The sequence below is a fragment of the Burkholderia cepacia genome (genome assembly GCF_001039005.1).
In the GTDB taxonomy this organism is placed as follows: domain Bacteria; phylum Pseudomonadota; class Gammaproteobacteria; order Burkholderiales; family Burkholderiaceae; genus Burkholderia; species Burkholderia theae.
This window is the reverse complement of sequence record NZ_LDWR01000006.1, coordinates 1-57671: the sequence shown is the minus strand read 5'-3', so window position 1 is coordinate 57671 and position 57671 is coordinate 1. Positions and strand designations below refer to the sequence as shown.

49 protein-coding genes (1 of these 49 running past the window's edge) are annotated in these 57671 nt (G+C 68.2%); 32 read left to right on the top strand and 17 right to left on the bottom strand.

Annotation, left to right across the window (positions count from 1 at the left end; translation table 11 throughout):
• Positions 1–770 carry the 3' portion of an AraC family transcriptional regulator gene (locus tag VL15_RS02785; protein ID WP_048243001.1) on the top strand. It extends 253 nt beyond the left edge of the window, so 770 of the gene's 1023 nt are visible here — the last part of the coding sequence; its start codon lies off the left edge, out of view; its stop codon occupies positions 768–770.
• 21 nt (positions 771–791) lie between these two features.
• Here VL15_RS02785 and VL15_RS02780 read toward each other — a convergent pair whose 3' ends face one another.
• Together VL15_RS02780 and VL15_RS02775 are read right to left on the bottom strand one after the other, a co-directional pair.
• Positions 792–2063, bottom strand: coding sequence for a Zn-dependent hydrolase (locus VL15_RS02780; protein WP_048243000.1), 1272 nt, complete (start codon positions 2061–2063; stop codon positions 792–794).
• On the bottom strand, positions 2060–3445 hold the full coding sequence (locus VL15_RS02775) for a dihydroorotase (RefSeq protein ID WP_048242999.1): 1386 nt from the start codon (positions 3443–3445) through the stop codon (positions 2060–2062). Before VL15_RS02775 ends, VL15_RS02780 begins: the two co-directional genes overlap by 4 nt.
• 99 nt (positions 3446–3544) lie before the next feature.
• On the opposite strand from VL15_RS02775, the gene VL15_RS02770 reads away from it, so the two are divergent.
• The 7 genes from VL15_RS02770 (at position 3545) to VL15_RS02740 (ending at position 12777) form a co-directional block, all read left to right on the top strand.
• Positions 3545–4435 carry a LysR family transcriptional regulator gene (locus VL15_RS02770; RefSeq protein WP_048242998.1) on the top strand — a complete coding sequence of 297 codons (891 nt, stop codon included), beginning with the start codon at positions 3545–3547 and terminating at the stop codon, positions 4433–4435.
• 180 nt (positions 4436–4615) lie between these two features.
• Positions 4616–5707: a DUF917 domain-containing protein gene (locus VL15_RS02765; protein ID WP_048242997.1), complete on the top strand. Its 1092-nt coding sequence runs from the start codon at positions 4616–4618 to the stop codon at positions 5705–5707.
• Between the two features lie 15 nt (positions 5708–5722).
• Complete coding sequence (locus tag VL15_RS02760) at positions 5723–7363, top strand: urocanate hydratase (RefSeq protein ID WP_048242996.1); 1641 nt, start codon at positions 5723–5725, stop codon at positions 7361–7363.
• Positions 7364–7393: 30 nt separating this feature from the next.
• Positions 7394–8716 carry an MFS transporter gene (locus VL15_RS02755; RefSeq protein ID WP_048242995.1) on the top strand — a complete coding sequence of 441 codons (1323 nt, stop codon included), beginning with the start codon at positions 7394–7396 and terminating at the stop codon, positions 8714–8716.
• Between the two features lie 17 nt (positions 8717–8733).
• Positions 8734–10368, top strand: a complete 1635-nt coding sequence (locus VL15_RS02750; RefSeq protein WP_048242994.1) for an HAL/PAL/TAL family ammonia-lyase — start codon at positions 8734–8736, stop codon at positions 10366–10368.
• 150 nt (positions 10369–10518) lie between these two features.
• Positions 10519–11619 carry a porin gene (locus VL15_RS02745; protein WP_048242993.1) on the top strand — a complete coding sequence of 367 codons (1101 nt, stop codon included), beginning with the start codon at positions 10519–10521 and terminating at the stop codon, positions 11617–11619.
• 90 nt (positions 11620–11709) lie between these two features.
• A complete protein-coding gene (locus VL15_RS02740; RefSeq protein WP_419188653.1) occupies positions 11710–12777 on the top strand; it encodes a porin in 1068 nt (355 codons plus the stop codon).
• A 19-nt stretch (positions 12778–12796) separates the two neighbouring features.
• Here the strand turns inward: VL15_RS02740 and VL15_RS02735 are convergent, their stop codons facing one another.
• A complete protein-coding gene (locus VL15_RS02735; RefSeq protein ID WP_048242991.1) occupies positions 12797–13501 on the bottom strand; it encodes a GntR family transcriptional regulator in 705 nt (234 codons plus the stop codon).
• A 183-nt stretch (positions 13502–13684) separates the two neighbouring features.
• Here VL15_RS02735 and VL15_RS02730 point away from each other — a divergent pair, with 183 nt between their 5' ends.
• The 4 genes from VL15_RS02730 to VL15_RS02715 all read left to right on the top strand — a co-directional run bounded on the left by VL15_RS02730 (position 13685) and on the right by VL15_RS02715 (position 20183).
• Positions 13685–14905: a pyridoxal-phosphate-dependent aminotransferase family protein gene (locus VL15_RS02730; RefSeq protein WP_048242990.1), complete on the top strand. Its 1221-nt coding sequence runs from the start codon at positions 13685–13687 to the stop codon at positions 14903–14905.
• A gap of 142 nt (positions 14906–15047) precedes the next feature.
• Complete coding sequence (locus tag VL15_RS02725; protein WP_048242989.1) at positions 15048–16322, top strand: MFS transporter; 1275 nt, start codon at positions 15048–15050, stop codon at positions 16320–16322.
• A 48-nt stretch (positions 16323–16370) separates the two neighbouring features.
• A complete protein-coding gene (locus VL15_RS02720) occupies positions 16371–17132 on the top strand; it encodes a 2-keto-4-pentenoate hydratase (RefSeq protein ID WP_048242988.1) in 762 nt (253 codons plus the stop codon).
• 33 nt (positions 17133–17165) lie between these two features.
• Entirely contained in the window at positions 17166–20183 is a 3018-nt protein-coding gene (locus tag VL15_RS02715) for an FAD-binding and (Fe-S)-binding domain-containing protein (protein WP_048242987.1), read from the top strand.
• A 48-nt stretch (positions 20184–20231) separates the two neighbouring features.
• Here the strand turns inward: VL15_RS02715 and VL15_RS02710 are convergent, their stop codons facing one another.
• The 7 genes from VL15_RS02710 to VL15_RS02680 all read right to left on the bottom strand — a co-directional run bounded on the left by VL15_RS02710 (position 20232) and on the right by VL15_RS02680 (position 27128).
• Entirely contained in the window at positions 20232–21137 is a 906-nt protein-coding gene (locus VL15_RS02710) for a LysR family transcriptional regulator (RefSeq protein ID WP_048242986.1), read from the bottom strand.
• A 69-nt stretch (positions 21138–21206) separates the two neighbouring features.
• The gene (locus VL15_RS02705) at positions 21207–22451 is read right to left on the bottom strand and encodes an acyl-CoA dehydrogenase family protein (RefSeq protein WP_048242985.1); all 1245 of its coding nucleotides are present in this window, start codon (positions 22449–22451) and stop codon (positions 21207–21209) included.
• Positions 22452–22484: 33 nt separating this feature from the next.
• Entirely contained in the window at positions 22485–23243 is a 759-nt protein-coding gene (locus VL15_RS02700; RefSeq protein WP_048242984.1) for an SDR family NAD(P)-dependent oxidoreductase, read from the bottom strand.
• 7 nt (positions 23244–23250) lie between these two features.
• Positions 23251–24015: an SDR family oxidoreductase gene (locus VL15_RS02695; protein WP_048242983.1), complete on the bottom strand. Its 765-nt coding sequence runs from the start codon at positions 24013–24015 to the stop codon at positions 23251–23253.
• 60 nt (positions 24016–24075) lie between these two features.
• Positions 24076–25107 carry a phosphotransferase gene (locus VL15_RS02690; RefSeq protein ID WP_048242982.1) on the bottom strand — a complete coding sequence of 344 codons (1032 nt, stop codon included), beginning with the start codon at positions 25105–25107 and terminating at the stop codon, positions 24076–24078.
• A 19-nt stretch (positions 25108–25126) separates the two neighbouring features.
• Positions 25127–25801 carry a histidine phosphatase family protein gene (locus tag VL15_RS02685; RefSeq protein WP_048242981.1) on the bottom strand — a complete coding sequence of 225 codons (675 nt, stop codon included), beginning with the start codon at positions 25799–25801 and terminating at the stop codon, positions 25127–25129.
• A 289-nt stretch (positions 25802–26090) separates the two neighbouring features.
• Complete coding sequence (locus VL15_RS02680) at positions 26091–27128, bottom strand: NAD(P)H-quinone oxidoreductase (protein ID WP_048242980.1); 1038 nt, start codon at positions 27126–27128, stop codon at positions 26091–26093.
• Between the two features lie 194 nt (positions 27129–27322).
• Here VL15_RS02680 and VL15_RS02675 point away from each other — a divergent pair, with 194 nt between their 5' ends.
• From VL15_RS02675 to VL15_RS02665, 3 genes are all read left to right on the top strand, one after another.
• Complete coding sequence (locus tag VL15_RS02675; RefSeq protein ID WP_048243100.1) at positions 27323–28183, top strand: LysR family transcriptional regulator; 861 nt, start codon at positions 27323–27325, stop codon at positions 28181–28183.
• Positions 28184–28387: 204 nt separating this feature from the next.
• Positions 28388–29125 carry a response regulator gene (locus VL15_RS02670; RefSeq protein WP_048242979.1) on the top strand — a complete coding sequence of 246 codons (738 nt, stop codon included), beginning with the start codon at positions 28388–28390 and terminating at the stop codon, positions 29123–29125.
• Complete coding sequence (locus tag VL15_RS02665) at positions 29122–30207, top strand: ATP-binding protein (RefSeq protein ID WP_048242978.1); 1086 nt, start codon at positions 29122–29124, stop codon at positions 30205–30207. The genes VL15_RS02670 and VL15_RS02665 overlap by 4 nt, the downstream gene beginning before the upstream one ends.
• A gap of 10 nt (positions 30208–30217) precedes the next feature.
• Here the strand turns inward: VL15_RS02665 and VL15_RS02660 are convergent, their stop codons facing one another.
• Complete coding sequence (locus VL15_RS02660) at positions 30218–30904, bottom strand: hypothetical protein (RefSeq protein ID WP_048242977.1); 687 nt, start codon at positions 30902–30904, stop codon at positions 30218–30220.
• A 193-nt stretch (positions 30905–31097) separates the two neighbouring features.
• Between VL15_RS02660 and VL15_RS02655 the strand changes: the two genes are divergently transcribed.
• A complete protein-coding gene (locus tag VL15_RS02655) occupies positions 31098–32372 on the top strand; it encodes an MFS transporter (protein WP_048242976.1) in 1275 nt (424 codons plus the stop codon).
• Positions 32373–32452: 80 nt separating this feature from the next.
• On the opposite strand, the gene VL15_RS02650 is transcribed toward VL15_RS02655, so the two are convergent.
• Positions 32453–33400 (bottom strand): LysR family transcriptional regulator, encoded by a 948-nt coding sequence (locus VL15_RS02650; RefSeq protein ID WP_048242975.1) that lies wholly within the window; start codon positions 33398–33400, stop codon positions 32453–32455.
• Between the two features lie 115 nt (positions 33401–33515).
• Between VL15_RS02650 and VL15_RS02645 the strand changes: the two genes are divergently transcribed.
• From VL15_RS02645 to VL15_RS02580, 14 genes are all read left to right on the top strand, one after another.
• Positions 33516–34577, top strand: a complete 1062-nt coding sequence (locus VL15_RS02645; protein WP_048242974.1) for a 4-hydroxythreonine-4-phosphate dehydrogenase PdxA — start codon at positions 33516–33518, stop codon at positions 34575–34577.
• 50 nt (positions 34578–34627) lie between these two features.
• The gene (locus VL15_RS02640) at positions 34628–35800 is read left to right on the top strand and encodes an L-rhamnonate dehydratase (protein WP_048242973.1); all 1173 of its coding nucleotides are present in this window, start codon (positions 34628–34630) and stop codon (positions 35798–35800) included.
• A gap of 8 nt (positions 35801–35808) precedes the next feature.
• Entirely contained in the window at positions 35809–36726 is a 918-nt protein-coding gene (locus VL15_RS02635) for a dihydrodipicolinate synthase family protein (protein ID WP_048242972.1), read from the top strand.
• A gap of 127 nt (positions 36727–36853) precedes the next feature.
• Positions 36854–38146, top strand: coding sequence for an MFS transporter (locus VL15_RS02630; protein ID WP_048242971.1), 1293 nt, complete (start codon positions 36854–36856; stop codon positions 38144–38146).
• Positions 38147–38171: 25 nt separating this feature from the next.
• Entirely contained in the window at positions 38172–39119 is a 948-nt protein-coding gene (locus VL15_RS02625; protein ID WP_048242970.1) for a YncE family protein, read from the top strand.
• A 1-nt stretch (position 39120) separates the two neighbouring features.
• Positions 39121–40110, top strand: a complete 990-nt coding sequence (locus tag VL15_RS02620) for an amidohydrolase family protein (RefSeq protein WP_048242969.1) — start codon at positions 39121–39123, stop codon at positions 40108–40110.
• A gap of 211 nt (positions 40111–40321) precedes the next feature.
• On the top strand, positions 40322–41587 hold the full coding sequence (locus VL15_RS02615; RefSeq protein ID WP_419188652.1) for an ABC transporter substrate-binding protein: 1266 nt from the start codon (positions 40322–40324) through the stop codon (positions 41585–41587).
• A complete protein-coding gene (locus tag VL15_RS02610) occupies positions 41571–42521 on the top strand; it encodes a carbohydrate ABC transporter permease (protein WP_230684312.1) in 951 nt (316 codons plus the stop codon). The genes VL15_RS02615 and VL15_RS02610 overlap by 17 nt, the downstream gene beginning before the upstream one ends.
• Positions 42509–43339 (top strand): carbohydrate ABC transporter permease, encoded by an 831-nt coding sequence (locus VL15_RS02605; protein ID WP_048242967.1) that lies wholly within the window; start codon positions 42509–42511, stop codon positions 43337–43339. Before VL15_RS02610 ends, VL15_RS02605 begins: the two co-directional genes overlap by 13 nt.
• 10 nt (positions 43340–43349) lie before the next feature.
• Entirely contained in the window at positions 43350–44384 is a 1035-nt protein-coding gene (locus VL15_RS02600; RefSeq protein ID WP_048242966.1) for an NAD(P)-dependent alcohol dehydrogenase, read from the top strand.
• Positions 44385–44676: 292 nt separating this feature from the next.
• A complete protein-coding gene (locus VL15_RS02595; protein WP_048242965.1) occupies positions 44677–45870 on the top strand; it encodes an ABC transporter ATP-binding protein in 1194 nt (397 codons plus the stop codon).
• 29 nt (positions 45871–45899) lie between these two features.
• Entirely contained in the window at positions 45900–46835 is a 936-nt protein-coding gene (locus VL15_RS02590) for an AraC family transcriptional regulator (RefSeq protein ID WP_048242964.1), read from the top strand.
• Entirely contained in the window at positions 46832–48298 is a 1467-nt protein-coding gene (gene xylB / locus VL15_RS02585) for a xylulokinase (protein WP_048242963.1), read from the top strand. The genes VL15_RS02590 and xylB overlap by 4 nt, the downstream gene beginning before the upstream one ends.
• 94 nt (positions 48299–48392) lie before the next feature.
• Positions 48393–49415 (top strand): MerR family transcriptional regulator, encoded by a 1023-nt coding sequence (locus tag VL15_RS02580; RefSeq protein ID WP_048242962.1) that lies wholly within the window; start codon positions 48393–48395, stop codon positions 49413–49415.
• 7 nt (positions 49416–49422) lie between these two features.
• Here the strand turns inward: VL15_RS02580 and VL15_RS02575 are convergent, their stop codons facing one another.
• Together VL15_RS02575 and VL15_RS02570 are read right to left on the bottom strand one after the other, a co-directional pair.
• Positions 49423–50238 (bottom strand): alpha/beta hydrolase, encoded by an 816-nt coding sequence (locus tag VL15_RS02575; protein WP_048242961.1) that lies wholly within the window; start codon positions 50236–50238, stop codon positions 49423–49425.
• A gap of 13 nt (positions 50239–50251) precedes the next feature.
• Entirely contained in the window at positions 50252–51544 is a 1293-nt protein-coding gene (locus VL15_RS02570; protein WP_048242960.1) for an MASE1 domain-containing protein, read from the bottom strand.
• 248 nt (positions 51545–51792) lie between these two features.
• Here VL15_RS02570 and VL15_RS02565 point away from each other — a divergent pair, with 248 nt between their 5' ends.
• Complete coding sequence (locus tag VL15_RS02565) at positions 51793–52749, top strand: hypothetical protein (RefSeq protein ID WP_053077562.1); 957 nt, start codon at positions 51793–51795, stop codon at positions 52747–52749.
• A 43-nt stretch (positions 52750–52792) separates the two neighbouring features.
• Positions 52793–53230: a GNAT family N-acetyltransferase gene (locus VL15_RS02560; protein ID WP_048242958.1), complete on the top strand. Its 438-nt coding sequence runs from the start codon at positions 52793–52795 to the stop codon at positions 53228–53230.
• A gap of 31 nt (positions 53231–53261) precedes the next feature.
• Here the strand turns inward: VL15_RS02560 and VL15_RS02555 are convergent, their stop codons facing one another.
• The 3 genes from VL15_RS02555 to VL15_RS02545 form a co-directional block, all read right to left on the bottom strand.
• Positions 53262–54092, bottom strand: coding sequence for a peptidylprolyl isomerase (locus VL15_RS02555; RefSeq protein WP_048243098.1), 831 nt, complete (start codon positions 54090–54092; stop codon positions 53262–53264).
• A 323-nt stretch (positions 54093–54415) separates the two neighbouring features.
• Complete coding sequence (locus tag VL15_RS02550; RefSeq protein ID WP_048242957.1) at positions 54416–56350, bottom strand: SMP-30/gluconolactonase/LRE family protein; 1935 nt, start codon at positions 56348–56350, stop codon at positions 54416–54418.
• 478 nt (positions 56351–56828) lie between these two features.
• On the bottom strand, positions 56829–57671 hold an 843-nt coding region (locus tag VL15_RS02545), incomplete at its 5' end, for a dicarboxylate/amino acid:cation symporter (RefSeq protein WP_048242956.1).

Below are 57671 nucleotides of genomic sequence, written 5' to 3'. Positions count from 1 at the left end.
CGATCGGGCTGGTCGGTTACGCGATGCTGACGAGTCCCACGCTGAAGGACGCGATCACGGTCGGCCTCGAACTGCAGCGCCACACGGGGCCACTGATGCGCTTCGACCTGGTGTCGGACGCGCGCTCGCTGTCGATCCGCGCGACCAACGTCTTCCTCGAACCGGACATCGAGGCGTTCCTCGTCGAGGAAGCGTTCGGCAGCTTCATGAAGATCGGGCGCTCGCTCGCCGGGCCCGCGTTCCAGCCGAAAGTCATCGATCTCAGCTACCCGCCGCCGGCTTACGCGGACCAGTACGCGCGCGTTTTCCCGTGCCCGGTGCGCTTCGAACAGGAGCAGAACCTGCTGACGTGCGACGCGTCGCTCGGCCATCGCGCGATCGCGACGCACGATCCGCTCGCGCATCGCCAGGTGCTCGAATTCCTGCAGGACGCGCTGCCGCCCGAACCCGAGGGCACCGAGTTTCTCGAATCGATCGAACGGATCATGCGGCGCGACCTGCGCCATACGCCGTCGCTCGCCGCGATCGCCGCGCAGCTGTGCATGAGCGAGCGCACGCTGCGGCGGCGGCTGGCCGACCAGGGCGTGTCGTACCAGACGGTGATCGACACGATCCGCCGCAAGCGCGCGTTCACGCTGCTGAGCAACCCGCGACTGTCAATCGAGGACGTCGCGCACGAGGTCGGGTTCAGCGACGCGCACAACTTCCGGCGCGCGTTCAAGCGCTGGACCGGACACGGGCCGCGCGAAGGGCAGCGCCCGCCGTTGTAACGGCGCCGCGCGCGGCGGCCGTTACGCCGCGCCCGCCAGCGAACGGTCGAGCGCGACGAGCGTCTGGTACAGCACGCGCGTGCCGTCGAGCAGCTGCTGCGGCTCGATCCACTCCTCCGGGCAATGGCTGCGGCCGCCCAGGCACGGAATGAAGATCATCCCGATCGGCCCCGTCGGCGCGACGTACACGGCATCGTGCCCCGCGCCGCTCGGCAGACGCATGCTCGGATAACCGAGCTGCGTGGCCGCCTGCTCGACCGCATCCATCACGAGCGGCTGGCAGTCGGTCGGCCGCGCGCGGCTCACGTGTTCCGCGTGCGCGCTCAACCGCAGCACGTCGAGCCGTGCGGCCGCACCGGCCAGCAGCGCCTCGGGGAACGCGTCGAGCACCGCATCGCTGTCGCTGCGCACTTCCAGCATCAGCTCGACCTGCCCCGGTACCGCGTTCGGCACGTTCGGCGTCATCGCGATCCGCCCGATCGTCGCCACGACGTAGTGCGGATTGCCCGACAGCGCCGATGCGCGCGCATGCGCGGCCTCGATCAGGTGCGCGGCGCCGACGAGCGCGTCGCGGCGGATATCCATCGGCGTGGTGCCCGCATGGTCGGGCTGCCCGGTCACCGTGATCAGCACGCGCCGGATGCCGACGATGTTGGTCACGACGCCGATCGGCAAGCCGCGCGTTTCCAGCACGGGCCCCTGCTCGATATGCAGCTCGACGAACGCGGCTGTGCTGCCCGGCGCGCGCAGCGGTTCGCGCAGCGCGTCCGGGTTGCCGCCGATGCGCCGCAACGCTTCGGCGAGCGTTTCGCCTTCGGCGTTGGTCGCGCGCAGCATGCCGGCATCGAGCACGCCCGACAGGGCGCGGCTGCCGACGCACGAGATGCCGTAGTCGCTCGGTTCCTCGGACAGGAAGTCGATCACCTCGAACGGGTGGTCGAGCACGATCCCCTGCTCGTTCAGCGTATGCGCGACCTCGATGCCGGCCAGCACGCCGATGATGCCGTCGAAGCGGCCGCCGCCGACGACCGTGTCGCAATGCGACCCCGTGACGAGCGGCTTCGTGCGGCGGCCGCTGCCTTCGCGACGACCGATCAGGTTGCCGCCCGCGTCCATCGATACCGCGAGTCCGGCTGCGGCGAATTGCGCGGCGAGCCAGGCGCGCGCTTCCGTAAACAGCGGCGAGAACGCGCGACGCGTCCAAGGGACGTCGGGCCGCGTGAAGCGCGCGAGTTGCTCGACGCGCGCGTTCAGGCGCTCGGCGTTCAGGGGCGGAAAGACCGTCGGATTCATGCGTGCTCCAATTGCGTGGCGATCGACCGGCTGCCGTGCGGCTTCAGGAAGCGGCCCGAGCCTGCCGGATTGACGATGCGTGCGCCGTCGTACACGAGCGCGCCGCGACAGTAGGTGGCGGCGATGCGCACCGAGAATTCCATGCCCTCGAACGCGCTCCACTGCACGGCCGACAGGCTGTGCGACGGATCGAACGCATAACGCTCGGGCGTGAGGATCACGAAATCCGCATCGGCGCCGACGTCGAGCGACCCCTTGCGATCGTCGAGCAGGAAGTGCCGCGCGGGGTTCGTCGCCAGCAACTCGGCGACCCGCGTCGGCGCGATGCCGTGCTGCTCGCAGCCAGTCCAGAATGCCGGCAGCAGCGTTTCGAGGCCCGGGCCGCCCGACGCGTTACGGAACACGTTGGCGTTGCCCTTGCGTTCGAGCCCCCAGCTCACGTGATCCGACGACACGAACGTGCACTCGCCGCGCGAGATATGCGTCCACAGCAGTTCCTGCTCGGCGCGCGGGCGAATCGGCGGGTAGTGCTTCGTCTTCGCGCCAAAGCGTTTCGTATGCGTTTCGTGATCGAGCATCAGGTACTGCACGCAGGTCTCGATGCTCGCGCGATGGCCGGCGCGCCGGAACATGTTGCACAGCTCGAAGCCGCGCGACGTCGACACGTGCACCGCGTGCGCACGGGCGCCCGTCTCCGCGCCGATCTCGTAGATCAGCGCGGTCGCCAGGTTCTCGATCAGCGGCGGATGCGCGCGCAGGAACGCGTCCCAGCCCGTGTCGCCGGCCTCGATCATCCGCGAGATGTTCTTGCGCGTCAGGTCCTGCATCTGGTTGTGCACGCCGCACGCGAGGCCCGACGGCGCGATCAGCCGGAACGCGTCGTACAGCACGTCCTCCTCGACCCGAGGGAACCGGCCGGGCGTCGCCTCGAACGTCGAAAACTTGAACGCACAGACGCCGCCGTCGATCAGCCCGGCCGCCGCTTCGAGGCCGTGCTTCGCGTTGAGCGTGCCGTACAGCGCGACGTCGACGTGGCAATCGCGCTCGGCCTCCGCGATCTTGCGGTCGAGCTGCGCGCGCGACGCGACCGGTTCCGGATCGTCGTACGGCATGTCGACCATCACCGTCACGCCGCCCGCGGCCGCCGCGCGCGACGCATGGCCCAGCCCTTCCTGGTTCGCCTGGCTGGCCGCATGCACCTGCCCGTCGACGACGCCCGGCAGCACCCACTGCCCGCGCGCATCGATCGTGTCGCGCGCCGCCGGCGGCACGCCCGCGCCGCGCGCGGCGATTTGCCCGCCCCGGATCGCGAGCCAGCCGTCGTCGACCACCTCGCGTGCGTCGACCAACCGGCCACGCACCACCTGCTCGAATTCGCTCATCTCTGCCTCCTGCTTTTTTGATCACGAGCAGTTTAGGCAGCGCTCTGCCAGAATGTCTCATGCCGATTTATCGCCCCCACATAACATGGAGTTAAGGCTGTGCGTCTGAACCTGCGCCAGATCGAAGTGTTTCGCGCCATCATGCTGACCGGCTCGATCAGCGGCGCCGCGAAGCTGCTGCACGTGTCGCAGCCGGCGGTGTCCCGGCTCATTTCGTATGCGGAGCAGCGGCTCGGTCTCGCGCTGTTCGAGCGCATCAAGGGGCGGCTCTATCCGACGCCGGAAGCGCAGCGGCTATTCGTCGAAGTCAACGCGGTGTACCAGGGCGTGCAGCGCGTCAACGAAATCGCGGAAGACCTGATCGAGAACCGGATGGGCCACCTGCGCATCGCATGCAGCCCCAATCTCGGGCAATCGCTGCTGCCGCGCGCGATCGCGGCGTTCTACCAGCGCTTTCCCGACGTGCGCATCATCCTGCACACGATGATCCCGAGCGTGTTGCTGCAGGCCGTACTCACGCAGCAGGTCGAGCTCGGCATCGCGTTCCTGGAGGACACCCACCCGAACGTCGAGAGCCAGCTCCTGTATGAAAACCGGATGGTCGCGGCCGTGCCCGCGTCGCACCCGTTCGCGCGGCGCAAGACGCTGGCCGTGCGCGATCTCGCGAACCAGCCGCTGATCGGCTATGGCAGCGACATTCCGCTCGGGCAACTGGTGCGGCGGCTGTTCAGCGACGAGGGACTGATACCGCAGGTCAAGATCGAAGTGCAGCAGGCGCACGTCGCGTGCGCGCTCGCGCAGGCCGGCACCGGCATCGCGCTGATCGACGAACTGACGGTCGCGGGGCCGGTGTGGCCGCAGATCGTCGTGAAGCCGATCGTGCCGACCATCGCCGCGCCGGTCAGCGTGCTGCACCCCGTGCTCGCACCGCTGTCGCGCCTCGCGCACGAGTTCATCGACACGCTGCACGCGCTTTCCGCGGACGCATGAATTACGGCGTCAACACGCCATCACGGGATTACCCTAGCCTTAACATCGCGTTATGAAGTCTCCATAAAATAGCAATAACGCTCAATATTCGGCGTCCCTAGAATCGTTTGGACAGTACCGCCACACAAGGCTTTCCGCCTGGCGCGTACGGTCTTTTTCCCCTCTCAGGACAAACGACACATGGGACGCATTCTGTCTTCGAAGGACGTCGAAGCCGCCGTCAAGGGCGGCTCGGTTTTCGCATGCGGCGGCGGCGGCTGGGCCGACCACGGCCGTGAACTCGGCACGCTCGCGGTCACGATCGGCCGCCCCGAACTGGTGGCCATCGACGAATTGCCGGACGACGCGTGGATCGCCACGGCCGCCGCGATCGGCGCGCCGGGCGGCCTCACCGACTGGCAAATGCTCGGCGCCGACTACGTGAAGGCCGCGCAGCTCGTGCAGGACGCGCTCGGCGCGCCGCTCGCGGGGCTCATCATCGGGCAGAACGGGATGTCGAGCACGCTGAACGCGTGGCTGCCGTCCGCACTGCTCGGCACCAAGGTGGTCGACGCGGTGGGCGACATCCGCGCGCATCCGACCGGCGACATGGGCTCGCTCGGCCTCGCGTCGAGCACGGCGCCGATGATCCAGGCGGCAGCCGGCGGCAACCGCGCACAGCATGCATACATGGAAGTAGTCGTGCGCGGCGCGACCGCGAGAGTATCGCCGGTGCTGCGCAAGGCGGCCGACATGGCCGGCGGCTTCATCGCGAGCTGCCGCAACCCGATCCGCGCATCGTACGTGCGCCAGCATGCGGCGCTCGGCGGCATCAGCCGCGCGCTCGCGCTCGGCGAGGCGATCATCGACGCCGAGCGGCGCGGCGGCAGCGCGGTGATCGATGCGATCTGCGCGGCCACGCACGGCGAGATCATCGCGAGCGGCAAGGTCGAGCGCAACACGCTCGAATACACGCGCGAGGCGTTCGACGTCGGCCTCGTCTATCTCGGCAGCGGCGCGCAGCGCGCGGTCATTCATGTGATGAACGAACACATGGCGGTGGACGACGCGCACGGCGAACGGATCGCGACCTACCCCGACGTGATCACGACGCTCGACAGCGAAGGCCGCCCCGTCAGCGCCGGGCAGCTGAAGGAAGGGATGGAGATCCACGTGCTGCGGGTGGCGAAAGCGCATATTCCGCTGTCGTCGTCGGTGTTCGATCCGGCGGTCTACCCGCCGGTCGAAGCGGCGCTCGGCATCTCGATCGCCAACTACGCGCTCGCGCGCTGACCGGAGGGCGACACCATGACCCGCACCTTCGAAGTCACGTCCGGCAACACGCTGCGCTGCAAGGGCTGGCGCCAGGAAGCGCTGCTGCGCCTGCTCGAGAACGTGCTCGCCGTCGGCGAGGACCCCGAACAATTGATCGTCTACGCGGCGCTCGGCCGCGCGGCGCGCGACTGGCCGTCGCACGACGCGATCGTACACACGCTGAAGACGATGGACGAGGACCACACGCTCGTCGTCCAGTCCGGCAAGCCCGTCGCGCTGCTGCGCACGCATGCGAGCGCGCCGCTCGTCGTGATGGCGAACTGCAACCTGATCGGCCAGTGGGCGAAAGCCGAGCACTTCTATGAACTGGAACGGCGCAACCTGATCTGCTGGGGCGGGCTGACGGCCGGCGACTGGCAGTACATCGGCTCGCAGGGCGTGATCCAGGGCACCTACGAGATCTTCTCGCGGATCGCCGAGCGCCATTTCGACAACGACCTGCGCGGGCGCTTCATCCTGACCGCCGGCCTCGGCGGGATGGGCGGCGCGCAACCGCTCGCGGGCCGCATGGCCAACGCGGCAACGCTCGTCGTCGAGATCGACCAGACGCGCATCGACAAGCGGCTGCAGATCGGCTTTCTCGAACGGCAGGCGCGCGATCTCGACGAGGCGCTCGCGCTGATCCGCGACGCGCAGGCGCGGCGCGAGCCGATCTCGGTCGGCCTGCTCGGCAACGCGGCCGACGTGTTCCCGGCGATCCTCGCGCGCGGCGTCGTGCCCGACATCGTCACCGACCAGACGGCCGCGCACGATCTCGTGTACGGCTACGTGCCGTCCGGCTACACACTCGACGAAGTGCGCGCGCTGCGCGACAGCGACCGCACGCGGCTGATGGACGCGAGCCGCGCGTCGATCGTGCGTCATGTCGAGGCGATGCTCGGCTTCAAGGATCGCGGCGCGATCGTGTTCGACAACGGCAACCTGATCCGCACGCATGCGAAGGACGGCGGCGTGGCGCGCGCGTTCGAGATCCCGGTGTTCACCGAGGCGTTCCTGCGCCCGCTGTTCTGCCGCGCGATCGGCCCGTTCCGCTGGATCGCGCTGTCGAACGACCCGAACGACATCCGCGTCATCGACGACTACCTGCTCGCGCACTTCCCGGACAACCGGATCGTCACGAACTGGATCCAGCGCGCGCGCGAATGCGTGCCGTTCGAAGGCTTGCCGGCGCGGATCGCGTGGCTCGGCCACGGCGAGCGCACGCGGCTCGCGCTCGCGGTCAACGCGATGGTGCGCGACGGCGTGCTGGCCGGGCCGGTCGCGTTCACGCGCGACCACCTCGACGCCGGTGCGATGGCGCACCCGAACATCATGACCGAGAACCTGCGCGACGGCTCCGACGCGGTGGCCGACTGGCCGCTGCTGAACGCGATGATGAGCTGTTCGTCGATGGCCGATCTCGTCGCGATCCATTCGGGCGGCGGCGGTTACAGCGGCTACATGACGAGCGCGGGCATCACCGTGGTCGCCGACGGCAGCGCGGCGGCGAACGAGCGGCTGACGCTGTCGATGACCAACGACACCGCGCTCGGGGTGATCCGCTATGCGGACGCCGGCTACGAAGAAGCGCTCGATGAAGCGGAACGCAAGCAGATTCCTCATATCCGGCTGTAAGGCCGCCCCGCACGACGACAGGAGATCGAAGTGAAGCAAACCGCGGTTCCCCTCGACACGGCCACGGCCGTGTCGCCCCCTGCCACACGTGCCGGGCGCGCCATCGCCGCGGCCTCGATCGGCAACGCGCTGGAGTGGTACGACTTTTCCGTCTACGCGTTCTTTGCCGTGTACATCGCGCAGAACTTCTTCCATCGCGGCGACACGGGCACCGAGCTGGTCGAGGCGTTCATGGCGTTCGGGATCGGCTTCATCGCGCGGCCGCTCGGTGCGCTCGCGATCGGCGTGTACGGCGATCGTGCGGGCCGCAAGGCCGCGCTCACGCTGACCATCCTCGTGATGGCGGCCGGCACCGCCATCATCGCGTTCGCGCCGCCGTTCACCGCGATCGGCGTCGGCGCGCCGCTGCTGATCCTGTGCGGCCGCCTGCTGCAGGGCTTTTCGGCCGGCGGCGAAGTGGGCGGCGCGGCGGCGTTCCTGATCGAGCACGCGCCGGCGGACCGCAAGGGTCGCTACGCGTCGTGGCTGCAGGCCAGCATGGCCGCGTCGAACATCCTCGGCGCGCTGGTCGCCACCGGCGTGACGCTCACGCTGTCGCGCGAACAGATCGGCGACTGGGGCTGGCGGATTCCGTTCATCCTCGGTCTCGCGATCGCGCCGGTCGGCCTGTGGCTGCGCAAGACGCTCGACGAAACGCCGCATTTCCGCGCGGAAATGGCACGCGCCGCGCGCGCCCCGGCCGAACGCAAGACGCCGCTGCTGCAGGTCGTGCGCGACTATCCGCGCGCGCTCGTGGTCGGCACCGGGTTCTCGGTACTGTGGGCCGTCTGCGTGTATGCGCTGGTGATCTACATGCCGACACACGTGCAGCGCGCGCTGCACTTCGACGGACGCGACGCGTTCATCGCGTCGCTGGTCGGCAACTGCCTGATGGCCGTCACCTGCGTGTGCGCGGGCAGCTGGTCGGATCGCTTCGGCCGGCGCAAGGTGCTCACGGCCGGCGCGCTGCTGATGCTCGTGTCGGTGTACCCGCTGCTGCGCTGGCTCGCCGACGTGCATACGCTTGCCGCGCTGATCGCGGTGCAGAGCGCGTTCTGCGTGATGGTCGCGATCTTCACGGGCGTCGCGCCGGCCGCGTTGTCGGAGCTGTTCCCGACCCGCGTGCGCGCGACCGGCATGTCCCTGTCCTACAACATCGCCACGACGATCTTCGGCGGCTTCGCGCCCGCGATCCTCGCGTGGCTCACGCAACGGTCCGGCAACCCGTTCGCGCCTGCCTGGTATGTGATGGTCGCGAGCGTCATCGCGCTCGCGTCGATCGCCGCGCTGTCTTCCACGTCACGTCACGCCTGAAATCGGAGAACTGCTTCATGCAACGCTTCCTCATGCGGAGCGCGATCGCGCTCGCGCTTTTCGCCGCCGTCCCGGCCTTCGCGGACGTCACGCTCGACGGCCGGTCCGTCACGCCCGAATCGATCGCGCGCATCGCCGACGGCGAAGCCGTGTCGATCGCGCCCGCCGCCCGCCAGCGGGTCGTCGCCGCGCACGACGTGCTGCTGAAGGCCGCCGCGGCCGGCCAGCAGATCTACGGGCTGACGGTCGGCGTCGGCCTCAACAAGGACCGCGAGATGGTCGACGCGCACGGCAAGTTGTCGCAGGAGGTCATCGAAGCGTCGACGCGCTTCAACATCGGGCTGATCCATGCGCATTCGGGCAGCGTCGGGCCCGACATGAGCATGCGCGTGGCCCGCGCCGCGATGGCCGCGCGCCTGAACGCGATGCTCGACGGCGGCGCCGGCGTGCAGCCGGCGATCGTCGACGCGTACGCGCAGTTCCTCAATCGCGGCGTCACGCCGGCGATGCCGGCAGACGGCTCGATCGGCGAAGCCGACATCACGATCCTGAGTCACGTCGGGCTCGCGATGCTCGGCGAAGGCGATGTGTACTACCAGGGCCGCAAGCTCGCGGCCGCCGACGCGCTGAAGTCGGCCGGCATCGCGACGATCCATCCGTACGGCAAGGACGCGCTCGCGATCCTCAGTTCCAACGCGTATTCGGCCGGCATGGCGGCGCTGGCGCTCACCGACATGGCGCGCCTCGCGCAGGTGTCGAAGCTCGTGTTCGCACTGAGCCTGCAGGGGCTGAACGGCAACGTGTCGCCGTTCCGCGAGGACACGCTGGCGTTGCGGCCGTTCCCGGCCACGCTGCGCGCCGGCGCAGCGCTGCGTACGCTGCTCGCGGGCAGCAGCCTGTGGAACAAGGACGCGGACCGGCCGCTGCAGGATCCGCTCAGCTTCCGTTCTGGCGTCTACCTGCTCGGCGAAGAGGATCGCACCTACGACGAAGCACGCGCGTTGCTGCAGGTCCAGCTCAATTCGAGCGACGACAATCCGGGCGTCGCGGTCGGGGTCACGCCGAAGTCGACCCGCGCGCAGGATGCGGCCGGTTACGTCGACGGCGGCGGCGCGGTGCTGCCGAGCGCGAACTTCGAGCCGCTGCCGTGGGTGCTCGCGTTCGAACAGCTCGGGCTCGCGCTCGGCCACAACGCGCTCGCGTCCGCGCAACGCATCGTCAAGCTGAACGACCCGCACCTCACCGGCCTCTCGCGCTTCCTCGGCACCGAGGAAACCGTGCATGCGTTCGGTGCGATGGAGAAGCCGCCGACCGCGCTCGCGATGACGGTGAAGTCGCTCGCGATGCCCGTGTCGCTCGACTACCTGCCGGTGGCCGGCGGCATCGAGGACGTCGCGACGAACGCGCCCGACGTCGTGCAGCGCGTGCAGAAGCAGATCGACGCGAGCTACACGCTGCTCGGCCTCGAACTCATCGAAGCCGCACAGGCGATCGACCTGCGCCAGCGCAAGCAGCCGTCGTTCACGCTCGCGCCGGCCACGCAGCCGCTCTACCGCGCGCTTCGCACCAAGGTCGCGTTCCTCGAGCGCGACCGCCCGCTCACGCCCGACTTCCGGGCCGCCGATACGCTGCTGCGCGCGTATCGCGACTGAGCGACAGCGGCACAACACACTCCCTTCGTTTCACCGTTTTCCCGCCGCCGCGATCGTCGTCCGATCGCGGTGCGGGGGACGCACGTCCGCATGCAACCGGATCGACCTACCGTTCGCCGTCTTTCACCCACACCGCACCGGAACACCACCATGAAAAAACTCCTGTTCGCGCTGCCGCTCGCCGCGGCCGCTACTGCCCACGCGCAAAGCAGCGTCACGCTGTACGGCATCGTCGAGGATGGCGTCGACTACGTGTCGAACGTGCAAGGCAAGCATCTCGTGCAGCTCGCATCGGGCGTGACCGCCGGCAGCCGCTGGGGCGTGCGCGGCACCGAGGATCTCGGCGGGGGCCTGAGCGCGATCTTCCGGCTCGAAAGCGGCTTCGACATCAACTCCGGCCGCCTCGGCAGCGGGCTCGCGTTCTCGCGCAATGCCTACGTCGGCCTGAACGACGCGAAGCTCGGCACGCTCACGCTCGGCCGTCAGTGGGATTCGATCGTCGACTACGTCGAGCCGTTCACGCTGAACGGCAACATCGGCGGCTACTACTTCGCGCACCCGAACGACATGGACAACACCGACAACGGCTTCCCGATCTCGAACGCGGTCAAGTACCGCAGCCCGACGATCGCGGGCTTCACGTTCGGCGGCCTCTATGCGTTCGGCGGGCAGCCGGGCCGGTTCTCCGACAACGCGACGTTCAGCGTCGGTGCGAACTACGCGGCGGGGCCGATCGGCGTCGGCATCGGCTACCTGCGGATCAACAACCCGGGCGTGTCGACGCAGGGTTATCAGAACTATCCGGGCTTCACGAACGCGATCTATGGCAACTACCTCGATGCGGCGCGCGCGCAGAAGGTGTTCGGCGTCGGCGCGTCGTACCAGGTCGTGCAGTGGCTCAAGCTGCTGGCCGATTTCACGAACACGAACTTCCAGCAGGGCAGCGCGGGGCACGACGCGACGTTCCAGAACTACGAGCTGTCGACGCTCGTCACGCCGACGCCTGCCGTGACGATCGGCGCGGGCTACACGTACACGACGGGCCGCGACCACGCGACGAACGCGGAGCCGAAGTACCACCAGTTCAACCTGAGCGTCGAATATGCGCTGTCCAAGCGCACCAGCGTGTATGTGATGGGTGCGTTCCAGAAGGCGGCGGGCGACGCGCCGGTGGCGCAGATCGCGGGTTTCAATCCGTCGAGCAACCAGAAGCAGGCGGTCGGGCGCGCGGGTATCCGGCACGTGTTCTGACGTTCCTGGCGGCTGACGGTCGGGCGTGGCGCCCGCCGTCAGCCGTTCCGTTCGTCTTCGCTTCCTTTATTCGATTCGATCAGTATGCCTATTCATTCAACCCGGAATACCGGCCGGCGGCAACGCCGCCTTCTGTCGACCCTCGGCGCATCGCTGATCGCCTGCATGATCGCCGCTGATGCATCGGCCCAGTCGTCCGTATCGCTGTACGGGCTGACCGACGTTTATGTCGGCACGCAAAGGAGTCTCGGCAAGCCGCGCGCGGTTGCGATGAATTCGGGCGGCTTCACGACGAGCTTCTGGGGGATCGGCGGCCGCGAGGATCTCGGCGGCGGTTATGCGCTGCAATTCGCGCTCGAAGCGTTCATGCGCCCGTCGAACGGCGGCGCCGGCCGCTTCAGCGGCGATACGTTCTTCGGCCGCAACGCGTATGTCGGCGTTTCCACACCGTACGGTGTGCTGCGCGCGGGACGCAACACGACGCCGTATTACATCTCCGTCGTGCGCTTCAACCCGTTCTCGACATCGTTCGGTTTTTCGCCGGCGCTGAACCAGATGTACAAGGGCGTCGCGGGGCAAGGCCTCGTCGGCGACAACGGCTGGAGCAATTCGGTGCTGGTTACGACGCCCGGCGAGCATGCGCTGCAGGCAAGCCTGATCTATGCGACGGGCAACGAGCCCGGCCACACCGGCGCGAACCAGTGGGGCGGCAGCGTCACCTACGACCGGCAACGCGCATTCAGCGCGACGCTCGCGTTCCAGCAGGCGCGCTACGACCGCGCGCCGGGCGACCTCATCGCATCGATCGCCGGCTTCACGCAGCAGGACGCCGTGCTGGCCGGCGTCGGCTACGACCTGAAGTTCGTGAAGCTCACCGCGTTCTACCAGTACGTGCACGACGCGATCGACGGCGGCGGGCTCGGCACGCATAGCGGCCAGGTAGGTGCGGCCGTGCCGCTCGGCTTCGGTACGCTGCTCGCGTCGGTCATGGCCGCGAAAAGCCACGGGCGCGACCGCCCGTCGAGAACGACCTGGGCGCTCGGCTACGACTACCGGCTGTCGAAACGAACCGACGTCTACGTCGCGTTCATGCGCGATCGCGCGAGCGGTGTCGGGAATGGCGATTCGGCGGGGCTCGGCCTGCGCACCGCATTCTGAGTTCGCGCGCGGTGCGCGCTCAAGCGTCGACTTCCGCGTGCAACAGCAACACCGCGTCGCGCTTCTCCAGCAGATGGCGCCGCAGGATCGCCGCGAGCGCCTTGCCGTCGCGCGCCTCCAGCGCCTTGATCATCTCTTCGTGATCGTGCACCGCGCGATCCCACTTCTCGACGTGCTGGTTCGAGCGGAACCGCATCGACATGATCCGGCGGTTGATCGACTGGTACGTGGCGCGCAGCGCCGAGTTGCGCGCGGCCTCGTTGATGCGGTCGTGGATTTCCTGGTTGCGGCTGTAGTAGCCGGGCAGGTCGTTCTGCATCCGGCACGCGAGCATCGAGTAGTGCAGCGCCTTGATCTCCGCGAGCTCGGCCGGCGTGATGCGCTCGCAGGCCAGCTCGCCTGAGAACGCCTCCAGCCCCGACATCAGCTCGAACGTCTCGCGGATCTCCGATTCGCTCATCCGGTACACGCTCGCGCCGCGGTTCGGCGACAGCACCAGCAGCCCCTCGGCCGCCAGCACCTTGAACGCCTCGCGCAGCGGCGTGCGCGAGATGCCGAGCGTCTCGCACAGCTCGCGCTCGTTCAGCCGCATGCCCGGCGTGAGCACACCTTCCACGATGAATTTGCGCAGGTGCTCGACCACCGTGTCGTGCAGCCGCTGCCGCTCCAGTTTCGGCAATGCCGGCGCGCCGCCGACATGCTCCAGATCATTCAAATCTTGCATGCAAAGTCCTTCCCTCTTGCTTCACGCGATTCTACTGCAACTCGCCCGACCCGAATATCACCCCGCCAATGTCGGGTAAACACCGGCATTTTCGGCGAAATCAGCACTTGGTTTCTCGGCGATCGCTCTGCTAAAGTATTTTGCATGCAAAATTCAAAATGCAACCAAGGAGACAGAACGACCATGCTGCACCTCGACTTTCATCCGTCCGGCCGCCACTTCCTGCAGATTCCGGGGCCGAGCCCGGTGCCCGACCGCATCCTGCGGGCGATGAGCTATCCGACCATCGACCACCGTGGCCCCGAATTCGGCGCGCTCGGCCTCAAGGTGCTCGCCGGCATCAAGAAGATCTTCAAGACCACGCAGCCGGTGATCATCTATCCGGCGTCGGGCACCGGCGCGTGGGAAGCCGCGCTGACCAACACGCTGAGCGCCGGCGACACCGTGCTGATGTTCGAGACGGGCCACTTCGCGACGCTGTGGAAGAAGATGGCCGAGGCGCTCGGCCTGAAGCCCGAATTCCTCGGCCTGCCCGGCATCGAGGGCTGGCGCCGTGGCGTGCAGCCCGACATGATCGAAGCGCGCCTGCGCGCCGACACCGCGCACGACATCAAGGCCGTGTGCGTGGTGCACAACGAGACATCGACCGGCGTCACGTCCGATATCGCCGCGGTGCGCCGCGCGATCGACGCGGCCGGGCACCCGGCGCTGCTGATGGTCGACACGATCTCGGGGCTCGCGTCCGCCGACTACCGCCATGACGAATGGGGCGTCGACGTGACGGTATCGGGCTCGCAGAAGGGGTTGATGCTGCCGCCGGGCATCAGCTTCAACGCGGTGTCGCCGAAGGCGCTCGCGGCGAGCGAGCACGCGAAGCTGCCGCGCGCGTTCTGGGGCTGGCACGAGATCATCGAGGCAAACAAGACCGGCTACTGGCCGTACACGCCGAACACCAACCTGCTGTACGGGCTGGCCGAAGCGCTCGACATGATCCTCGGCGAAGGGCTCGACGCCGTGTTCGCGCGCCACCAGCGGCTCGCGGAAGCGACGCGCCGCGCGGTGCGCGCATGGGGTCTCGAACTCCAGTGCGCGGACCCGGCCGTCTACAGCCCCGTGCTGACCGGCGTGATGATGCCCGACGGCGTCGACGCGGACGCCGTGCGCAAGCTCATCTACGAACGCTTCGACATGTCGCTCGGGCAGGCGCTCGGCAAGCTGCGCGGCAAGATGTTCCGGATCGGCCATCTCGGCGACTGCAACGACCTCACGCTGATGGCCACGCTCGCCGGCTGCGAGATGGGGCTGAAGCTCGCCGGCGTGCCGGTCGCCGCGAGCGGGGTCGTCGCGGCGATGGACACCCTCGCGTCGAACACGCACACGCCCGCGCTGCGCGCGGCGGCCTGATCGCATGGCCCGGCGGCACGCCGCCGGCCTCTCGCCCGTACCCCCTGCGGCCTGCGCACGACGCGCGGCCGCGCTGCATCGGCACGAAGCCGGACCCAGAACCGGCGCGGCTGCAAGCCAGACAACATCCAGGAGACACAACATGAAGCTGTTCCGAGCGACCGGCATCGTGCTGGTGATGCTGTGCGTGATGTACTTCATCACGTACCTCGATCGTGTGAACGTGAGCACGGCCGCCGCCGGGTTCGGTAAGGAATTCGGGCTGAACAAGACGGAGATCGGTCTCGTGTTCTCCGCGTTCGCGTATCCGTACCTCGTATTCCAGATCATCGGCGGCTGGGTCAGCGACCGCTTCGGCGCGCGCCGCACGCTGCTCGCGTGCGGGCTGCTGTGGGCCATCGCGACGCTGCTCACCGGGATGGCCGGCGGCCTCGCGTCGCTGCTCGCCGCGCGCCTGCTGCTCGGGCTCGGCGAAGGCGCGACGTTCCCGGCGGCCACGTCGGCGATGTCGCGCTGGGTGCCGCGCGAGAAACGCGGCTTCGCGCAGGGCATCACGCACGCGTTCTCGCGCGTCGGCAACGCGGTCGCGCCGGCCGCCGTCGTCGCGGTGATGGCCGTGTACGGCTGGCGCGAATCGTTCTACATCTGCGGCGTGATCAGCATCGTGTGGGTCGTGGTGTGGGCGCTCGTCTATACCGAACACCCGAAGGACCACCCGCGCATCACGCAGGCCGAACTCGACGCGCTGCCGCCTCCGAAGCAGAAACCCGCGACCGTACCGTGGGGCCCGCTGTTCCGCCGGATGATGCCCGTCACGATCGTGTACTTCTGCTACGGCTGGACGCTGTGGCTGTTCCTGAGCTGGATTCCGCAGTACTTCCTGCACAGCTACGACCTCGACCTGAAGAAGTCCGCCGTGTTCGCGTCCGCGGTGTTCTTCGCGGGCGTGATCGGCGACACGCTCGGCGGCCTCGTCACCGACCGCATCTACGCGCGCACCGGCAGCCTCAAGCGTGCGCGCAGCTGGATGGTGTCGATCTGCATGCTGTTCACGCTGCTGTCGCTGTTGCCGCTGCTGTTCACGCACCACCTGTACGTGTCGATGGCGTGCCTCGCGGCCGGCTTCTTCTTCGCCGAGATGACAATCGGCCCGATGTGGGCCGTGCCGATGGACATCGCGCCGGAATACTCGGGCACCGCGAGCGGGATGATGAATTCCGGCTCCGCGCTCGCGGCGATCCTGTCGCCCGTGATCTCCGGCTACGTGATCGACCGCTTCGGCAGCTGGGAGCTGCCGTTCATCGGCAGCATGGTGCTGATGGGCGTGGGCGTGCTGCTCGCGTTCCGCATGCAGCCGGACAGCCGCTTCGCCGACACGCCCGCCGAACAGCGCGCCGCCAATCGCTCACCGGCCTGATGCCCACGGGGCGCTGTCGCCGCCCCGCTTTTTTCTCGACTCGTCACCATGACCCAAGCTACCCATGACCTCGCCGCCCGGCTCGCCGCCGGCTGGCAACACGGCATCGCGTTCGCCGCGCTGCCGCCCGAACTCGTTCCCGCCAGCACCGACGCCGCGTATGCAGTGCAGGCGCAGGTGCTCGCCGAACGCAGCGCCGCGATCGGCGCGTGGAAGGTCGGCGCGAAGCAGCCCGACGGGCCGATCCAGGGCGCGCCGCTGCCCTACGACTGCCGGCACGCGAGCGGCGTCACGCTGCCGCGCGGCGCGTTCCGGCCGCTCGGTCTCGAACTGGAGATCGCGTTCCGCTTCGGCCGCGATTTCGCGCCGCGTGCCGACGTGTATGCGGACGATGAAGTGTTCGACGGTATCGCGCAGATGGGCGCCGCGATCGAGATCGTCGCGAGCCGCTTCCGCGAATGGCCGGACGTCGCGCCCGCCGCACAGCTCGCTGACCTGCAGAACCACGGCGCGCTCGTGCTCGGCGAGATGACCGGCTATCGCGCCGATTTCCCGTTCGTCGCGCCCGCCCCCGCGTTCGCGTTCGACGGGCAGGACATCGCAAGCGCCACGCCCGGTACCAACCCCGCCGGCGATCCGCGCCGCCTGCTGCCGTGGCTCGTCAATCACGCATCGCGGCGCGGCATCGCGCTGCCGGCCGGCACCGTCGTCACGACCGGCTCGTACACGGGCATGTATTTCCCGCAGGCCGCGGGCACGGCCGTCGGCCGCATTCCGGGGCTGCCGCCCGTCAGCGTCACGCTCGCCTGATCCGTTCGTCTTCTCTCGATACCGATTGCCGCCATGAAATCCGCCGTCTCGCCTTCGCTGGTTCGCCCCGTCCATCTCGTGCCGTCGCAAGGCGCCGCGCTGTCGCCGCTGTTCGAGCGGCTGCGCACGGAAATGCGCGGCGACGTCCATGCCGACCGCGCAAGCCGCGGCCGCTACGCGACCGACGCGTCGATCTACCAGATCATGCCGCTCGGCGTGGTCGTGCCGCGCGACCAGGACGACCTGCGAATCGCGCTCGACATCGCGCGCAACCGCAAGATTCCCGTGCTCGCTCGCGGCGCCGGTACGAGCCAGTGCGGGCAGACGGTCGGCGAAGCGCTCGTCGTCGACAACAGCAAATGGCTGAACCGGATCGTCGAATTCGATGCGCAGGCGCGCACCGTCACCGTCGAGCCCGGCATCGTGCTCGATCACCTGAATGCGTGGCTGAAGCCGCACGGGCTGTGGTTCCCGGTCGACGTGTCGACCGGCGCGCAATGCACGATCGGCGGGATGGCCGGCAACAACTCGTGCGGGTCGCGCTCGATCGAGTACGGCAACATGGTGCACAACGTGCTCGCGATCGACGCGATCCTCGCCGACGGCAGCGAATGCCGGTTCGGCTCGCTCGCGCAGCCGGTCACCGACCGCCGCACGCTCGACCTGCTGCACGGGGTCGAACGGATCGCGCAGCGCGAGCGCGACGAGATCGTCGAACGCGTGCCGAAGGTGCTGCGCCGCGTGGCCGGCTACAACCTCGACCTGTTCGACTGCCAGAACCCGCGCGCATACACCGACGACGGCCACGCGAATCTCGCGCACCTGCTCGTCGGTTCGGAAGGCACGCTTGCCTACAGCCGGCAGGTCACGCTGAAGCTCGCGCCGCTGCCCGCGCACAAGGCGCTCGGCGTCGTGAACTTCCCGACCTTCTATCAGGCGATGGATACCGCGCAGCACATCGTGAAGCTGAAGCCGGTGGCCGTCGAGCTCGTCGATCGCACGATGATCGACCTGTCGAGGGAGAACCCGGCGTTCCGGCCCGTGATCGAACAGGCGCTGGTCGGACAGCCGCAGGCGATCCTGCTCGTCGAGTTCGCGGGCGAATCGCGCGATGCGCAGCTGACGCAGCTCGACCGGCTCGCCGAACTGATGGCCGATCTCTGCCTGCCCGACAGCGTCGTGAAGATGACTGATGCCAGCGCGCAGAAGGCGCTGTGGGACGTGCGCAAGGCCGGGTTGAACATCATGATGAGCATGAAGGGCGACGGCAAGCCGGTGTCGTTCATCGAGGATTGCGCGGTGCCGCTCGAACATCTGGCCGAATACACGCGCCGCCTGACCGACGTGTTCCACAAGCACGAAACCGAAGGCACCTGGTACGCGCATGCAAGCGTCGGCACGCTGCACGTGCGGCCGATCCTCGACATGCGGCGCGACGGCGCGGCGCGCATGCGCGAGATCGCCGACGAAGCCGCGGCGCTCGTGCGCGAATACAAGGGTGCGTATTCGGGCGAACACGGCGACGGCCTGTGCCGCGGCGAATGGGTTGCGTGGCAGTACGGCCCGCGCCTCAATGCGGCGTTCGCGGAGATCAAGACGCTGTTCGATCCCGACAACCGCTTCAACCCCGACAAGATCGTCAATCCGCCGCGCATGGATGCGCGCGAAAATTTCCGTTTCGCGCCCGGTTATGCGGCACTGCCGCTGCGGCCCGCGCTCGACTGGTCGGCCTGGAACGTCACGCGCAACCCGCTGACCGGCGAAGAAACCGAACCCGGCACGGGCACCGACATCACGCACGGCCTCGCATCGGCCGTCGAGATGTGCAACAACAACGGCCACTGCCGCAAGTTCGACGCGGGCACGATGTGCCCGAGCTACCGCGTGACGCGCGACGAGCAGCATGTGACGCGCGGCCGCGCGAACACGCTGCGGCTCGCGGTGACCGGCCAGCTCGGCGCGGACGGCCTCGCCGGCGACGACGTGAAGGCCGCGCTCGACCTGTGCGTGTCGTGCAAGGGCTGCAAGCGCGATTGCCCCACGGGGGTCGACATGGCGCGCTTCAAGATCGAGGCGCGGCACGCGTGGAATCGCAAGCACGGCACGACGCTGCGCGAACGGCTTGTCGCGTATCTGCCGCGTTATGCGCCGTGGGCGGCACGGATGCGCGGCGCGATCGCGTTCGCGAACGGCGTGCCAGTCGTCGCGTCGTTGGTGAAGCGCTGGGTCGGCCTTGCGCCGCAGCGTGCGCTGCCTGCGTTTGCGCGGCCGTTCCTGGCGGATGCGGGTGCAACGTCGGCCGGATCGGCAACCCGCGACGTGCTGCTCTTCGTCGATACGTTCAGCAACTACCAGGAGCCGGACAACGCACGCGCCGCGCAAGCCGTGCTCGAAGCGGCCGGTTATACCGTGCACTTCAACGTGCGCGCCGGCGAGCGGCCGCTGTGCTGCGGCCGCACGTTCCTCGCGGCCGGCCTCGTCGACGACGCGAAGGCCGAGGCGAAGCGCACGCTCGACACGCTGCGGCCCTACCTCGAACGCGGCGTCGCGATCGTCGGGCTGGAGCCGTCCTGCCTGCTGTCGATGCGCGACGAGTTTCTTGCGTATGGCTATGGCGAAGAAGCGGCACGGCTCGCCCGCCACGCGTTCCTGTTCGAGGAATTCCTGGTACGCGAACAGGCGGCCGGCCGGTTGTCGCTGCCGCTCGATGCGATCGACGCGGCCGAGGCGCTGGTGCACGGCCACTGCCATCAGAAGGCGTTTGGCGCGTTCACGCCGGTGCAGACCGTGCTGCGCTGGATTCCGGGGTTGAAGGTGTCGCCGGTCGAATCGTCGTGCTGCGGAATGGCCGGCAGCTTCGGCTATGAAGCCGAACACTACGATGCGTCGCAGGCAATGGCCGAGCTGTCGCTGCTGCCGGCCGTGCGTGCGCGAGCCGAAGGCACGATCGTCGTCGCGGACGGCACGAGCTGCCGGCATCAGATTCACGACGGCGCGCAGACGCAGGCCGTGCACGTGGCGCGCGTGCTGGCGCAGGCATTGCGCGGTTGATCCGCGATATCGGAACAACACGTGACGCAGGGGCGCAGCTCGCCTGCGTCACTGCGGCTCGCCCATTCCACCCATCAGCGTCATCAGCTGTTCGCGCAACCATTGGCTGCCCTGGTCCTGATCGGCGCTGCGATGCCAGTAGCAGAAGTAGTCGAGGCCCGGCATCTCGAACGGCAGTTCGAGGATGCGCGCCGGATAGCGCTGCAGCAGCCGCAGCGGCGCCGTCAGCGCGAGATCGCCGCGCATCGCGATCAGCGGCGCGACCATGTAGTGCTGCACGCGCATCTGGATATTGCGGCGCAGCCCGAGCCTCGTCAGTTCCGCGTCGACGTGCCCGCTGCCCTTGCGGCGGCTCGACACGTGGATATGCCCCATCGACAGGTAGTCGTCCATGGTCAGCGTATTGCCCTTGAACGGGTGATCGTCGCGGATCATGCACGCGTAGCGGTCGCGCACGAGCAGCGCCTGGTGCAGATGCGGATCGCCGATCAGCGGCGCGTCGATCGCGATGTCGACCGAGCCGTTCGCGAGCGCCGTGGCCACTTCGCGGCGGTCCATCGTGTAGCTGCGCACGTGCATGCCGGGCGCATGCGTCTGCAGCAGTTCGCCGAGCGCGGGCAGCAGCAGCGCTTCGGTCAGGTCGCTCATGCTGAGCCGGAACACGCGCCCGGAAGAAGCCGGATCGAACACGTCGCCTTCGTGCGCGCTCGAATCGAGCAGTTGCAGCGCCTCGCGCACGCGGCCGACGATGTTCTCGGCCATCGGCGTCGGCATCATCCCGGCCGGCGTGCTGACGAACAGCGGATCGTTCAGCGTCTTGCGCAGCCGCGCCAGCGCATTGCTGACGGCCGGCTGCGTGAGGTTCAGCACCTCGGCCGCCCGCGTCAGGTTGCGCTTGTTGTAGATCGCCTCGAATACGACGAACAGGTTCAGATCAATCTTCGAAAGGCGCATCGCCGGATCTCCTTGCCGGCATCTTACGGCGGGCGCCTCTCGTTCGTCCATGTCGCCGCCGCGCGCCGCTCAACCGCGCAGCGGCGGCGTCAGGTAGGCCGCCGTCGAACCCGGCACGCCGTCCTTGATCTCCATCCGCGCGATCGCCTGCAGGTGCACCTCGTCCGGGCCGTCGGCGAAGCGCAGCGCGCGGCCCCAGGTCCACAGATCGGCGAGCGGCGTATCGGGGCTCAACCCCGCCGCGCCGAACACCTGCATCGCACGGTCGCAGACGTCCGTATAAACGGTCGGCACGAGCGCCTTGATCATCGAGATTTCCTTGCGCGCGGCCTTCGCGCCGACCTTGTCGATCATCCACGCGGCCTTCAGCACGAGCAGGCGCGCCTGGTCGATCTCGATGCGCGAGCGTGCGATCCATTCGCCGATCGTGCCGTGCCGGTTCAGCGGCTTGCCGAACGCCTCGCGCGACTGCGCGCGGTCGACCATCAGCTCCAGCGCAAGCTCGGCCGCGCCGATCGAGCGCATGCAGTGATGGATGCGGCCCGGCCCGAGGCGCGCCTGCGCGAGCGCGAAGCCGCTGCCTTCCTCGCCGAGCAGGTTGCGCGCCGGCACGCGCACGTTGTCGAACGTGATCTCGCAGTGCCCTTCCGGCGCGTGGTGATTGACCACCGTGATGTTGCGCACGATCGTCACGCCCGGCGTGTCGCGCGGCACGAGAATCATGCTCTGCTGCTGGTGCGACGCCGCCTCGGGATCGGTCTTGCCCATCACGATGAAGATCTTGCAGTTCGGATGCGCGGCGTTCGTGATGAACCACTTGCGGCCGTTGATCACGTACTCGTCGCCCACGCGCTCGATGCGCGTCGTGATGTTCGTCGCATCCGACGACGCCACGTCGGGCTCCGTCATCGCGAACGCCGAGCGAATCTCGCCGCGCAGCAGCGGCAGCAGCCACTGTTCGCGCTGTTCGGGCGTCGCGAACATGTGCAGCAGCTCCATGTTGCCGGTGTCCGGCGCGTTGCAGTTGAACACCTCCGACGCCCAGCTCACGCGCCCCATGATCTCGGCGAGCGGCGCGTATTCGAGGTTCGTCAGGCCCATGCCGGGCTCGTCGTCCTTCAGGTGCGGCAGGAACAGGTTCCACAGCCCTTCCGCCTTCGCGCGTTCCTTCAGCTCCTCCATGAACGACACGGGATACTGGCCCGCATGCACTTCATCGTTCCACTGGCGGATGCGCGGCACGATGTGCGCGTCCATGAATGCCCGCACGCGCTCGCGCAGTTCTTCCACTTTCGGGGTGTAGCCAAAGTCCATGATCGACTCCTCGAGATTCCGTGTTCCGTTCGGTCAGAAGGCCGAGACACCGCCGTCGACGGCGACGGCCTGCCCGGTCAGATAAGTGTTTTCCTTCGCGCACAGCATCAGCATCGTCGCGACAATTTCGTCGGGCCGGCCGAGCCGCTTCATCGGCGAGCCCTGCGCGAGAAAGTCCTGGCGGTCGCCGATCTCGCCGTCGGTGACCATCGGCGTCGTGCTGTAGAACGGGCACACCGCGTTCACGCGGATGCCGTGGCGCGCATATTCGAGCGCGGCCGTTTTCGTGAGCCCGACCACCGCATGCTTCGACGCCGCGTACGCGGCCAGCTTCGGCGCGCCGCCGAGCCCGGCCATCGACGCGACGTTCAGGATCACGCCCTCGTGCTGCGCGAGCATCTGGCGGATCTGGTGCTTCATCCCGAAGAACACGCCCTTCGCGTTCACCGCGAAGCTCAGGTCGAGATCGGCTTCGTCGGTGTCGATCAGCGCCTTCATCGGCGGTGCGATGCCCGCGTTGTTGATGCCGACGTCGAGCCGCCCGAAGCGCGCGGCGGCCGCGTGCACCAGCGACGCGACGTCCGCTTCGACCCGCACGTCGCAGTGCTGCGCGATCACGTCGGCGCCGGCCGCGCGCAACGGCGCGGCCACGCGTTCGAGCGCTGCGCCGTTCAGGTCGCCGAGCGCGAGCCGCGCGCCCATCGCCGCCAGTTCGGTCGCGAGCAACGCGCCGAAGCCGCTTGCGGCGCCGGTGATCATCACGGCCTGCCCGGCGTAGCTGTCGAGTTTCATCGCGCGCTCAGATCGTCAGGCCGCCGTCGACGACGATGCACTCGCCATTCGTGTAGCTCGCCGCGTCCGACACGAGATACAGCACGGTGCCGGCCATTTCGCGCGGCTCCGCGTGGCGGCGCAGCGGGATCTTCGCCATCCAGTTCTCGTAGATGTCCTTGTCGGCGAACAGCGCGCCGGCGAACTTCGTCTTGGTCAGCCCCGGCAGCAGCGCATTCACGCGGATGCCCAGCGGCCCGCATTCCTTCGCGAACGCCTTCGTCATGTTGACGACGGCCGCCTTCGTGATCGAGTAGATGCCTTGCCGGTCGCCCGGCTGCAGCGCGTTCACCGACGCCGTGTTGACGATCGCGCCGCCGCCGTGCGCCTTCATCAGCTTGCCGGCCTCGACCGACATGAAGAAGTAGCCGCGGATGTTCACGTCGACGGTCTTCTCGTACGCGGCGAGATCCGTATCGAGGATGTGCCCGAAATACGGGTTCGCGGCCGCGTTGTTCACGAGGATGTCGAGCCGCCCGTGCTTGCCGCGGATATGCTCGAACGTCGCGGCGATATCTTCCAGCCGGCCGACGTGGCAGGCCAGCGCCTCGGCGCGGCCGCCCGCCGCGACGATCGCGTCGGCCACGGCCTGGCAATCGTCGAGCTTGCGGCTCGACACGATCACGTGTGCGCCCTGCTCCGCGAGCAGTTTCGCGATTTCCTCGCCGATGCCGCGGCTCGCGCCCGTCACCAGCGCGATCTTGCCGGTCAGGTCGAACAGATCCGTTGCCATGTTGTCTCGCTCCTCCATTGATGGGTGTGTCGTTGTCGCCGCGTGACGATCGCGGCGCGTTCAGCGATGCGCGTCGATCACGCTCACGGCCAGTTCGGCCAGCCGCCCGGCCATCGCGCCGACACGCAGCGCCTGCTCGCTCGACGCGTTGCCCTGCAGCGCGCGCGCCTTCACGCCCTGCGCGATCGACGCGAGCCGGAAGAAACTGAACGCGAGATAGAAGTGCCAGTCGCGGATCGGCTCGATCCCGCGCAGTTCGCAATAACGCGCGACGATCGCCGCTTCGTCCGGGATGCCGAGTTCGTCGCGATCCTGGCCCGCGAGCCCGCGCACCTGCCCGCCGGACGGCAGCCGCAGGCACATGCAGAAATACGCGAGATCGGCGAGCGGATTGCCGAGCGTCGACAGTTCCCAGTCGAGCACGGCCTGCACGCGATAACCGTCGCGCGCGAACATCAGGTTGTCGATCCGGAAGTCGCCGTGCACCAGCGCCGACCGGCCCGTATCTTCGGGGCACGCTTTCGGCAGCCAGTCGATCAGCGTCTCCATCGCGTCGAGGCGCTCGGTTTCGGCCGCGCGATACTGCTTCGTCCATACGCCGATCTGGCGCTCGAAGTAGTTGCCGGGGCGGCCGTAGTCAGCCAGGCCCACTGCGTCGACATCGACGTCGTGCAGCGCGGCCATCGTCTGCAGCAGCGCGTCGTAGCACGTCGCGCGATCGGCCTTCGGCAGTTCCGGCAGCGCGGGATCCCAGAAGATCCGGCCATCCTCGAAACTCATCACGTAGAACAGGCTGCCGATCACGTCGCGGTCTTCGCAGAGGTGATATGGCCGCGCGACCGGCACCGCGGTGCCCGACAGCGCGGTCAGCACGCGGAATTCGCGATCGACCGCATGCGCGGATTTCAGCAGTTCGCCCGGCGGCTGGCGGCGCAGCACGTAGCGGCCGCTCTTCGCGTGCAGCAGGAAAGTCGGATTCGACTGGCCGCCGGCAAACTTCTCCAGGTCGACCGGGCCTTCGAAGCCCGGCACGTGCGCTTCCAGATAGGGAGTGAGGCGGGCTACGTCGAGTTGCTGGGAAGGGTTCGTCATCGTCGCGATCGTTCGTGGGTCAGCCGTAGGTTCGCAGCGCGTGTCGTTCGGGATCCTCCAGATGCGGGATGCCGTTGAACGACGCGAGGTGGAATGCATCGGCGTTGAAGAAAAACTGCGAAAGACTGCTGTTGCGGATCTGCAGGTTCAGCGCGATCGCGCTCGACGGCGGCGCCGCGAGCACCTGCTGCACGGTGACCGCGATCGGGCCGCCGGAGCTCACCGCGAGCACGCGCTGGCCGCCGCCGTGGCGGATCGCGGCGCGCGCATCGGCGACGCGCTGCTGGAAGTGCGCCCAGGTCTCGGGCGCCGCGTCGCCGAGCTGGTCCTCGGACCACAGCTGCAGCACCTGCCGGAGCGCGCGGAAATGCTCCTTCATCGATCCGGCCGCGAGCCGCGCGATCTCCGGATAGTCGCCGGCCGCCGCCGCGAACAGCCCGTGGAAGTCGTATTCGTTCAGGCCCGGATGGCGGTCGACCGGCGCGCCTTCGCGGCCCATCCCGCGCAGGATCGCGTCGACCGTCTGCGCATGCCGGCTCAGCGTGCCGCAGATCACGCGGTCGAACGTCAGGCCCTGCCGCGCGAAGTATTCGCCGAGCCAGACGCCCTGCTGCTCGCCGGCCACGGAGAGCCGGTCGTAGTCGTCCGTGCCGAACGACGCCTGCCCGTGCCGTACCAGAAAGAGTTCAGCCATCGCATGCCCGCCGGATCAGAAGGATTCAGCATAGCCAGCGGGTGTGCATTTTTAAACTTTATTTCCTGAATCTTCGGGTATTCACCCTGTGAATTCCCTCCCCGGACGCTTGCGCCCGGGGATATGGCAAGCGCTGGCCGTTACCGGCCGCCCTCCCGATGCAGTTGGGGCCTGCTCTTCACCGACGTCACGCCCGCTACCTGGCGGGCCGCGCCCACCGCGGCCCTGTCCTGCGATTCGTCCGTGATCGGCCCGGCGCGCAGCGTGTTCGACATCGAGCGCCGGCCGGTCACGCGGAATGCGTGGCGCTTCCGTCGACGGCCGCCTGCAGCGATCGTTCCGCCGCGGGCGTCACCAGTACGATCTTGCCGACGTGGCGGCCCGAATCCATCAGCTCGTGTGCGCTGCGCGCGTCGCGAAAATCGAACAGCCGGTAAACCTGCGGCTTGACGGCCCCTTGCCGGATCAGCGGCCACACGGCCTCTTCGAGTTCGCGAATGATCTGCGCCTTCTCCGCGTAGGTGCGCGAGCGCAGCGTCGAGCCGATGTGCGTGAGCCGCTTCGTCAGCATCGGAAACAGGTCGAGCTCCTTCGCGGGGCCCTTGATCACGCCGATCTGCACGATGCGGCCGTTGATCGCGGCCGCCGCGAAATTGCGCGCGACGTAGTCGCCGGCAATGATGTCGACGATCACGTCGACGCCCTTGCCGCCCGTGAAGCGCGCGACCTCCTCGACGAAATCCTCGCTGCGGTAGTCGATCGCGAGATCCGCGCCGAGCCGCATGCTCGCGTCGCGCTGCGCGTCCGAGCCGACAGTGGTGATGATCGTCGACGCGCCGAACGCCTTCGCCAGCATCGTCGCCGTCGTGCCGATCCCCGACGCGCCGCCGTGGATCAGCACGCTCTCGCCGGCTTCGAACCGGCCGCGCTGGAACAGGTTCAGCCAGACCGTCATGAAGGTCTCCGGCAGCGCCGCCGCTTCGGCCATGCCGAGGCCGTCGGGAATCGCGAGCGTGTTGCTCTCGTTCGCCACCGCGTATTCCGCGTAGCCGCCGCCCGGAATCAGCGCGCAGACACGATCGCCGACAACGAACCGCGTGACGTCGCGCCCGACCGCGACGACGTCGCCGGCGATCTCGAGGCCGGGAATGTCGGACGCGCCGGGCGGCGGATCGTACAGCCCCTTGCGCTGGAATACGTCGGGGCCGTTTACGCCGGCCGCGTGAATCCGGATCAGCACTTCGCCGGGGCCCGGCAACGGCACGGCGCGCGTGGCCGGTACGAGCACTTCGGGGCCGCCGGGACGCACGATCTCGATCGCGGTCATGTCGGCGGGGAGGGTTTGGGCATCGTCACTCACGATATGATCCTCAACGTTCGTCGATGCACTGTCGATTCGTGGGCCATCCCCGAATCGCCGCATCGCAATGTGTGTGAGGCCAGTCTATGGGCGATGCCGCTCGCGGGCACGCAGCGAATTGCCGATCGGGGAATGCAAAAATGCATCAGTCGGGACAAACGATGAATTGGGACGACGCGCGCGTATTCCTCGCGATTCATCGCGAACGCACACTGCGTCGCGCGGCACAGACGCTCGGCGTCGATCAGGCAACGGTCGGGCGACGGCTCGCGACGCTCGAGCACATGCTCGGCGCGACGCTGTTCCTGCGCTCGTCGAAAGGCTATCTGCCCACGCCGGTCGGCGAACTGGCGCTGCGCGCCGCCGAGGCGATGGAGCAACATGCGCACGAGCTGGTCCGGCTGACGCAGGGTGTCGACCGGCGGCTCGCCGGCGAGGTGAAGATCACGACGACCGATGCGCTCGCGATCGAGTTCGTGATGCCGTCGATCGCGCGGCTGCATGCGAAGCATCCCGACGTATCCTTCGCGCTGAACACGTCGTCGCAAATCCTGAATCTCGCGAAGCGCGAAGCCGACATTGCGATCCGCACCGTGCGGCCCGACAACCCCGATCTGGTCGCGCGCCGCCTCGCGCACTGGGACATGGGCCTGTTCGCGTCGCACGACTATCTGCACCGGCACGGCGAGCCCGAGCGCGGCCACGCATTCGCGGGCCACGACCTCGTTGTCTACCAGCCGTACATCGACGCCAGCCGCAAGCCGACCCTCGCCGGCGAGCCGATCGACGGCGGGCGCATGAACTCGAACCTGATGGCGCGCGCCGCGGTGCGCTCGGGCCTCGGCATCGGCGAGATTCCCGTCTACATGGGCGAGCGCGACGGGCTCGTCCGCCTGTGGCCGGAGCGCGTGAGGCAGGCGCCTTACGAGGTCTGGCTCGTCACGCACCGCGACCTGCGCCACACCGCGCGCATCCGCGCGGCGATCGACGAGATCGTGGCGTCGTTTGCCGCGCCACGATGATGCGGGCCAAGCGCGAGCGCCTGCCAACGCCGCCCGCCGCCGGTCATGCGTCGTCGCCGCGTCGCACCTGTGACGGATCGAGTGCCAACCCGTCACGTACCGCCTGCCCGCAGATCCAGGCGGCCATCCGTCTGCGTTCGATGGCGCGGCCCGTGCGGTAGTATGGCGACTCGATGGAACCCCGATGGATCTGAACGCGTGGCCATGCCCGAACTTTCTTCCTCTTCCGGCGCCGGCCAGGGCGCCCAGGCGCTCGTCCTCATCGCCGAGGACGAACCCGAGATCGCCGAGATCCTGATCGCCTATTTCGCGCGCAGCGGCCTGCGCACCGTGCACGCCGCCGACGGCCGCCGCGCGCTGGAGCTGCACCTGTCGCTCAAGCCCGACCTCGTGCTGCTCGACGTGCAGATGCCGCACGTCGACGGCTGGAAGGTGCTCGCCGAGATCCGCCATCGCGGCGACACGCCCGTCATCATGCTGACCGCGCTCGACCAGGACATCGACAAGCTGACCGGGCTGCGCATCGGCGCCGACGACTACGTGGTCAAGCCGTTCAACCCCGCCGAAGTCGTTGCGCGCGCACAGGCCGTGCTGCGCCGCTCGATGGCAGGTTCCCGCCAGGAAGAACAGCGCGTGCTGCGCGCCGCGCCGTTCGAGATCGATCTCGAACGCCACGAGGCGACGGTCGAGGTCGGCAACACCCGGCACACGCTCGCGCTGACGCTCACCGAATTCAAGCTGCTCGCGCAGCTCGCGCGCGCGCCGCGCCGCGTGTTCAGCCGCGGCGAGCTGATGGCCACCTGCTTGCCGGAAGGCGATGCGCTGGAGCGCACGGTCGACAGCCACGTCAGCAAGCTGCGCAAGAAACTCGACGATCTCGGCGTCGCGGGCGTGCCGGTCAGCGTACGCGGGGTCGGCTACAAGCTCTGGGGCGGCGAATGAAGCTCGACGGGCTGAGCCGCCAGATCGCGCTGACGATGGGCGCGATGGTGTTTGCCGTGACGCTGCTGATGGTCGTGACGGCCTACACGTTCTACTACTTCGCATTCAAGTACTGGCCCACGGAATTCAACCAGTCCGAGTGGCTGCCGACCGGGCCGGAATGGGTGTGGCTGATCTCGACCACGCTGGTCGGCCTCGCGCTCGCGGTGTTCGTCGCGATCCATCTGTCGCGCCGCATCCTCGTCCCGCTCAACTCGGTAACGGACAGCATCCGCCGGGTCGCGCGCGGCGATCTCGGCGCGCGCGCCGTCGCCGGCGACCGTTCGCTGCACGAGGCCGCGCTGCTCGCCGACAACTTCAACGCGCTCGCGAGCGAACTGCAGCGCGTGACCGACGAACAGACGTTCTGGAACGCCGCGATCGCGCACGAACTGCGCACGCCCGTCACGGTGCTGCGCGGGCGGCTGCAGGGGCTCGCCGAAGGCGTGTTTACACCCAGCGAGGCGCTGTATCGCAGCCTGCTCGCGCAGGTCGAAGGATTGACGCGGTTGATCGAGGACCTGCGCGTGGTCAGCCTCGCCGATAGCGGCCACCTGAGCATCGAGATCCGCGACACCGACCTCGCCGCCGACGTGCGCGCCGTGGTCGACCTGTTCGCGCACGCGCTGCAGGCCGCCGGCCAGCATCCGGTGCTCGATCTCGACGCGCGGCCCATGCGCTGCGACCCGGTCCGTATCCGCCAAGCGTTGCTGGCGCTGCTGGAGAATGCGCGCCGCCATGCGGTGCCCGGCGCGATCCGGATCCAGACGCGCATCGAAGACGGGATGTGCCGGCTGCGCGTCGAGGACGACGGCCCCGGCATCCCGGCCGACTTCGCACCGCATGTGTTCCAGGCATTCAGGCGCGTCGACGAATCGCAACCCGGCGGCAGCGGCCTCGGGCTCGCCGTCGTCGCGGCAATCGCGCATGCGCACCACGGCGAAGCCGTCTGCGTGCCGACGGGCGCCGGCGGTACGCGGTTCGAGGTGCAGTGGCCCGATCACCTCGTGCCGGCGCGAGAGGACGAACGCTTTCCGGCCTGAGCCGCCGCCGTCACGCGTGCGGCTCGCGCCCGACCTGTTCGAGCGGCGGGCTGAACCCGAGCACCGTGTATTGCGTCACGGACACCGTCCCTTTCCCCGCCGCGCCCCGCACGACGACCGCGCGCACGGCGCCGGCCCGGTCGAACTTCAGCTTCGTGCCGACGGTTGCGTTGCGCAGCGCCTCGAGTTCCTCGACCCGCGCGATCGCCAGCTTGCGCACCGCGCCGGACACATACACCGGCAGGAACACCAAGGCGATGAACATCGACACCGCGTCCTTCGACACGCTGTCCAGCATCGGCTGGCCCGACATCGCGAGCGACAGCGACGTCGCGGCGACGAAGATCGCCAGCACGGTCGCGCCCACGCCGAGCGACGAGAACCGCTCGGACGCCTTCTTCATGCGCGCCTTCACCAGCGCACGCGTGGTCGCGGACGTCACCAGCCATTCGCGCTGCGCGCCGTAATACCCGGCGATGCCGAGGAACAGCGTCGCGACCGCGCTGACGAGGATGCCGCTGTACAGCGCATCGAGCATCACGCAGACGAATTCGAGCACGCACACGATGACCAGCGGAACCAGCAGCAGACGGAACGAATAACCGTCGCGCCCGTGCCCCTGGATCCACCATTTCACCGGCGACAGCTGCCAGAAGCGGCTGTCCCGATGAAGCGAAAGTTCTTCGATGTCCGTCAATTTCCCACCCGTGGAATCCCGTTGCGCCACCGGCGCCGCGTTGCCCGCGCCCGCCCGAAATGAAAATGAATACCCCAGGTTATCGATTGATCCCAAAGATTCATTAGACAGTGTCTCCGCCGCCGCGCGATGCTGGCCCCGCCAGTGAACGCGGTGTCATTGCAACGCCGCACACGAGAACGGAGTGAGACACATGCCTAACGACCATCGTCAACGGCGCCGCACGTTGTGGCTGCTGTGCGCGCTTTCGTTCATCCTCTACGTCGATCGCGTCAACCTCGCGACCGCGGCCGGCGCGATCAAGGCCGAGCTCGGCCTGTCGAACACCGAGCTCGGCGTCGCATTCTCCGCGTTCGCGTATTCGTATGCAATCTGCCAGATCGGCGGCGGCTGGATCGCCGACCGGTTCGGCGCCCGCATCACGCTGATCGGCTGCGGGCTGATCTGGGTCGTCTCGACCTTCGCGACGGGGCTCGTGCACAGTCTCACGCTGCTGTTCGCCGCGCGCCTGCTGCTCGGCATCGGCGAAGGCGCGACGCTGCCCGCCCAGGCCCGCGCGATCACGCACTGGTTCCCGCGCGAGCGGCGCGGCGTCGTGCAGGGCTTCACGCATTCGTTCTCGCGGCTCGGCAACGCGGTCACGCCGCCGATCGTCGCCGCATTGATGACCTGGCTGTCGTGGCGCGCCGCGTTCTTCGTGATCGGCGCGGTAACGCTGGTGTGGCTCGCCTGGTGGATCGTCGGCTTCCGCGAGCATCCGCTCGGCGACGACGACGGCCGCAGCACGCGCGCCGCACGCCCCGCACCGCCGTCCGGCCCGACGCCGTGGGGGCCGCTGTTCCGCCGGATGGCGCCGACGATCTTCGTCTACTTCTGCTACGGCTGGACCGCTTGGCTGTTCTTCACGTGGCTGCCGACGTTCTTCCTGAACGGCCAGGGCCTGAACCTGAAGTCGACCGCGCTGTTCGCATCCGGCGTGTTCTTCGCGGGCGTGGTCGGCGACACGCTCGGCGGCTGGCTCTGCGACCGGATCTACCGGAAGACCGGCAACCTCGCGCTGTCGCGCCAGAGCGTGATCGTCACGAGCTTCGCCGGTGCACTCCTCTGCCTGCTGCCGCTCGCGGTCGTGCACTCGACGGCCGGCGTCGCGCTGTGCCTGTCGGGGTCGTTCCTGTGCCTGGAGCTGACGATCGGGCCGATCTGGGCCGTGCCGAGCGACATCGCGCCGACGCACGCCGGCATCGCGAGCGGGATGATGAACGCCGGGTCCGCGATCTCGGGGATCCTGTCGCCGATCCTGTTCGGTTATCTCGTCGACCGCACCGGCAGCTGGACGGTACCCTTCATCGGCTCGGTCGCGATGCTGCTGATCGGGATCGTCGCCGCGTTGCGGATTCGCCCGGACCGCACGCTGTCGGAAGCGATGCCGGCGCTCGTCGAGGCCCCCGTCGCGCCGTCGGCACGCTGACCCGGCTCGTCCCCGTGCCGGCATCACGCATCGCCGCGTTCCGCGACGCGTGATGCCGGCACGGCCAGCGCACCACTCCATCAAGCGCCGCCGCCATCCTCGGCACCCTCGCGGTGAAACAGCGCGAGAAACTGCTGCGCGGGGATGCTCAGCGGCCGGTCGCGCCGCACGATGCTGCCGTACGACGGCAGCTTCTGTTCGAGCGCGTAATCGATGATCGCGACGAGCCCGTGCTCCGCGTTGCGCTGCGCGACCGTCAGCGGAATCACGCCGAGCATCGTCGAACGGTCGACGAGGTTCATCGTGGTCAGGATCGAGCCCGTTTCGACCAGCCCGCGCGGCATCGGCTGGTGACGCGCATGAAACTCGCGCTCGACGACCTCGCGCGCCGGGCTGCCGGCCGGCTGCAGGATCCACGCGTAATCGAGCAGCGCGTCGAATCCGACCGGCCCGGCGCCCGCGAGCGGATGGTCGCGGCCCGCGATGATCGCGAGCGCCTCGTCGTCGACCACGCGGAAGTCGCAATCGGCCCCGACGTTGCGCCCGATTACCACTTCGAGCACGCCTTCGCGAAGCTGCGGCATCAGCCGGTCGCTCGTGTCCACCGCGATATCGATGGCGAGCAGCGGATAACGCGCCTTCAGCTGCACCAGCGCCTCGGTGAGCCGCCCCGGCGACGCCGCCATGATGCTGCCGATCGCCAGCCGCCCCGCGCTGCCGAGCTGCAGTTCGCCGAGCTCGCGGTTCAGCGCCTCCATGCTGCCGCGGATCCCGCGGAAATAGCCGAGCACGCGCTCGCCGGCCGGATTCAGCACCAGCCCGCGTCCGACGCGATCGAACAGCCGCTGGCCGAGCGCGCTCTCCAGTTCGGCCAGCATTTTCGTCGCCGCCGGCTGCGTGAGGCCCATCTGCTCGGCCGCCGCGCGCAGCGTCAGGCATTCGTCGACGGCAAGCAACAGCGCGATCTGCCGCATGCGCAGCCGGTTCAGCAGCTGCGGGGTCGAGTCTCGTCGGTCGATCGAGCCCATCTTTGATTACTCCAGGTTATCGATTCATCAAGAGTTTTCAATTTACCGACTCATTCCGTCTACCTAGCATCAACCCCATACACGAACGGCCACGCGCCGCCACCGGAGACACAGCATGCACACCCCATCGACCGCCGCCCCCCTGCCCGTCGTCGCCCTGACGCTCGGCGACCCCGCCGGCATCGGCGCCGAACTGATCGCGAAACTGCTCGCGCGGCCCGACGCGACGGCTCACGCGAATCTCGTGCTGATCGGCGATCGCTGGCTGTGGGAAGCCGGCCAGCGCGTCGCCGGCGTGCAGGTCGATGTCGAACCCGTCGCGTCGCTCGCCGCGGCACGCGGCCGGCCGTCGACCGCGCGCGCCGCGTTCGTCGAAGTCGACACGGTCGATCCCGCGCAGGTGACGGTCGGCCAGGCCGGCGCGCCCGGCGGCCGCTCGACGCTCGCCGTGCTCGACCAGTGCCTCGACGCCGCGCTCGCCGGCGACATCGACGCGATCTGCTTCGCCCCGCTGAACAAGTACGCGATGAAGCTCGGCGGGCTCCGCCACGACGACGAACTGCACCACTTCGCCGAAGCGCTCGGCGTGACCGGCTATTTCTGCGAATTCAACACGCTCGGCGAACTGTGGACGGCGCGCATCTCGTCGCATATTCCGCTGAAGGATGCGGCGGGCTGCCTGAGCATCGAGCGGATCGAACAGGCATCCGAACTGATCTACCGGTCGCTGCTCGCGAACGGCGTCGCCGCGCCGAAAGTCGCGATCGCCGCGTTCAACCCGCACGGCGGCGACGGCGGCAGCTGCGGCCGCGAGGAAGTCGACATCATCGAGCCCGCGGTGCGCCGGCTGCAGTCGCGCGACTGGCCGACCGACGCGCCGTTCCACGGCCCGTTCCCCGCCGACACGATCTTCCTGAAGGCGCAGGCCGGCGACTACCAGGCGATCGTCACGATGTACCACGACCAGGGGCAGATCGCGATCAAGCTGCTCGGCTTCTCGCGCGGCGTGACCGTGCAGGGCGGGCTGCCCGTGCCGATCACGACGCCCGCGCACGGCACCGCGTACGACATCGCGGGCCGCGGCACCGCCGACGTCGGCGCCACCTGGCAGGCGCTGCAGATCGCGTGCCGGATGGGCTCCGCGCGCCGCACCCCCGCTGTTTCGGTTTCGGCGTGACGCTCGCACGCCCTTTACACACGACAACACCGAATCCAGGAGACACCATCATGAAGATCCGTTCCGTGCGCGCCCGCGTATTCCAGTGGAAAGGCAAGACCGTCCCGCCGCAAGGCAACTTCTGTTCGAACGCGATGGACCTGCTGTATGCGCCGCAGGAAACGATGAGCACGTTCCGCTTCCATGCGTGGACGGTCGTCGAAGTCGAGACCGACGACGGCATCGTCGGCCTCGGCAACGTCGCGCTCGCGCCGCACGTCGCGAAGGTCATCATCGACCAGTACCTCGCGCCGCTCGTGATCGGCCAGGACCCGTGGGACTACGAATACCTGAACCAGCGGATGTATCGCGCCACCCACGCGTGGGGCCGCAAGGGCGTCGGCATGGCCGCGATCTCGGCGGTCGACATCGCGATCTGGGACATCCTCGGCAAGAGCGTCGGCAAGCCGGTGTTCAAGCTGCTCGGCGGCCGCACCAAGGAAAAGATCCCCTGCTACTACTCGAAGCTCTACCGCACCGACCTGAAGGCGATGCAGGACGAGGCGCAGCAGTATCTGAAGGAAGGCTTCCGCGCGTTCAAGATGCGCTTCGGCTACGGGCCCGCGCACGGGCAGCAGGGGGTGGTCGAGAACCTGAAGTCGGTTGCGGCGATCCGCGAGGTGATCGGCTACGACAACGACCTGATGCTCGAGTGCTACATGGGCTGGAACCTCGAGTACGCGAAGCGCATCCTGCCGAAGCTCGAGAAATACCAGCCGCGCTGGCTCGAGGAACCGGTGATCGCCGACGACATCGACGGCTACGCGGAGCTGAACCAGCTGACCCGCATTCCGATCTCCGGCGGCGAGCACGAATTCTCGCTGTACGGCTTCAAGCAGCTGCTCGACCGCAAGGCCGTGTCGGTCGTGCAGTACGACACGAACCGCGTCGGCGGGATCACGATGGCGCACAAGATCAACGCGCTGTGCGAGGCGTACAGCGTGCCGGTGATTCCGCATGCGGGCCAGATGCACAACTATCACCTGACGATGAGCACGCTCGCGTCGCCGATGAGCGAATACTTCCCGATGTTCGACGTCGAGGTCGGCAACGAGCTGTTCTATTACATCTTCGACGGCGAGCCGGTGGCCGAAAACGGCTTCCTGCAACTGCGCGACGACGTGCCGGGCCTCGGTCTCACGCTGAAGACCGAATTCCTCGACCAGTTCGACATCGTCGAGTGAGGCCGGCCATGAACGCACGCTACCAGGGCGTCTTTCCGGTCGCGCCGACGATCTTCGACGCGCACGGCGCGCTCGATCTCGACGGCCAGCGCCGCTGCCTCGACTTCATGATCGACGCCGGTTCACAGGGCCTCTGCATCCACGCGAACTACTCCGAGCAATTCGCGCTCGGCGACGACGAACGCGACCTGATCACGCGCACCACGCTCGAGCATGTCGCGGGCCGCGTGCCGGTGATCGTCACGACGTCGCACTTCAGCGCGCGGATCTGCGCGGAACGAAACCGGCGCGCCCAGGCGCTCGGCGCGGCGATGGTGATGGTGATGCCGCCGTACCACGGCGCGACGTTCCGCGTGCCCGAAGCGCAGGTTCGCGCGTTCTTCGCCGAAGCGGCCGACGGGCTCCGCATTCCGCTGATGATCCAGGACGCGCCCGCGAGCGGCGTCGCGCTGTCCGCGTCGTTGCTCGCGACGCTCGCGCGCGAGATCGATGCCGTGTCGTACTTCAAGATCGAGACGGCCGGCGCCGCGTCGAAGCTGCGCGAGCTGATCGCGCTCGGCGGCGACGCGATCGAGGGGCCGTGGGACGGCGAGGAAGGCATCACGCTGCTCGCCGATCTCGATGCGGGCGCAACCGGCGCGATGACGGGCGGCGGCTATCCGGACGGGATTCGCCGGATCACCGATGCGTATTTCGCCGGGCGCCGCGACGAAGCGTGCGAGCAGTACGCGCGCTGGCTGCCGCTGATCAACTACGAGAACCGTCAGTCGGGCTTCCTGACCGCGAAGGCGCTGATGCGTGAAGGCGGCGTGATCGCGTGCGACCAGCCGCGCGCGCCGTGGCCCGAGCTGCATCCGCAGGTGCGCGCGGGGCTGCTCGATACGGCGCGGCGGCTCGACCCGCTCGTGCTGCGCTGGGGACGCTAGAGATCGAAAGCACGCGCGACGCAAACGCGTTGCGCATCGGCGGCCGGCACCTGCCGGCCCGCCACGGCAAGACAGCGGCCCATCCGAAGGCCGCCGCGGCCGACTACCCGAACTGGATGGAGACACCATGACCCTGTTGACCCCGGCCACCCCGGCCTACGAAGCCGGCGACGCCGTTCCGCGCCGCCGCTGGCTGCGCGTGATTCCGCCGCTGCTGCTCGCCTGCATCATTTCCTACATGGACCGCGTGAACATCGCGTTCGCGATGCCCGGCGGCATGAACGCCGAACTCGGCATGGACGCGACGATGGCCGGCCTCGCCGGCGGCATCTTCTTCTTCGGCTACCTGTTCCTGCAGATTCCCGGCGGCCGGCGCGCGGCGCTCGGCAGCGGCAAGACATTCATCGCGTGGTCGCTCGTGAGCTGGGCCGTGCTGTCGGTGCTGACCGGGCTCGTCACGCATACGTGGCAGTTGCTGACGCTGCGCTTCCTGCTCGGGGTGGCCGAGGGCGGCATGCTGCCCGTCGTGCTCACGATGGTCAGCCGCTGGTTCCCCGACCGCGAGCGTGGCCGCGCGAATGCGATGGTCATCATGTTCGTGCCGCTCGCCGGCATGATCACCGCGCCGCTGTCCGGCTTCATCCTCGCCGCGTACGACTGGCGTCACCTGTTCTTCAGCGCGGGCGCGCTGTCGCTGCTGTGCCTGGTCGCGTGGCTGCTGTTCGCCGACGACGGCCCGGAGACCGCGCGCTGGGTGTCGCCGCGCGAGAAGGCATACATCCTCGACGCGCTGCGCGACGAGCAGGAACGCAAGCGCGCGGCCGGCACGCCGGCTGCCGCATCGTTCGGCGAGATGCTGCGCAACCCGACGATCTGGCTGCTCATCGCCATCAACTTCTGCTATCAGGTCGGCATCTACGGCTATACGATGTGGTTGCCGACGCTGCTGAAAAACCTCACGCACAGCGGGATGGGCAAGGTCGGCCTGCTCGCGATGCTGCCGTATGTCGCGATGGTGATCGGGATGTTCGTCACGTCGTATTTGTCTGACCGAACCGGCAAGCGCCGCCTGTTCGTGCTGCTGCCGCTCGTCGGTTTCGCCGCGTGCCTCGCGCTGTCGGTGCTCACGCACGCGTCGATGGCCGTGTCGTTCACGTTCCTGATCGGGTGCGGCTTCTTCCTGCAGGCGGCCGCCGGCGTGTTCTGGGCGATTCCGCCGAAGCTCTGCAGCGTCGAGACGGCCGGCAGCGCGCGCGGCCTGATCAATGCGCTCGGCAATCTCGGCGGCTTCTGCGGCCCGTATGCGGTCGGCGTGCTGACCCAGCACGTGAGCGCGGCGGCCGGCGTGCTCAGCCTCGCGGTCACGCTCGCGGTGGCCGGCCTGCTCGCGCTGACGCTGCCGAAGCGCTGCGAGGACTGATACCCGATAACAACGGAGACACACCATGAACGACATCCTGCTGCTGGTGCAGAAATGCGCCCATACCTTCAGTTTCTACGACCTCGACACGAAAACCGCGCTCAAGCACGTCGTGCTGCCGAACTACCCGCACGAGTTCACCGTCGACGTGAACCACCGCTACGCGTACGTCGGCATCTTCGGGATCGAGACCGCATGGTCGCGCGGCCATGAAGGCGACCACCGGATCGCCGAGATCGACCTCGTCGAGCGCACGCACACGCGCATGCTCGACCTGTGGCCGTACTACCGGCCGCACGGCATGGCGAGCGACCGCGACGGCCGGTTGTATGCGATGAGCGAGGCACACGACATGCTGCTCGTGTTCGACGAGCCGACCCGGCAGCCCGTGCCGAACATGGCCGTGCCGTCCGGCGGCGTGAAGACGCACCTCGTGACGCTCACGCGCGACGCGAGCCGCGCATACGGCGTGCACCTGTTGTCGAACACGGTCACGCAGTTCCATCCGCGCGACGCGACGGTCGCGCCGCGCGCGGTGATGCCCGGCCCGCGCCCGGAAGGCAATGCGCTGTCGGCCGACGAGCGCACGCTGTTCGTCGCGAATCGCGGCGACGACACGCTGGTCGAGATCGACACGGAGACGATGACCTGCGGCCGCCGCGTGAAGACGCGCAGCGATCCGAACCGCATCTACCGGACCAGCGCGCCGGACGGCCGCGACCTGCTGCTGCTGACCAATTCGGGCGAACGGTCGATCTCCGTGTTCGATGCACACCAGCTCGAGGAGATCGAACGCATCGCACTGCCCGCGAACCCGACCGCGCTGTCGTTCCATCCGTCGCGGCGCGTCGCTTACGTGTCGTTCCAGGACGACTACGTGCGCGAACTCGATCTCGATACCTGGCGTTTCGTCGGCGCGTTGGCGACGCTGCGCGAACCCGATGCGTCGTTCGTGCTCGCGGGAGCACGCTGACATGCGCGACGGAGCGCCGCCCGACGGAGCGCCGCCCGACGAATCGTCGCCCGACGGCATGCCGGACGCGCTCGTCGATGCGCATCACCACCTGTGGCGGCTCGATGCGGGCGCACACTATCCGTGGCTGCAGACGCAATACGATCCGGCGCGCTTCATGTTCGGCGATTACTCGGCGCTGTGCCGCGATTTCGGTGCGGACGAGTTCCGGCACGCGGCGCAACGCGCGCCGATCGTCGCCAGCGTGCACGTCGAGGCCGAACGCGTGCGCGACGAAGCACTGGCGGAAACGCGCTGGCTGCACGAGGTCGCGGCGGCACACGGGCTGCCGTCGGCAGTCGTCGCGTGGGTCGACCTGCTGGCCGGCGATGCGGACGAGCGGCTCGCCGAACAGGCCGCGTGGCCGCGCGTGCGCGGCGTGCGCTTCAAGCCGCGCACCGCATCGTCGCCGGATGCGCCCGTCGACGGGCCCGGCACGCTGCGCGATCCGCGCTGGCCGGCCGCGCTGCAACGCGTCGCCGCGCACGGCCTGTGCTGGGATCTGCGCGTGCCGTTCTGGCATCTCGGCGACGCAGCCGCGCTGCTCGCCGATGCCCCCGATGTCGACGTCGTGCTCGAACACGCCGGGCTGCCGTGGGATCGCTCGGACGCCGGGCTCGCGCGCTGGCGCCGCGGCATGGAAGCGCTGGCGGCATCGCCGCGCGTGGCCGTGAAGATTTCCGAACTCGGCTTGCGCGACGCCGTGTGGAACGACGCGGACAACGCACGGATCATCCGCGACACGATCGCGATCTTCGGCTGGGAACGCTGCCTGTTCGCGAGCAACTTCCCGGTGGCCGGTTTGCGCGTGTCCTATCCCGCGCTGCTGCGCACGTTCGCCCGCGCGATGGCGGACCTCGACGACGCGGCACGCCGCGCGATCTGGCATGACAACGCGATCCGCGTTTACCGGATTGCGCTCGACGCACCAGCCGGCCCGGCTCGCGGATAACCCGCGTTTACGCACCTTCCGCCCCGTTCGGCCGGGCAGCGCACGCCGCCCGACCGACACATTTTGTGCATCGCACGACAAATCCTGAGCAAAAAGTATCGGTTCGCGTTTTCTTTTGATGTGGTGTCCGCATCGCCCCCGTCACACCATTGTTCCTGCCGTCATAGACGGCATTCGAACAAGCAGAATCAAGGAGACACGGGTGAACAAGATGCGAATCGTCGCAGCCGGGCTGCTGCTCGGCGCCTGTCTGCCGGGCGTCGCGGCCGCGCAGGTCTGCAAGGTGCCGACCCTTCGGGTGCTCGCGCAAAAGAGTCTCGGCCTGTCGGTAATGGAGAAATCGCTGGCCGACTACGAGAAGAAAAGCGGCACCCAGGTCGAGATCAGCTACTTCGGCGAAAACGACCGCCGCGCGAAATCGCGGCTCGATGCGTCGACCGGCGCCGGCTCGTACCAGATCTACTACGTCGACGAGGCGAACGTCGCCGAATTTGCGTCAGCCAACTGGATCGTACCGCTGCTCAAGTACTACCCGAAGGAATACGACTACGACGACTTCCTGCCCGGCCGCCGCGCGGTCGCAAGCTACAACGGCGTCGCGTACTTCGCGCCGCTGATCGGCGGCGGCGACTTCCTGTTCTACCGCCGCGACCTCCTCGACGCCGCGCACATCCCGGTGCCGAAGACGCTCGACCAGCTCGTCGCCGCGATCAAGAAACTCAACGCGCCGCCGAAGCTGTACGGCTGGGTCGCGCGCGGCCAGCGCGGCTCGGGGATGAACGTGTGGCGCTGGTCGCCGTTCATGCTCGGGATGGGCGGCGCATGGACCGACAAGGGCGGCCAGCCGACATTCAATTCGCCGGCCGCCGTGAAGGCGACGCAGCTCTACAGCAACCTGTTCAAGTACGCGCCGCCGGGCGCCGCGACCTACGACTGGAGCAACGCGCTCGAAGCATTCCGCTCGGGCAAGGTCGCCTTCATGATCGAATCGACGCCGTTCGCGGACTGGATGGAGGATACGAGCAAGTCGAGCGTGGCCGGCAAGGTCGGCTACACGCGTCCGCCCGCGCCGCTGCCATCGGCCGCGTACGGCCACGGCTTCGCGATCTCGGCGGTCGGCGCGAAGGACGACTGCACGCGGATGGCCGCCGGCCGCTTCATCGCGTGGGCAACCAGCAAGGACCAGGAACAGGCACGGCTGCGCAACGGCGTGTTCAGCGACTACAACCGCACCAGCACGATCGGCAGCCCGTACTTCAAGCAGCACGTCGCGCCGCAGATCCAGGCCGGGCTGAACGACACCAACCCGGTCACGCAGGTGACGATCTGGCGCACGCCGCAGTGGCCGGATATCGGCGACAACCTCGGCATCGCGCTCGAACAGGTGTTCACCGGCACGCAGACGGATCCGCGCGGCACGCTCGACGACGCGGCCCAGTACGCGAAGGATGCGCTCGAACATGGCGCTCGCAAATGACGGTGCCGGCGGACGCGCGCTCGGCGTCCGCCCGGCCCTTCCCGCCCGGCGCGGCCGCGCGCGCCGCGACCGCACGAGCCTGCCGTGGGTGTTCCTCGCGCCGACGCTCGCGCTGCTCGCGGTCCTGAGCCTCGTCCCGACGGTCGCCGCGATCAATCTCGCGCTGCGCAACCGCGTGCTGCGCTACCCCGACAGCGAATACGTCGGCCTGCGCAACTTCGTGCGGCTCGCGTCGGACCGGCGCTTCCTGAACGCGATCGAGGTGTCGGTGCTGTGGGAAATCGTCACGGTCGCCGGCGCGGTGATCGTCGGGATCGCGCTCGCCGTGTTCCTGTTCGAGCGCGTGCACGGCCGCTGGCGCCGCTTCGCGTCGCTGGTGCTGATCATGCCGGTGCTGCTGCCGCGCGTGTCGGCCGCGTTCATCTGGAAGTTCATGTACGCGCCGCTCACCGGCATCCTGAGCTGGCTGCTCGGCACGCTCGGCGTCGAGAACACCGCGTTCCTCGCCGATCCGCATCTCGCGCTGTACGCGGTCGCACTGGTCGACGTGTGGCAATGGGGGCTGTTCTTCGCGGTCGTGATCCTGAAGCTGCTGGAGACGCTGCCGCCCGAGCCGCTCGAAGCCGCGCGGCTCGACTACGCGACGACGTGGCAGGTGCACGCGTACATCGCACTGCCGATGCTGAAGGCGCCGCTCGTGAGCCTGGTGTTCATCAAGATGGTCGAGTCGCTGCGCTCGTTCGACCTGATCTACGTGATGACCAAGGGCGGCCCCGGCATCGCGACCGAGACGCTTGACCTGTACGCGTACCAGCAGGGCATCGGCCTCGCCGGCAAGGTGTCGTACGCGTCGGGCATGGCCGTGCTGATGATGGTCGCGACCACGCTCGTCTTCACGCTCATCTGGAAGAGGGTCAACAAATGGGACGACTGATGGCCCGCCGCGGCACCACCGCCACCGTTTCCACCGTCGCGATCGCCGGCGCGATCCTGCTCGTCGCCGCGTTCCCGCTGTTCTGGGCCGTGCTCAATTCGCTCAAGCACCTGCTCGACATCGTCACGCCGACGCCGCGCTTCTTCTTCACGCCGACGCTCGCGAACTACGAGCAGGTGCTGTCGAGCCCGGAAGTGATGATCGGGCTCGGCAACAGCATCGCGATCGTCGGCGCGGCCGTCGTGCTCGGCGCGCTGCTCGGCGTGCCGGCCGCGTATGCGATCGCGCGCTACCCGGTGCGCGGCAAGCGCGACATCCAGTTCTTCCTGCTGTCGCTGCGCTTCCTGCCGCCGGTCGCGGTCGCGCTGCCGCTGATCGCGATCTGGGTCGACCTCGGGCTGTACGACACGAAGCTGTCGATGATCGTCACGTACCTGCTCGTCACGCTGTCGACCATCACGTGGCTGTCGATCCCCGTGTTCCGCCGGCTGCCGCGCGAGATCGAGGAAGCCGCCGCGCTCGACGGCTACGGCCCGTACGCGGTGTTCTGGCATATCGCGCTGCCGGTGTGCGCGAGCACGCTGCTCGGCGGCATCGTGTTCAGCTTCGTGCTGGTCTGGAACGAACTGATGATCGCGCTCGCGCTCACGTCGTCGCGCAGCGCGACGCTGCCGGTGGTCGCGTCCGCGTTCACGTCGCTCGGCCAGGAAGTGCCGTGGGGCGTGATCAACGCGTCGACGGTGCTGCTCGCGCTGCCGCCGCTCGTGTTCGTCGGCATGCTGAGCCGCCTGCTCAATTCGATGGTCAAGGGAAAATAAGGAGGATGTGTTGAAAGCGCTCGTACTCGAACGCACGCGCGAGCTCGCGCTGCGCGACATCGACCTGCCGCAAGAGGTCGGCCCCGGCGACGTCCGGATCAAGGTTCATACGGTCGGCGTCTGCGGCAGCGACGTGCATTACTACGTGCATGGCGGAATCGGCCCGTTCCGCGTCGACGCACCGATGGTGCTCGGCCACGAGGCGTCCGGCACCGTCGTCGAAACCGGCGCCGGCGTCACGCACCTGCGCGTCGGCGACCGCGTCTGCATGGAGCCCGGCGTGCCGCGCCTCGATTCGCCCGCGACGCTGCGCGGCCTCTACAACCTCGACCCCGACGTGCGCTTCTGGGCGACGCCGCCGGTGCACGGCTGCCTGACGCCGTTCGTCGTGCATCCGGCCGCGTTCACGTACCGGCTGCCCGACAACGTGTCGTTCGCCGAAGGCGCGATCGTCGAGCCGCTGTCGATCGGCCTGCAGGCCGCGAAGAAGGCCGCGATGAAACCCGGCGACATCGCGGTCGTGATCGGCGCCGGCACGATCGGCGCGATGACCGCGCTCGCCGCACTCGCAGGCGGCGCCGCGCGCGTGATCCTCGCCGACGTCGTGCCGGACAAGCTCGCGCTGTTCGCCGGCAACCCGGCGGTCACGACCGTCGACGTGCGCACGCGGCTGCTCGCCGACGCGGTAGCCGACGTCACCGATGGCTGGGGCGCGGACGTCGTGTTCGAAGCGAGCGGCAGCGCGCAAGCGTATGCCGGCCTCGTCGACCTGATGTGCCCGGGCGGCTGCGCGGTGCTGATCGGCATGCCGGTCGACCCGGTACCGCTCGACGTGGTTGCGCTGCAGGCGAAGGAAGGCCGCATCGAATCGGTGTTCCGCTACGCGAACATCTTTCCGCGCGCGCTCGCGCTGATCGCATCCGGCGCAATCGACGTGAAGCCGTTCATCTCGCGCACGTTCCCGTTTTCCGAAGGCGTGCGCGCGTTCGAGGAAGCGGCGAGCGGCCAGCCGCGCGACGTCAAGATTCAGATCGAAATGGATTAGGGCGTGTTCACGCTAATAACGGGCTTGCGAACGTGCCTTTCCGCCCGCAGTGCAAGGAGTAAGGAGCGCCGTTTGGCCGTGCCAAACAAGCGACGCACGACGCCGCAATGTGGGCGGAAAGGCACGTTCCCCTGTTTGGAAAAATTCATGCGTGGGGCTGGCCCCCAGAAGGGCCGATCGCCGCGTCATGCTCCTCGCGAATACGTCGAGTATTCGCTTCGTCGCAATCCTCGCGCTCGGCCCTTCTGGGGGCCAGCGCAAGCCCGTTATTAGCGTGGACACGCCCTAAACCATGGCCCAGATCACCTGCAAGGCTTTGTCGAAACACTACGACGGCGGCCCCGCCGTGCTGCACCCGCTCGACCTCGAGATCGCCGACGGCGAATTCATCGTGCTGCTCGGCCCGTCCGGCTGCGGCAAATCGACGATGCTGCGGATGATCGCGGGCCTGGAAGCGATCACCGGCGGCGAGCTCGTGATCGGCGACAGCGTCGTCAACGACCTGCCGTCGCGCGAACGCAATGTCGCGATGGTGTTCCAGAACTATGCGCTGTACCCGCACATGACGGTGTACGACAACATCGCGTTCGGCCTGCGGCGCCTGAAAGTGCCGGCCGACGAGATCGACCGCCGCGTGCGCGACGTCGCGCGTATCCTGAGCCTCGATGCGCTGCTCGACCGTCGGCCGCGCGCGATGTCGGGCGGCCAGCAGCAGCGCGCGGCGATCGCGCGCGCGATGATCAAGACGCCCGCCGTGTTCCTGTTCGACGAGCCGCTGTCGAACCTCGACGCGAAGCTGCGCACGCAGTTGCGCGGCGACATCAAGCGGCTGCACCGGCGGCTGAAGACGACCACGCTGTACGTCACGCACGACCAGCTCGAGGCGATGACGCTCGCGGACCGCGTCGTGCTGATGCGCGGCGGCCACATCGAGCAGATCGGCACGCCGGCCGAGCTGTACGGCCAGCCCCACACCGTGTTCGCCGCCGGATTCGTCGGCACGCCCGCGATGAATTTTGCGGACGGCACGATCGAGCGCATCGGCGCGAACGTGCTGCTCGACTGCAACGGCGCGCGCTGGCCGCTCGCGTCGGCGCGCTTCGCGAGGCTGCAGGACGGCCAGCCGGTGAAGGCCGCGATCCGCCCGAACCACCTGCGGCTCGTTGCCGAAACCGATCCGACCCCGCGTTCGCTCACGCTGACCGGCACGGTCGAGCTCGTCGAGCTGCTCGGGGCCGAGGCACTCGTCACGCTGGACTGGCACGGCCTGCCGTGCGCGGCCCTCGTGCCGGCCCCGATGGCCCCGGCACAGGGCGCCGTGGTAGCGTTCCGCTTCGACGAAGAAGCCCTGCATCTGTTCGACGCCGGCACCGAGCGCAACGTCGCGCTGCCGGACGCGAACCCGATCGCGCACGCGGCGGCGCCGGCGGCCGCGACGCGCGCCACGCCGCCTGCCGCGACGGGCTGGTCGATGTCCCGTTCGTAACGCGCCGGCACGACCCGACGGAGCACACGATGAACCCGGATCTCGAGATCGTTCCCACCCACCGCGACGAATCGTTCCGCGCGTGGATCCACGACTATCCGCATTCGGTCGCGAAGTGGCACTTCCATCCCGAGTACGAGATTCATCTGATCCAGGCGTCGCACGGCAAGGTGTTCGTCGGCGACCACATCGGCGATTTCGGCCCCGGCAACCTGATCGTCACCGGGCCGAACCTGCCGCACAACTGGGTCAGCGAACTCGCCGACGGCGAACGCGTGCCGTCGCGCGACGTCGTGCTGCAGTTCTCGCGCGATGCGATCGAGAAGATGGTCGGCGCGTTCAGCGAACTGCAGCCGGTGATCGACCTGATCGACGACGCGGCGCGCGGCGTGCAGTTTCCCGACCGGGTCGGCGCCGAGGTCGCGCCGCTGATGCTCGAACTCGCGAACGCGCACGGCTGCCGGCGTGTCGAGATCCTGATGTCGCTGTTCGACCGGCTGTCGTCGTGCCGCGAACGGCGCGTGCTCGCGGGCCCCGGCTACCGCAGCGATGCGCAGCACTACATGTCGTCGACCATCAACCAGGTGCTGTCGTACCTGCAGCAGAACCTGCCCGGCATGCTGCGCGAGACCGACGTCGCCGCGTTCGCCGGCATGAGCGTGAGCACCTTCACGCGCTTTTTCCGCCGTCATACCGGCTCGTCGTTCGTGCGCTACCTGAACCGGCTGCGCATCAACGAGGCATGCGAGCTGCTGATGTTTTCCGACCTGACGGTGACCGACATCTGCTACCGGGTTGGCTTCAACAACCTGTCGAACTTCAACCGTCAGTTTCTCGCGATGAAGCAGGTGCCGCCGTCGAGGTTCCGCGCGCTGCACCGGCTCAACGAACCGCACAGCCCCGACGACGCGCCGCCCCCGCGGCGCGCGCCGCCGCACGCACCAGACAGGATGCTTCATCCGTGACATTTCTCGGCATCGATCTCGGCACGTCCGAGGTCAAGGTTCTCCTCACCGATTCCCGTTCGGTCCCCCTTGCAACCGGCTCGGCCACGCTGTCGATCAGCCGGCCACATCCGCACTGGTCCGAACAAAGCCCGCAGGCATGGTGGCACGCGATGCTCGACGCGATCGCGTCGGTGCGCGCCGCGCATCCGGCCGGCTTCGCCGCGCTGCGCGGCATCGCGTTGTCCGGGCAGATGCACGGCGCGACGCTGATCGATCGCGCGGACCAGGTGCTGCGCCCCGCGATCCTGTGGAACGACACGCGCGCCGGCACCGAATGCATCGAGCTCGAAGCGCTGGTGCCGGAATCGCGCGCGATCACCGGCAACATGGCGATGCCGGGCTTTACCGCGCCGAAGCTGCTGTGGCTCGCGAAATACGAGCCCGCCGTGTTCCGCGCGGTGCACAAGGTGCTGCTGCCGAAGGATTACCTGATCTGGCGCCTGTCCGGTGAATTCGTGTCCGACCTGTCCGACGCGTCGGGCACGCTGTGGCTCGACTGCGCGCGCCGCGACTGGTCCGACCGGATGCTTGCCGCGACCGAGCTGTCGCGCGCGCAGATGCCACGCCTCGTCGAAGGCAACGCGGCCGCCGCGCAACTGCGCGACACGCTGCGGCGCGAGTGGGGCATCGCGGGGCCGGTGACGATCGCCGGCGGCGCCGGCGACAACGCGGCGTCCGCGATCGGCATGGGCGTCACGGGCGCCGGCAGCGGCTTCCTGTCGCTCGGCACGTCCGGTGTGCTGTTCGCCGGCAACGACCGCTTCGCGCCGAACCCGGACGCCGCCGTGCATGCGTTCTGCCACTGCGTCGAAGGGCGCTGGCACCAGATGAGCGTGATCCTGTCCGCCGCCGCGAGCCTCGACTGGCTCGCACGCGCACACGGCACGACCGCCGGCGTGCTGGCCGCGCGCGCCGAACGCGCCGACCCGGCCCGCGCGCCGCTGTTCCTGCCGTATCTCGGCGGCGAGCGCACGCCGCACAACGACGCGCATGCGCGCGGCGTGTTCTTCGGGCTGTCCAACGAACACGATGCGGTCGACCTCGCGTACGCGGTGATGGAAGGCGTCGCGTTCGCGATGGCCGACGGCTACGACGCGCTGCACGCGGCCGGCACGACGCTCGGCGCGGTGTCGTTCATCGGCGGCGGCTCGAAAAGCGCATTCTGGGCGCGGCTGTGCGCGAATGCGACCGGGCTCGCGATGCGGCGCCATGCGGACGGCGCGGTCGGTGCGGCACTCGGCGCCGCGCGTCTCGCGCGCCTCGCCGCGACCGGCGATACGCTCGCGGAAGTCTGTGTCGCGCCGCCGGTCACCGAAACCGTCACGCCCGATTCCGCCGCGGTCGATCTGCTGGCCGGGCGGCTCGTGCGGTATCGGCGGCTGTATCGTGCGTTGCGAGACGAGTTTGCGTACGGCGACTGAGCGACAGCGCATGCGCGCGTGATCGTGCTTGACCCGGCCCTTGGGATCGCCTTTATGCTGAGCGCAACGAATCGACAGCAGAGAGAGGTGACGGATGCGCACATCCACGCCCCGTTTGAACGCATCGGCGGCCGCCGCGCGGCTCGGCGTATCGATCAAGGCACTGCGGCTGTATGAACAGCACGGCCTCGTCACGCCGGAACGGACGCCGGCCGGATACCGCGCGTATGGCCCGGACGACCTCGCACGCGCGGCCGACATCGCGGCGCTACGCGCGCTCGGCCTGAGCCTCGCGCAAGTGGCGAGCGTGCTGGATGGCGACGCGCGCAGCCTCGACGACGCGCTGGCGGCGCACGAAGCCACGCTCGACCACGGCATTCGGGATCTCGTGTGCAAGGTCGACAGGGTGCGTGCGATCCGTGCGGGCCTGGCGCGCGGCCGGATGCCGGCCGACGGCGAACTGACGCGGCTGCTCGACGATACCGGCACCGGCGTCGCGTTCAGCCTGCCGTGGCCGTGGGGCGGCGAGTGGTTCGAGTGTCGCGATATCCGGCCGTTGAACTACATCATCGGCTCGCTGGGAAGCGGCAAGACGCGTCTGGCGCTTCGGCTGGCCGACGCGCTGCCCGGCGCCGTGTTCGTGGGCCTCGATCGGCTGGACCACGATGGCGCTGCCGCATGCGATGCGTTGCGCGCCGATCCGGAACTGAAGTCGCGCGTCGAACGCGCATCGGCCGCGCTGGTCGGCAACGGCGCGACGCCGTCGGCGGCGCTGACCGCGCTGCTCACCCGTCTCGAAGCGAAAGGCCCGCGCGCGCTGGTTGTCGACATGATCGAACAGAATCTCGACCGGCCCACGCAACAGGCATTGATCGCCCACCTGCGCGAACGCGCAACCGGCGGCATGCGGCCGCTGTTCCTGTTGACACGCTCGTCGGCCATCCTCGATCTGTCGGCGGTTGGCCCCGACGAAACCATCATCCTGTGCCCGGCCAATCACAGTCCGCCGTCGCGCGTGGCGCCTTACCCGGGCGCGCCCGGCTACGAAGCCGTCGCCACGTGCCTGGCATCACCGGAGATTCGGGAGCGAATCGCCCGCCGGCCCACGGCAGCGTAATCCGGCGTCAGGATTCCGGCCGCCCCATCCTGCGCGCCATCGCCGGACTCACCGCATGCGCCGGATCGAAGCCGAAGAATTCCAGCACGTGCCGCGCGACGTCGTCGCGATCGTTGTCCGCGCAGATCATGTGGTAGCTGTTCTCCAGCACGATCCCGTGCGCGTCGGGCATCTTCTCCAGCAGGAAATCGGCCGAGCGCAGGCTCGTCAGTTCGTCCTCGCGCGCATGCAGCACCAGCGTGCGGCAATGCGTGCCGGCCGCGGCGTCGAGCGCCCAGTCGCGCATCCGGTCCACCTGCCGCACGCAGGCGAGCGGCACCCACGCATAGTGGAAACGGTCCTGACGCTCGAACTTCTTCTTCACGATCGCGCGGATCGTCGCGTTCTTGATGCCGAACGGATCGCCTTCCTCGACACGCATCCGTTCGGCGACACCCGGCACGCGGTACAGCAGGTGCCGCAGCGACCGGTACCACGGCGTCGACCAGCCGTCGATGAACACCGGCGTGGCCAGCAACGCGAGCCGGCCGCGCGCATGCTGCACGCGGTGGCACAGCAGCAGCGCGACCAGCGCGCCCATGCACATGCCCGCCACATGCAGCGTGTCATACTCGTGTTCCAGCGCGCGATACTGCTCGGTCACCGCGTCGAGCCACGCCTCCGCGCGCACGCCGACCAGATCCTCGGGGCGCGTGCCGTGCCCCGGCAGCGTGATCATGTGCGTCTCGCCGCCCGCGCGCCGCATCGCCTTGTGCAGCGAACCGAGATCGTATTGCGTGCCGCCGAGCCCGTGGATCAGCATGACGCCCGTGCGACCCGTCATGATGCGGCCCTGCTCATTCGTCCGCCGGCCACACGCGCTCGATCTGCCAGACGCCCGCGACCACCGTCACGTCGACGTTCGAATCGAGCAGCGGCGCGCCGTGATCGGTGATCGGCTGCGTGCCGCCGTCGCGCTGCACGATGCGCAGCGACAGCGACGCGCGATCCTCGCCGGCGATTTCCGCATTCCAGTAGTCGTTCAGCGCATCGCGGTCGCCCGGCTGCACGCGTTCGAGCACGAGCGGCACGCTCGCGATCTGCGCGGCATCGACGCCGACGCCGAACACGCGCTCGACGTCGCCGCTCCACTCGATCCGGCCCGACTCCGGATCGAGCACGTACGCGATCTGGCCGGCGCTCGCCAGCGCGAGCTCCATGTTGTTCTGCAGCACCGCCGCATGCTCGTGCACGCGCTCGCGCGTCGTTTTCAGCGTGCTCACCGTCAGCACCAGCAGCGACGCGACCGCCAGATAAAGCTGTGCCTCGAGCAGCGCGCTGCCGTAGTGTTCGTGAAACGACGCGAACGGGCCGTCGCCCTGCGCCGTCTGTTCGATCACGATCAACGCGAACACCAGCACCGACGACGAACCCGCGCGGCCGCCGAGCAGCAGCGTCACCGCGACGGTCAGGAACAGCGGGATGTACGTCAGCGCGAAGCCGGCGCCCGTACCGAATTTCTGCGACGTGTCGCCGTCGAAGACCACGAGCGCGACGATCACGAGCAGCACGAACGCGACGACACCGAGCATCAGGTCGAAGCGCTCGTGATCGCCCGAGCGGTGCGCGCGAAAGCGCGACCACGACGCGAGCACCGGCGTGACCAGCAGCACGCCGACGAAATCGGATGCGGCCCACACGGACCACACGTCGAAGAACGGCGCGCCCTTGACCACCGTGTACCACGCCGCGCCGCCGATCGCGCCGACCACGCCCGCGATCAGCCCGGCGAGGATCACCGAGCGCAGGAAATACAGCCCTTCGAGCGAGAAGCGCACGCGCTGCACGAGCCATACCGCGAGCGCGGCCGCGCCGACCTCGTCGACCGTGAACAGCACCGCGTTGACCAGGCTGCCGTGTTCGATGCCGGTCAGCACGAGCTGCGCGACCAGGAATGCGCCGGCCAGCGTCAGCCATTCGCGCGGCGGCCGCAGCATGAACGCGCCGACCGTCACGCCGGCCGGCAGCCAGATATAACCCGTCAGCCGGACGGGGCCGTTGAATTGGTGCGAGATGTAGCCGGTCGCCAGATACAGCACCGCCCAGAGCAGCGCGGCGACGAGTCCCGGGCGGGAACGTTTGGTGTCCATCGAGGATTCCTGTGTATTGCGCCGGGCGGGCAAGCGCGTTCGGGGCGCCGGCGCGCCCGCAAGCTGGCGATTGTGACCGGGAAAGTATCGGAAAAGTTCGTTGTTTGCCAGGCGCTATCAGGACACGTCAGCGTGTCGTCTTGGCCGGACGGCCAAAATCGCGCGCAGCCGGTCGATCACACCTAATATGAAAGGCATCCGAAAACATTCGTTTCAGGTATCGTCCCCGTCACCAGCCAACATTCCGTATGACCACCCGCAATGGAAACCGTACCGGCCCGGCCGATGTCGGCCCCTTTGATGCCATGAGCCAATTTCGCGTCACGTACGACGGACCCGCGCTCGAATCGTCGGAAATGGACGTGCGCGAACTTGCACCCGCGCTGCTTGCAATCGGCGATTTGCTCGACGCGTCGACCCGCGCGCTATGCGGCGATCAGGTTCGGCCGCAGGTGAACGTGCGCGGCAGCTTCAAGACCGGCAGCTTCGGCATCGACTTCACGCTCGCGACATCGCTGCTCGGCCGCATGCGCGACATGCTGAGCGGCAACGAAGGCACGGCGCTCGCCAATGCGGTCACGATCCTGACCGCGCTCGGCATCGCCGTGCCCCGGGCAAGGAAAGGGCTCTTCGCCGTCCTCAAATGGCTGCGCGGGCGCGAGATCCAGCAAGTGCGGATGCAGGACCACACCGCGGTGCTGCACGTCGACGGCGACGAACTCGAGATCGACCTGCCCGTCCTCACCCTGCTGCGCGACATCCGCGTTCGCAACGCAACCGCACAAGTCCTTGCGCCGCTCGCGCGTGAAGGCGTCGTGATGTTCGCGGCCGGCACCGATACGGAAGTCATCGAGACAGTCACCCGCAACGAAATCGCGTGGTTTCTCGCACCCGAACAAGCCGATGCGCTCCTGCTCGACGAGCATCGAAAGATGGCGTTCTCGATCGTGTCGCTCGCGTTCAAGGACGACAACAAGTGGCGACTGTACGACGGCTCGTCCACGATTCACGCGGCGATCACGGATACCCGCTTCCTGTCGCGCGTGAACAACAGCCAGATCAGCTTCAGCAAGGGGGACGTGCTCGTCTGCAATGTCCGAATGCAGCAGTGGCAAACCTCGGACGGCGCAAAAACCGAATACGAGGTCACGGATGTCCTCGAACATCGCCCGGCCGGCCTGCAGATTCAGTTGCCCGGTCTTTGATCCGCGTCGAAGGCCAGGCGCCCAACGCAACCCGTCATCCATCATGAAACCGGCAATCGATCTGCGTCCTGCCTCCCTGGAGGACCTCCCCTTCCTGCTGACCCTCCGTCGGCTCACGATGACCGAGCACCTGCAACGCGTCGGCGCGCCGACCGACGATGCAACGCACGACCGGCGCATTCGCGCGAATTTCGAAGCCGCGATGATCGTCTGCGAAGGTGCCGATGCAATCGGATTGCTGAAGGTGACGCGCGCCGCCGGCGAATGGCACGTCCATCAGATCCAGATCCTCCCTGCGTGGCAGGGCCGAGGCATCGGCGAGGCCGTGCTGCGTGCATTGCTGACCGACGCGGCACGCGAGAACGCGTGCGTGTCGCTCAGCGTGCTGCACGGCAACCCGGCGTGGCGGCTCTATGAACGGCTCGGCTTCCGGGTCGTGTCGCAAACGGAAACGAGCGCGAGCATGATCTGGCGCGCGTGACGCGCGCCGTTGCGACGCCGTCGCATGACGATTACTGCGTGATCTTCGCGTCCTTCAGCAAATTGCCGATCATCTGCGCACTCGCCTTTTCGACCGCGATCGCCTGCAGTTGCTGCTGAAGCGCCGGCTTGGCGGTCTCGAAACCCGGCACCTGCGTCGGCCGCTTCGCATCCAGCTTCACGATGGCCCGCACGCCGTCGATCGGAATCGAATCCTTCGTCGCCGCGCCGACCGTCAGCTTCTCGAGCGCCTGCGCGATCGGCAACGGCAGTCCGGCCGTCTTGCCTTCCGCCGCCGGCGTGTTGAAACTCACCCACGGCAGCTCGCCGCCGGTATCGCGGCTCGGCGCCATGCTGTACTGGCGCGCCAGCCCGTCGAACGACTTGCCCGACTTCAGCTCGCTCAACACGGTCGCGGCCGTCACCGGATCCTTGACGACGATCAGGCGCGGCTTGTACTCGTTCTTGCCGAGCGCCGCGACGAGTTCGTCATAACGCGCCTTGACCTGCGCGTCGGTCACCGGCTCGGGTTTCAGGTTGTCGCGCACGTACAGTTGCACCTCGGCACTCGCCTTCGCCTGCTGCATCGCCGCCTTGACCTCGGGCTTGTCTGCGTAATTCGCCTTCTCGGCGGCCTGCTGAATCAGCACGCGCGTGATCAGTTGCTGCTTGATCGTGTCGCGGATCTGCGGCGAGTCGGGCTGCCCGGACGCGCGCAGCATCGCATCGACGTCGGCCTGCGTGATCGGTGCGCCGTTGACCGTCGCGACGGTTGCCGCCGTCTGTGCATGAGCAGCACCGCTCAGCGCGCCGGCCAGTGCGGCAATCAGCAACAGGCGGCTCGGTGTCGTTTTCATCTTCATCGTATTGTCGCTTCGGGCCAAAAAACGCGGCATGAACTGCCGCGCAGGTTCGCCGGCGCTGCAACGCGCCGACGCAACCGTTCGGTCATTCCGGTTCATCATCACCGGCACGGGCAGCGTCTGCCGGTGCCGCTGTCATTGTGCACGGAACCGCGTTTGCGCGTCGGGAGGTTGGGGAAGGCCGCTCGAGGTGGCGAGGCGCACGGTTCGTCACGCGCCCGGGCACGCTTGCGACGCGTGGGCATCCCGCGAAGTGCTTCGAATATCGCGATGGCTACGCGGGCCCGGCCGCCGGTCGACGCGGCGACGCGGCCGCGCCGTCATCAGGGCGTCCAGCGATACACGGTGATGCTGTTGCCCTTCACGTTGTTCTTCATCACCACATACTCGCCGGTCGACCGGCGGTACGCGCGGATGCTGTACATCGCGTCGATCGCGCTGCTGGTGTCCACGGTCGCGGGGCTCGCGTTGACCAGCGTCGTGTCGAGATTGCCGGTGGTGAGGTTGAACGCGTCGACGTTCGGCCACAGCGGCCCGTTGCTGCTGAACCAGTAACCGACGAACAGATGGTTGCCGACCGCGTCGATCGATTTCGCGCCGCTGTGCGGCAGCGTGATCACCGGGTCCGGCTTCGTCGTGTTGCCCGCGCTCCAGCCGTGATACACCTCGATGCGCGTGCCGATCGACGTCCAGTCGTTGCTCCCGAGCGCGCCCTGCGCGAGCACCATCGTGTCGCTGTCCGCGAGGTAGACGATGCGCGTCAGCGGCTGGATGCTGGCGGGCACGCGGGTCGCGACGCCCGGCCCCCACGACGGCTTGCCGCTCGCGTCGAAGCCGGTCAGCGGATAGTGGGTAATCGCGCCGGTCTTGTCGAGGCCGGCCCACACGCCGCCCTTGCTGTCGATGCTGAAGCCGCTCGTCACGCGCTGCGTCGTGTTGAACGCGGGGCCCGGGATCGATCCGTCCGGAATCGCGATATAGCCGTTCGCCGCGTTGAAATGGAAGAAGTAGAAGACCGGCGGGTTCTGGCCAGCCGCGACGAGGATCCGGTTCGCGCCGACGGACGTGAGCAGCCCGAAGTGCTCATCGCGCTGCGGGTCGCTCATGTTGATGCGCGGATCCGACGGGTACGTGAACGGGTCGACGGTGTTCGCGACGAAGGTACCGCCCGCGCTGCCGCCGTACACGTGCGTGCCGCCATAGAACAGCGCGCCGTCCGTGACCGGGTCCGGCGCGGCAATACCTTCGAAGTTCAGCGACTGCAGCGTCCAGCGCAGGCTCCCGGCGCTGCTGTACGCGTGAATGTCGGTGGCGCCGTTGCGGCCGAGATCCCAGCTGCCGCCCCACGGGTTGTTGAGCACATAGAGGTTGCCGCCGGTGTCCTTGCCGATGCCGGCGATGCGCGTGAAGCGCTGCGCGCCGACCTGCCCCTTGATGCCGGTCGTCGTGTCGAGATAACCGCCGCGCACGCCGAACGTGCCGGCCAGCGCCGGCCGGCCCGACACCGTATAGCGCTTGATGTTCTGGTCGGGGCCCTCGTCGCCCGCCAGGAGCTGTCCGGCGGCCGCATCGAAATAGAGCGCCGACGGCTGCGACCCGGCCGGCATCCGGATCGTGTTCAGCAGCGCGCCGGCCGGGCTGAAGCCGACGATCGAGCCCGCGCGCTTCTGCGCGACCCACACGTTGCCCGCGCCATCCACCGCGAGCGCGCCCGGGCTCGACACGCTGATGTCCCGCTGCCACACGCCGTCGGTGGTGAACACGCGCACGCGATTGCCGTAGAAGTCGCTCGCATAGAGCAGCGAACCGGCCGTGGCGAGCCCGGTGACGACGTCGATGCGCGGCTGGTTGGTCGCCGCGCTGACCTGGATGAGCCGGTCGCGATACCGGGTGGCGCGGTTATACCGTCCGACCGCGCCGCTGCCGTAGGTCTTGCCGGGCTGCAGCGCGACGAACAGCGACGTCGCGTTGCCCGTGATCGCGCTGCCCTGGAATTCGGAATGCGTGCCGATCGAGCCGACGCTCTTGCCGTTCTGGTAGATCGCGACACCGCCTTCATCTTCGTCCCACATCGACGCCGTGTAGATCACGCCTTCGGGCGCGACCCACATCGACCGTGCGACGTTGCCGACGTGGGCCGCGAGCGTGCCGTACGTGTTCGCCAGCCAGTCGGTGGTGTTGCCGGCTTGAGCGGCCGGTGCCATCGCGGCGATCGCCGCGGCGAACAGCACAGCGTGTAGACGTTTTCCAGCGACCATGACGGATGCGCTCCTGAACGGTGCGAACATTCACATGAGGGGGCAGCCGGCCGGATGGTTTGAAATCCGCGATGCGTAAATTCTTCCGCTGAATCATCCGGCGCAATCGGTATTACGTGCGGCCTGCCTTCGATAATGAGCAGCGCGAGAATAGCGTTATATAAATCGAAAAAAATTGCGGACCGCTCGCGATAACCACCCACCCCGACGGCGGGCGCGACTGCGCGACAGTGAGGGTTCACTCACTCGCTGGATCGGGAATGGGAAGAATCAGGCTTTCGCCTGCGAGAATATCGCCGCTTTTTCAACGACGACTGATTGAAACCGCGAATGCCTGTTCCGGAGAATCGGAAAAGGCCGCCGCATGCCATGCGGTGTGATTGCATCAAACAAATCGCCGGCCTGAATCCGTTGCGAATCCAGGCCGGCGATCGTCATTTACCGCGGCGCATCAAACGCGCCGCCGAGTTGCCGCGTGTCATGCCGATGCCGAGGTCTCCGGCACCTTCACCTGCGTGACACGCCCTGCGTCCGAATCGTCGTCGCGCGGCTCGTCGAGCTGCCCTTCCCACTTCGCGACCACGGCGGCCGCGATCGAGTTGCCGACGGCGTTGGTGGCCGAGCGCCCCATGTCGAGGAACATGTCAACACCCATGATCAGCAGCAACCCCGCTTCTGGCATGTTGAACTGGTTGAGCGTCGCCGCGATCACGACCAGCGACGCGCGCGGCACGCCCGCCATTCCCTTCGACGTCACCATCAACAGCAGCAGCATCGTGATCTGCGTGCCCAGCGGCAGATGGATGCCATACACCTGCGCGATGAACAGCACCGCGAACGTGCAGTACATCATCGAGCCGTCGAGGTTGAACGAATACCCGATGGGCAGCACGAAACTCGAAATCTTGCGGTTCACGCCGAAACGGTCGAGCGCATCCAGCAGCTTCGGATACGCGGCCTCGGAACTCGCCGTTGCGAACGACAGCAGGAACGGCTCGCGGATCAGCCGCAGCAGCGTGAACGCGCGCTTGCCGAGGAACGTCACGCCGGCGAGCGTCAGCACGCCCCACAGCAGCGCCAGCGCCAGATAGAAGCTCGCCATGAACTTCGCGAACGTGAGCAGGATGCCGAGCCCTTCGGTCGTGATCGTCGACGCCAGCGCCGCAAACACCGCGACCGGCGCGAACCACATCACCGCGCCCGTCACCTTCAGCATCACCTGCGCGAGATCCTCGATCACGCCGGTCAGGCGCTTGCCCGATTCGCCGAGCGCGGACAACGCGGTGCCGAAGAAGATCGAGAACACGACGATCTGCAGGAT

What these genes read in the sequence shown, in the direction of transcription:
- VL15_RS02780 (WP_048243000.1), bottom strand. Translation starts at nt 2,063, where the DNA reads ATGAATCCGACGGTCTTTCCGCCCCTGAACGCCGAGCGCCTGAACGCG.
- VL15_RS02775 (WP_048242999.1), bottom strand. Translation starts at nt 3,445, where the DNA reads ATGAGCGAATTCGAGCAGGTGGTGCGTGGCCGGTTGGTCGACGCACGC.
- VL15_RS02765 (WP_048242997.1), top strand. Translation starts at nt 4,616, where the DNA reads ATGGGACGCATTCTGTCTTCGAAGGACGTCGAAGCCGCCGTCAAGGGC.
- VL15_RS02760 (WP_048242996.1), top strand. Translation starts at nt 5,723, where the DNA reads ATGACCCGCACCTTCGAAGTCACGTCCGGCAACACGCTGCGCTGCAAG.
- VL15_RS02750 (WP_048242994.1), top strand. Translation starts at nt 8,734, where the DNA reads ATGCAACGCTTCCTCATGCGGAGCGCGATCGCGCTCGCGCTTTTCGCC.
- VL15_RS02745 (WP_048242993.1), top strand. Translation starts at nt 10,519, where the DNA reads ATGAAAAAACTCCTGTTCGCGCTGCCGCTCGCCGCGGCCGCTACTGCC.
- VL15_RS02735 (WP_048242991.1), bottom strand. Translation starts at nt 13,501, where the DNA reads ATGCAAGATTTGAATGATCTGGAGCATGTCGGCGGCGCGCCGGCATTG.
- VL15_RS02730 (WP_048242990.1), top strand. Translation starts at nt 13,685, where the DNA reads ATGCTGCACCTCGACTTTCATCCGTCCGGCCGCCACTTCCTGCAGATT.
- VL15_RS02725 (WP_048242989.1), top strand. Translation starts at nt 15,048, where the DNA reads ATGAAGCTGTTCCGAGCGACCGGCATCGTGCTGGTGATGCTGTGCGTG.
- VL15_RS02720 (WP_048242988.1), top strand. Translation starts at nt 16,371, where the DNA reads ATGACCCAAGCTACCCATGACCTCGCCGCCCGGCTCGCCGCCGGCTGG.
- VL15_RS02715 (WP_048242987.1), top strand. Translation starts at nt 17,166, where the DNA reads ATGAAATCCGCCGTCTCGCCTTCGCTGGTTCGCCCCGTCCATCTCGTG.
- VL15_RS02710 (WP_048242986.1), bottom strand. Translation starts at nt 21,137, where the DNA reads ATGCGCCTTTCGAAGATTGATCTGAACCTGTTCGTCGTATTCGAGGCG.
- VL15_RS02705 (WP_048242985.1), bottom strand. Translation starts at nt 22,451, where the DNA reads ATGGACTTTGGCTACACCCCGAAAGTGGAAGAACTGCGCGAGCGCGTG.
- VL15_RS02700 (WP_048242984.1), bottom strand. Translation starts at nt 23,243, where the DNA reads ATGAAACTCGACAGCTACGCCGGGCAGGCCGTGATGATCACCGGCGCC.
- VL15_RS02695 (WP_048242983.1), bottom strand. Translation starts at nt 24,015, where the DNA reads ATGGCAACGGATCTGTTCGACCTGACCGGCAAGATCGCGCTGGTGACG.
- VL15_RS02690 (WP_048242982.1), bottom strand. Translation starts at nt 25,107, where the DNA reads ATGACGAACCCTTCCCAGCAACTCGACGTAGCCCGCCTCACTCCCTAT.
- VL15_RS02685 (WP_048242981.1), bottom strand. Translation starts at nt 25,801, where the DNA reads ATGGCTGAACTCTTTCTGGTACGGCACGGGCAGGCGTCGTTCGGCACG.
- VL15_RS02680 (WP_048242980.1), bottom strand. Translation starts at nt 27,128, where the DNA reads ATGACCGCGATCGAGATCGTGCGTCCCGGCGGCCCCGAAGTGCTCGTA.
- VL15_RS02675 (WP_048243100.1), top strand. Translation starts at nt 27,323, where the DNA reads ATGAATTGGGACGACGCGCGCGTATTCCTCGCGATTCATCGCGAACGC.
- VL15_RS02670 (WP_048242979.1), top strand. Translation starts at nt 28,388, where the DNA reads ATGCCCGAACTTTCTTCCTCTTCCGGCGCCGGCCAGGGCGCCCAGGCG.
- VL15_RS02665 (WP_048242978.1), top strand. Translation starts at nt 29,122, where the DNA reads ATGAAGCTCGACGGGCTGAGCCGCCAGATCGCGCTGACGATGGGCGCG.
- VL15_RS02655 (WP_048242976.1), top strand. Translation starts at nt 31,098, where the DNA reads ATGCCTAACGACCATCGTCAACGGCGCCGCACGTTGTGGCTGCTGTGC.
- VL15_RS02650 (WP_048242975.1), bottom strand. Translation starts at nt 33,400, where the DNA reads ATGGGCTCGATCGACCGACGAGACTCGACCCCGCAGCTGCTGAACCGG.
- VL15_RS02645 (WP_048242974.1), top strand. Translation starts at nt 33,516, where the DNA reads ATGCACACCCCATCGACCGCCGCCCCCCTGCCCGTCGTCGCCCTGACG.
- VL15_RS02640 (WP_048242973.1), top strand. Translation starts at nt 34,628, where the DNA reads ATGAAGATCCGTTCCGTGCGCGCCCGCGTATTCCAGTGGAAAGGCAAG.
- VL15_RS02635 (WP_048242972.1), top strand. Translation starts at nt 35,809, where the DNA reads ATGAACGCACGCTACCAGGGCGTCTTTCCGGTCGCGCCGACGATCTTC.
- VL15_RS02630 (WP_048242971.1), top strand. Translation starts at nt 36,854, where the DNA reads ATGACCCTGTTGACCCCGGCCACCCCGGCCTACGAAGCCGGCGACGCC.
- VL15_RS02625 (WP_048242970.1), top strand. Translation starts at nt 38,172, where the DNA reads ATGAACGACATCCTGCTGCTGGTGCAGAAATGCGCCCATACCTTCAGT.
- VL15_RS02620 (WP_048242969.1), top strand. Translation starts at nt 39,121, where the DNA reads ATGCGCGACGGAGCGCCGCCCGACGGAGCGCCGCCCGACGAATCGTCG.
- VL15_RS02615 (WP_419188652.1), top strand. Translation starts at nt 40,322, where the DNA reads ATGCGAATCGTCGCAGCCGGGCTGCTGCTCGGCGCCTGTCTGCCGGGC.
- VL15_RS02610 (WP_230684312.1), top strand. Translation starts at nt 41,571, where the DNA reads ATGGCGCTCGCAAATGACGGTGCCGGCGGACGCGCGCTCGGCGTCCGC.
- VL15_RS02605 (WP_048242967.1), top strand. Translation starts at nt 42,509, where the DNA reads ATGGGACGACTGATGGCCCGCCGCGGCACCACCGCCACCGTTTCCACC.
- VL15_RS02595 (WP_048242965.1), top strand. Translation starts at nt 44,677, where the DNA reads ATGGCCCAGATCACCTGCAAGGCTTTGTCGAAACACTACGACGGCGGC.
- VL15_RS02590 (WP_048242964.1), top strand. Translation starts at nt 45,900, where the DNA reads ATGAACCCGGATCTCGAGATCGTTCCCACCCACCGCGACGAATCGTTC.
- VL15_RS02580 (WP_048242962.1), top strand. Translation starts at nt 48,393, where the DNA reads ATGCGCACATCCACGCCCCGTTTGAACGCATCGGCGGCCGCCGCGCGG.
- VL15_RS02575 (WP_048242961.1), bottom strand. Translation starts at nt 50,238, where the DNA reads ATGACGGGTCGCACGGGCGTCATGCTGATCCACGGGCTCGGCGGCACG.
- VL15_RS02570 (WP_048242960.1), bottom strand. Translation starts at nt 51,544, where the DNA reads ATGGACACCAAACGTTCCCGCCCGGGACTCGTCGCCGCGCTGCTCTGG.
- VL15_RS02565 (WP_053077562.1), top strand. Translation starts at nt 51,793, where the DNA reads ATGACCACCCGCAATGGAAACCGTACCGGCCCGGCCGATGTCGGCCCC.
- VL15_RS02560 (WP_048242958.1), top strand. Translation starts at nt 52,793, where the DNA reads ATGAAACCGGCAATCGATCTGCGTCCTGCCTCCCTGGAGGACCTCCCC.
- VL15_RS02555 (WP_048243098.1), bottom strand. Translation starts at nt 54,092, where the DNA reads ATGAAGATGAAAACGACACCGAGCCGCCTGTTGCTGATTGCCGCACTG.
- VL15_RS02550 (WP_048242957.1), bottom strand. Translation starts at nt 56,350, where the DNA reads ATGGTCGCTGGAAAACGTCTACACGCTGTGCTGTTCGCCGCGGCGATC.